Source organism: Rothia endophytica (assembly GCF_039543885.1).
Classification (GTDB): domain Bacteria; phylum Actinomycetota; class Actinomycetes; order Actinomycetales; family Micrococcaceae; genus Rothia; species Rothia endophytica.
Window position 1 is genome coordinate 1,264,092 of the sequence record NZ_BAABKP010000001.1, and the last position, 57,671, is coordinate 1,321,762.

At 54.9% G+C, this 57,671-nt stretch carries 49 protein-coding genes and 1 tRNA gene (1 of these 50 only partly in view); 17 read left to right on the top strand and 33 right to left on the bottom strand.

Features of this window, described 5'->3' with window-relative positions:
• Nucleotides 1-75: 75 nt before the first annotated feature.
• The 4 genes from ABD982_RS05685 to coaE form a co-directional block, all read right to left on the bottom strand.
• A complete protein-coding gene (locus ABD982_RS05685) occupies nucleotides 76-1,272 on the bottom strand; it encodes an MFS transporter (RefSeq protein ID WP_251379944.1) in 1,197 nt (398 codons plus the stop codon).
• Nucleotides 1,273-1,363: 91 nt separating this feature from the next.
• Nucleotides 1,364-3,508 carry an excinuclease ABC subunit UvrB gene (gene uvrB, locus ABD982_RS05690; protein WP_251379943.1) on the bottom strand — a complete coding sequence of 715 codons (2,145 nt, stop codon included), beginning with the start codon at nucleotides 3,506-3,508 and terminating at the stop codon, nucleotides 1,364-1,366.
• 134 nt (nucleotides 3,509-3,642) lie between these two features.
• Nucleotides 3,643-5,484: a BCCT family transporter gene (locus tag ABD982_RS05695; protein WP_345445462.1), complete on the bottom strand. Its 1,842-nt coding sequence runs from the start codon at nucleotides 5,482-5,484 to the stop codon at nucleotides 3,643-3,645.
• Nucleotides 5,485-5,660: 176 nt separating this feature from the next.
• A complete protein-coding gene (gene coaE / locus ABD982_RS05700) occupies nucleotides 5,661-6,314 on the bottom strand; it encodes a dephospho-CoA kinase (RefSeq protein WP_345445464.1) in 654 nt (217 codons plus the stop codon).
• 77 nt (nucleotides 6,315-6,391) lie between these two features.
• On the opposite strand from coaE, the gene ABD982_RS05705 reads away from it, so the two are divergent.
• Nucleotides 6,392-7,084 carry an IMPACT family protein gene (locus ABD982_RS05705; protein WP_345445466.1) on the top strand — a complete coding sequence of 231 codons (693 nt, stop codon included), beginning with the start codon at nucleotides 6,392-6,394 and terminating at the stop codon, nucleotides 7,082-7,084.
• Between the two features lie 94 nt (nucleotides 7,085-7,178).
• Here the strand turns inward: ABD982_RS05705 and ABD982_RS05710 are convergent, their stop codons facing one another.
• The 3 genes from ABD982_RS05710 to polA form a co-directional block, all read right to left on the bottom strand.
• Nucleotides 7,179-8,783, bottom strand: a complete 1,605-nt coding sequence (locus tag ABD982_RS05710) for an inorganic phosphate transporter (RefSeq protein ID WP_345445784.1) — start codon at nucleotides 8,781-8,783, stop codon at nucleotides 7,179-7,181.
• Nucleotides 8,784-9,044: 261 nt separating this feature from the next.
• On the bottom strand, nucleotides 9,045-10,517 hold the full coding sequence (gene rpsA, locus ABD982_RS05715; RefSeq protein WP_345445468.1) for a 30S ribosomal protein S1: 1,473 nt from the start codon (nucleotides 10,515-10,517) through the stop codon (nucleotides 9,045-9,047).
• A 387-nt stretch (nucleotides 10,518-10,904) separates the two neighbouring features.
• The gene (gene polA / locus ABD982_RS05720; RefSeq protein ID WP_345445785.1) at nucleotides 10,905-13,682 is read right to left on the bottom strand and encodes a DNA polymerase I; all 2,778 of its coding nucleotides are present in this window, start codon (nucleotides 13,680-13,682) and stop codon (nucleotides 10,905-10,907) included.
• 148 nt (nucleotides 13,683-13,830) lie between these two features.
• Here polA and ABD982_RS05725 point away from each other — a divergent pair, with 148 nt between their 5' ends.
• From ABD982_RS05725 to ABD982_RS05735, 3 genes are all read left to right on the top strand, one after another.
• Nucleotides 13,831-14,307 carry a PaaI family thioesterase gene (locus tag ABD982_RS05725; protein WP_345445470.1) on the top strand — a complete coding sequence of 159 codons (477 nt, stop codon included), beginning with the start codon at nucleotides 13,831-13,833 and terminating at the stop codon, nucleotides 14,305-14,307.
• Between the two features lie 219 nt (nucleotides 14,308-14,526).
• On the top strand, nucleotides 14,527-15,792 hold the full coding sequence (locus ABD982_RS05730; protein WP_345445472.1) for a dicarboxylate/amino acid:cation symporter: 1,266 nt from the start codon (nucleotides 14,527-14,529) through the stop codon (nucleotides 15,790-15,792).
• 129 nt (nucleotides 15,793-15,921) lie between these two features.
• Nucleotides 15,922-16,092 carry a hypothetical protein gene (locus ABD982_RS05735; protein WP_345445474.1) on the top strand — a complete coding sequence of 57 codons (171 nt, stop codon included), beginning with the start codon at nucleotides 15,922-15,924 and terminating at the stop codon, nucleotides 16,090-16,092.
• A gap of 72 nt (nucleotides 16,093-16,164) precedes the next feature.
• On the opposite strand, the gene ABD982_RS05740 is transcribed toward ABD982_RS05735, so the two are convergent.
• Nucleotides 16,165-16,779: an ANTAR domain-containing response regulator gene (locus tag ABD982_RS05740; RefSeq protein WP_251379935.1), complete on the bottom strand. Its 615-nt coding sequence runs from the start codon at nucleotides 16,777-16,779 to the stop codon at nucleotides 16,165-16,167.
• Nucleotides 16,780-17,012: 233 nt separating this feature from the next.
• On the opposite strand from ABD982_RS05740, the gene ABD982_RS05745 reads away from it, so the two are divergent.
• The 5 genes from ABD982_RS05745 (at nucleotide 17,013) to ABD982_RS05765 (ending at nucleotide 20,033) form a co-directional block, all read left to right on the top strand.
• A tRNA-Leu gene (locus ABD982_RS05745) sits at nucleotides 17,013-17,092 on the top strand.
• Between the two features lie 207 nt (nucleotides 17,093-17,299).
• Complete coding sequence (locus ABD982_RS05750) at nucleotides 17,300-18,268, top strand: tyrosine-type recombinase/integrase (protein ID WP_345445477.1); 969 nt, start codon at nucleotides 17,300-17,302, stop codon at nucleotides 18,266-18,268.
• A 492-nt stretch (nucleotides 18,269-18,760) separates the two neighbouring features.
• Complete coding sequence (locus ABD982_RS05755) at nucleotides 18,761-19,054, top strand: helix-turn-helix domain-containing protein (RefSeq protein ID WP_345445478.1); 294 nt, start codon at nucleotides 18,761-18,763, stop codon at nucleotides 19,052-19,054.
• A gap of 9 nt (nucleotides 19,055-19,063) precedes the next feature.
• The gene (locus ABD982_RS05760; RefSeq protein ID WP_345445479.1) at nucleotides 19,064-19,831 is read left to right on the top strand and encodes a hypothetical protein; all 768 of its coding nucleotides are present in this window, start codon (nucleotides 19,064-19,066) and stop codon (nucleotides 19,829-19,831) included.
• Nucleotides 19,800-20,033 carry a hypothetical protein gene (locus tag ABD982_RS05765; RefSeq protein WP_345445481.1) on the top strand — a complete coding sequence of 78 codons (234 nt, stop codon included), beginning with the start codon at nucleotides 19,800-19,802 and terminating at the stop codon, nucleotides 20,031-20,033. The genes ABD982_RS05760 and ABD982_RS05765 overlap by 32 nt, the downstream gene beginning before the upstream one ends.
• Before the next feature lie 92 nt (nucleotides 20,034-20,125).
• On the opposite strand, the gene ABD982_RS05770 is transcribed toward ABD982_RS05765, so the two are convergent.
• The 4 genes from ABD982_RS05770 to ABD982_RS05785 form a co-directional block, all read right to left on the bottom strand.
• Nucleotides 20,126-20,590 carry a hypothetical protein gene (locus ABD982_RS05770; RefSeq protein WP_345445483.1) on the bottom strand — a complete coding sequence of 155 codons (465 nt, stop codon included), beginning with the start codon at nucleotides 20,588-20,590 and terminating at the stop codon, nucleotides 20,126-20,128.
• A 121-nt stretch (nucleotides 20,591-20,711) separates the two neighbouring features.
• The gene (locus tag ABD982_RS05775; protein WP_345445484.1) at nucleotides 20,712-22,025 is read right to left on the bottom strand and encodes an SNIPE associated domain-containing protein; all 1,314 of its coding nucleotides are present in this window, start codon (nucleotides 22,023-22,025) and stop codon (nucleotides 20,712-20,714) included.
• A gap of 437 nt (nucleotides 22,026-22,462) precedes the next feature.
• On the bottom strand, nucleotides 22,463-22,957 hold the full coding sequence (locus ABD982_RS05780; RefSeq protein WP_345445485.1) for a hypothetical protein: 495 nt from the start codon (nucleotides 22,955-22,957) through the stop codon (nucleotides 22,463-22,465).
• A gap of 129 nt (nucleotides 22,958-23,086) precedes the next feature.
• Nucleotides 23,087-23,518, bottom strand: coding sequence for a hypothetical protein (locus ABD982_RS05785; RefSeq protein WP_345445486.1), 432 nt, complete (start codon nucleotides 23,516-23,518; stop codon nucleotides 23,087-23,089).
• Between the two features lie 511 nt (nucleotides 23,519-24,029).
• Here ABD982_RS05785 and ABD982_RS05790 point away from each other — a divergent pair.
• Nucleotides 24,030-24,476: a DUF488 domain-containing protein gene (locus tag ABD982_RS05790; RefSeq protein WP_345445488.1), complete on the top strand. Its 447-nt coding sequence runs from the start codon at nucleotides 24,030-24,032 to the stop codon at nucleotides 24,474-24,476.
• Nucleotides 24,477-24,478: 2 nt separating this feature from the next.
• On the opposite strand, the gene ABD982_RS05795 is transcribed toward ABD982_RS05790, so the two are convergent.
• The 4 genes from ABD982_RS05795 to pyk all read right to left on the bottom strand — a co-directional run bounded on the left by ABD982_RS05795 (nucleotide 24,479) and on the right by pyk (nucleotide 28,286).
• Nucleotides 24,479-25,357, bottom strand: coding sequence for a hypothetical protein (locus ABD982_RS05795; protein WP_345445490.1), 879 nt, complete (start codon nucleotides 25,355-25,357; stop codon nucleotides 24,479-24,481).
• A 134-nt stretch (nucleotides 25,358-25,491) separates the two neighbouring features.
• Entirely contained in the window at nucleotides 25,492-25,929 is a 438-nt protein-coding gene (locus ABD982_RS05800) for an ImmA/IrrE family metallo-endopeptidase (RefSeq protein ID WP_345445492.1), read from the bottom strand.
• A gap of 60 nt (nucleotides 25,930-25,989) precedes the next feature.
• Nucleotides 25,990-26,325: a helix-turn-helix domain-containing protein gene (locus ABD982_RS05805; RefSeq protein ID WP_345445494.1), complete on the bottom strand. Its 336-nt coding sequence runs from the start codon at nucleotides 26,323-26,325 to the stop codon at nucleotides 25,990-25,992.
• A 491-nt stretch (nucleotides 26,326-26,816) separates the two neighbouring features.
• Nucleotides 26,817-28,286, bottom strand: a complete 1,470-nt coding sequence (pyk, locus tag ABD982_RS05810) for a pyruvate kinase (RefSeq protein ID WP_345445496.1) — start codon at nucleotides 28,284-28,286, stop codon at nucleotides 26,817-26,819.
• 331 nt (nucleotides 28,287-28,617) lie between these two features.
• Between pyk and ABD982_RS05815 the strand changes: the two genes are divergently transcribed.
• Both ABD982_RS05815 and ABD982_RS05820 read left to right on the top strand, forming a co-directional pair.
• Nucleotides 28,618-29,202 carry a flavodoxin domain-containing protein gene (locus tag ABD982_RS05815; protein ID WP_251379933.1) on the top strand — a complete coding sequence of 195 codons (585 nt, stop codon included), beginning with the start codon at nucleotides 28,618-28,620 and terminating at the stop codon, nucleotides 29,200-29,202.
• Nucleotides 29,203-29,232: 30 nt separating this feature from the next.
• Nucleotides 29,233-29,796 carry a flavodoxin domain-containing protein gene (locus ABD982_RS05820; RefSeq protein WP_345445500.1) on the top strand — a complete coding sequence of 188 codons (564 nt, stop codon included), beginning with the start codon at nucleotides 29,233-29,235 and terminating at the stop codon, nucleotides 29,794-29,796.
• Nucleotides 29,797-29,875: 79 nt separating this feature from the next.
• On the opposite strand, the gene ABD982_RS05825 is transcribed toward ABD982_RS05820, so the two are convergent.
• The 3 genes from ABD982_RS05825 to adhP all read right to left on the bottom strand — a co-directional run bounded on the left by ABD982_RS05825 (nucleotide 29,876) and on the right by adhP (nucleotide 37,433).
• Nucleotides 29,876-31,339: a glutamate synthase subunit beta gene (locus tag ABD982_RS05825; RefSeq protein WP_345445502.1), complete on the bottom strand. Its 1,464-nt coding sequence runs from the start codon at nucleotides 31,337-31,339 to the stop codon at nucleotides 29,876-29,878.
• The gene (gene gltB, locus ABD982_RS05830; protein ID WP_345445504.1) at nucleotides 31,332-36,029 is read right to left on the bottom strand and encodes a glutamate synthase large subunit; all 4,698 of its coding nucleotides are present in this window, start codon (nucleotides 36,027-36,029) and stop codon (nucleotides 31,332-31,334) included. The genes ABD982_RS05825 and gltB overlap by 8 nt, the downstream gene beginning before the upstream one ends.
• Before the next feature lie 360 nt (nucleotides 36,030-36,389).
• The gene (gene adhP, locus ABD982_RS05835; RefSeq protein ID WP_345445506.1) at nucleotides 36,390-37,433 is read right to left on the bottom strand and encodes an alcohol dehydrogenase AdhP; all 1,044 of its coding nucleotides are present in this window, start codon (nucleotides 37,431-37,433) and stop codon (nucleotides 36,390-36,392) included.
• 243 nt (nucleotides 37,434-37,676) lie between these two features.
• Between adhP and ABD982_RS05840 the strand changes: the two genes are divergently transcribed.
• Nucleotides 37,677-38,678 carry a phosphotransferase gene (locus ABD982_RS05840; protein ID WP_345445508.1) on the top strand — a complete coding sequence of 334 codons (1,002 nt, stop codon included), beginning with the start codon at nucleotides 37,677-37,679 and terminating at the stop codon, nucleotides 38,676-38,678.
• 7 nt (nucleotides 38,679-38,685) lie between these two features.
• Here the strand turns inward: ABD982_RS05840 and lgt are convergent, their stop codons facing one another.
• From lgt to hutU, 9 genes are all read right to left on the bottom strand, one after another.
• Nucleotides 38,686-39,552 carry a prolipoprotein diacylglyceryl transferase gene (gene lgt / locus ABD982_RS05845; protein ID WP_345445510.1) on the bottom strand — a complete coding sequence of 289 codons (867 nt, stop codon included), beginning with the start codon at nucleotides 39,550-39,552 and terminating at the stop codon, nucleotides 38,686-38,688.
• 13 nt (nucleotides 39,553-39,565) lie between these two features.
• Nucleotides 39,566-40,411 carry a tryptophan synthase subunit alpha gene (trpA, locus tag ABD982_RS05850; RefSeq protein ID WP_345445512.1) on the bottom strand — a complete coding sequence of 282 codons (846 nt, stop codon included), beginning with the start codon at nucleotides 40,409-40,411 and terminating at the stop codon, nucleotides 39,566-39,568.
• A gap of 3 nt (nucleotides 40,412-40,414) precedes the next feature.
• Nucleotides 40,415-41,740 (bottom strand): tryptophan synthase subunit beta, encoded by a 1,326-nt coding sequence (gene trpB, locus ABD982_RS05855; protein WP_345445514.1) that lies wholly within the window; start codon nucleotides 41,738-41,740, stop codon nucleotides 40,415-40,417.
• Between the two features lie 46 nt (nucleotides 41,741-41,786).
• Nucleotides 41,787-42,605, bottom strand: a complete 819-nt coding sequence (gene trpC, locus ABD982_RS05860) for an indole-3-glycerol phosphate synthase TrpC (protein WP_345445516.1) — start codon at nucleotides 42,603-42,605, stop codon at nucleotides 41,787-41,789.
• Between the two features lie 202 nt (nucleotides 42,606-42,807).
• Nucleotides 42,808-43,056, bottom strand: coding sequence for an HGxxPAAW family protein (locus ABD982_RS05865; RefSeq protein WP_345445518.1), 249 nt, complete (start codon nucleotides 43,054-43,056; stop codon nucleotides 42,808-42,810).
• Nucleotides 43,057-43,197: 141 nt separating this feature from the next.
• Nucleotides 43,198-44,742: a histidine ammonia-lyase gene (gene hutH, locus ABD982_RS05870; RefSeq protein ID WP_345445520.1), complete on the bottom strand. Its 1,545-nt coding sequence runs from the start codon at nucleotides 44,740-44,742 to the stop codon at nucleotides 43,198-43,200.
• A gap of 27 nt (nucleotides 44,743-44,769) precedes the next feature.
• Nucleotides 44,770-45,822: a formimidoylglutamase gene (hutG, locus tag ABD982_RS05875; protein ID WP_345445522.1), complete on the bottom strand. Its 1,053-nt coding sequence runs from the start codon at nucleotides 45,820-45,822 to the stop codon at nucleotides 44,770-44,772.
• Nucleotides 45,822-47,042, bottom strand: coding sequence for an imidazolonepropionase (hutI, locus tag ABD982_RS05880; RefSeq protein WP_345445524.1), 1,221 nt, complete (start codon nucleotides 47,040-47,042; stop codon nucleotides 45,822-45,824). The genes hutG and hutI overlap by 1 nt, the downstream gene beginning before the upstream one ends.
• 2 nt (nucleotides 47,043-47,044) lie before the next feature.
• Nucleotides 47,045-48,709 carry a urocanate hydratase gene (gene hutU / locus ABD982_RS05885; protein ID WP_345445526.1) on the bottom strand — a complete coding sequence of 555 codons (1,665 nt, stop codon included), beginning with the start codon at nucleotides 48,707-48,709 and terminating at the stop codon, nucleotides 47,045-47,047.
• A 144-nt stretch (nucleotides 48,710-48,853) separates the two neighbouring features.
• Here hutU and hutC point away from each other — a divergent pair, with 144 nt between their 5' ends.
• On the top strand, nucleotides 48,854-49,600 hold the full coding sequence (gene hutC, locus ABD982_RS05890) for a histidine utilization transcriptional repressor HutC (RefSeq protein WP_345445528.1): 747 nt from the start codon (nucleotides 48,854-48,856) through the stop codon (nucleotides 49,598-49,600).
• 14 nt (nucleotides 49,601-49,614) lie between these two features.
• Here the strand turns inward: hutC and ABD982_RS05895 are convergent, their stop codons facing one another.
• From ABD982_RS05895 to ABD982_RS05910, 4 genes are all read right to left on the bottom strand, one after another.
• Nucleotides 49,615-50,256, bottom strand: coding sequence for a Trp biosynthesis-associated membrane protein (locus tag ABD982_RS05895; RefSeq protein WP_345445530.1), 642 nt, complete (start codon nucleotides 50,254-50,256; stop codon nucleotides 49,615-49,617).
• A complete protein-coding gene (locus ABD982_RS05900; RefSeq protein WP_345445531.1) occupies nucleotides 50,257-51,825 on the bottom strand; it encodes an anthranilate synthase component I in 1,569 nt (522 codons plus the stop codon).
• 108 nt (nucleotides 51,826-51,933) lie between these two features.
• Nucleotides 51,934-52,326 (bottom strand): phosphoribosyl-AMP cyclohydrolase, encoded by a 393-nt coding sequence (hisI, locus tag ABD982_RS05905; protein ID WP_345445533.1) that lies wholly within the window; start codon nucleotides 52,324-52,326, stop codon nucleotides 51,934-51,936.
• 72 nt (nucleotides 52,327-52,398) lie between these two features.
• Nucleotides 52,399-53,223 (bottom strand): lytic murein transglycosylase, encoded by an 825-nt coding sequence (locus ABD982_RS05910; RefSeq protein ID WP_345445535.1) that lies wholly within the window; start codon nucleotides 53,221-53,223, stop codon nucleotides 52,399-52,401.
• Nucleotides 53,224-53,389: 166 nt separating this feature from the next.
• Here ABD982_RS05910 and ABD982_RS05915 point away from each other — a divergent pair, with 166 nt between their 5' ends.
• The gene (locus ABD982_RS05915) at nucleotides 53,390-54,025 is read left to right on the top strand and encodes a TIGR03085 family metal-binding protein (RefSeq protein WP_345445537.1); all 636 of its coding nucleotides are present in this window, start codon (nucleotides 53,390-53,392) and stop codon (nucleotides 54,023-54,025) included.
• A 110-nt stretch (nucleotides 54,026-54,135) separates the two neighbouring features.
• On the opposite strand, the gene ABD982_RS05920 is transcribed toward ABD982_RS05915, so the two are convergent.
• A complete protein-coding gene (locus ABD982_RS05920) occupies nucleotides 54,136-54,597 on the bottom strand; it encodes a DUF2087 domain-containing protein (RefSeq protein ID WP_345445539.1) in 462 nt (153 codons plus the stop codon).
• Between the two features lie 507 nt (nucleotides 54,598-55,104).
• On the opposite strand from ABD982_RS05920, the gene ABD982_RS05925 reads away from it, so the two are divergent.
• Both ABD982_RS05925 and ABD982_RS05930 read left to right on the top strand, forming a co-directional pair.
• Nucleotides 55,105-57,096, top strand: coding sequence for a type I restriction-modification system subunit M (locus ABD982_RS05925; protein ID WP_345445541.1), 1,992 nt, complete (start codon nucleotides 55,105-55,107; stop codon nucleotides 57,094-57,096).
• Nucleotides 57,096-57,671 carry the beginning of a restriction endonuclease subunit S gene (locus ABD982_RS05930; RefSeq protein WP_345445543.1) on the top strand. The gene runs 585 nt beyond the window's last position, so the window shows 576 of its 1,161 coding nt (coding positions 1-576); it begins with the start codon at nucleotides 57,096-57,098; its stop codon lies off the right edge, out of view. Before ABD982_RS05925 ends, ABD982_RS05930 begins: the two co-directional genes overlap by 1 nt.

Here is a 57,671-nt window from a genome sequence, read left to right on the forward strand (position 1 = left end):
TCATCTCCCTTGCTCGTTGTCTGAGTTTACCTCATATGAGAACAAGGGAATATCCCTTACGGAGTTGTGAGTAAACTAGCTCGCCGCTGACCTCCGTGAGCCTTTCGCATCAAGCACACCCACCACCAGCGCAAAGATGGCAAGAACAGCAGCGCTCAGCAACCAGGCAGCACTAAAGGTAGCTATCTGGGCGAGCGCTCCAATAGCAAGAGCACCCAGACCCGTACCGACATCAAAACAGGCGTTCCATGCCACTGAGGCGCGTTGAGTTTCTGCTGGTCCGCCGGCGTCGTTGAGCGCGCGGACCATGGTGACCGACTGCAGGAAGCCGTAACCGAAACCGATTATGAGCGCACCGCCGATGAGCAGGACGGTCGGACCTACACCGGTTCCCTGCATCAGCCCTACCAACACCGTGCCCACGGCGGCAAAGGCTAGGACCGGGGTCATCAAACGGCGGGTTCCCCACCTGTCCGTAATCGAACCGCCCCACAGACGGGTTGGGGTAGCCATGGCGCAAAGAGCCAGTAGAGCAACGGAAGCAAGAACCGGGGTTGGTGCTATCTCGGTAGAAAAGGTCAAAAAGGCGCCACCCACACTAGTCATGAGGGTTAGGGTTAGCAGAGCAGGCCAAATGCGGCGCAAGATTTCCCCTGTACTTGCAGCCGGCGAAGAACCAGTTGAGGTAGTGACCTGCTCCGCTAGGTATCGGTCTACCTTGCCGCCCAACTGAGCAGCGAACGGAGTGGCGAGGGCCGCAATCACGCCAGCCATGATGACCGGGCGGAAACCAAAAAGATCGAGAGCAGCTGGCGCTAAGGGAGTAAATATCAGCTGGGCACCGGCTGCTGCCAGACCATAGAGGCCAACGGCTCTGCCCCGGTATTCCAGAGGGATAAGGTAGGACAGGGCGCTGGCACAGCAGACCGTAAGAATGCCGAACCCAACACCCCGCAGACCAGAGCTGACCAATACATTAACCAGTGAGGGGCTAACTGCCTGAAGCAATGAGGGCAGACCCATGAAGAGCGCGCCAGCTGGTAGCACCTTTGCCCAGCTAAAACGCCGGGTCAGAGCAGGAACCATAAACTGGGTCAGCACGGTGACGATCATCAGCACCGCATTGGTCATCCCAGCGCCAAGGGACCCAGCACCACCGTGGATGGCCCAGGCTGGGGAGGCTGGTAGCAGAATTGAGAGGCTACAGATACTCAGCCCAAAAGTGAGCAGAATCTGGGACATTCCCGGCAGTCGGGCAACGCTTGGGTTCATGGAACTCTCAATCATCAGTGTAGGCGGTCTGGGCAAACTCCCCTATTATAGTACCTTCGCCCTCTTGAGCCTACCGATGAGCTCATCGGATTTAAGCGTGCCCTGCCTGCTGCATCTGGCGCAATTCTTTTTTCAATTCGCCAATCTCATCACGAAGTCGGCCCGCTAGCTCAAACTTTAGTTCCTCAGCAGCCTGCATCATTTGCGCGGTCATTTGGTCGATCAAATCGAGCAGGTCCTCAGCGGGGGCTGCGGCTAGGCCGTCCTCTCGCACTCGCTGTTCTGCTTTCTTAAAAAGCTCCTCAGCTTCAGGTGAGGACGCGGCGTATTTGGTGCCCTTCTTGACCGGAGCCAGCTTGCCGCCGGCTGCCTTACGGGCTGCCAGTAGCTCAGCGGTGTCTTCTTGCTCCCGAGTCAGTGTGTCGGTAATATCAGCAATTTTTTTGCGCAGGGGCTGAGGATCAATCCCGTGTTCGAGGTTGTAAGCCTTCTGGATGTCACGGCGGCGGTTGGTTTCCTCGATAGCTGTACGCATGGCATCCGTCATTTTATCGGCGTACATGTGCACCTGGCCGCTCACGTTACGAGCTGCTCGTCCGATGGTCTGAATCAGGGAGGTAGTGGAACGCAAGAAGCCCTGCTTATCCGCGTCCAAAATGGCAACCAGGGATACTTCGGGGAGGTCCAAGCCTTCGCGTAGCAGGTTGATACCCACTAGTACGTCGAAAGAACCCATGCGTAGCTCACGGAGTAGCTCAACGCGCCGCAGGGTATCGACGTCCGAGTGGAGGTACTGCACCTTGACCCCGTGCTCCAGCAAGTAATCAGTCAGGTCTTCTGCCATTCGCTTGGTCAAAGTGGTAATCAGAACACGCTCATCACGGTCAACGCGGAGCCGGATTTCTTCTAACAGATCATCAATCTGCCCCTGGGTAGGCTTGACCACAATCTCAGGGTCAATCAGACCGGTGGGGCGAATAATCTGCTCAACAAAGCCATCAGCTTGCGAGAGTTCGTACTTACCCGGTGTTGCCGAAAGGTAAACGGTCTGCCCGATGCGCTGTAAGAATTCCTCCCACTTCAGCGGCCGGTTATCCATGGCTGAAGGCAGGCGGAAACCGTGTTCTACTAAGGTACGTTTGCGGCTCATATCGCCCTCGTACATGGCACCAATCTGGGGAATGGTGACGTGGGATTCGTCCACAATGAGCAAAAAGTCATCGGGGAAATAATCCAAGAGACAGTGCGGGGCAGTCCCCTTAGCACGGCCGTCAATATGACTGGAGTAGTTCTCGATACCGTTGCAGAAGCCCATCTGTTCCATCATCTCAAGGTCATACTGGGTACGCATACGCAAGCGTTGGGCTTCTAGCAGCTTGTTTTGGGATTCTAGCTCGGCTAGACGGTCTCGTAGCTCATTCTCAATGGACCGGATGGCTCGCGCCATACGCTCAGCACCGGCAACATAGTGGGAGGCAGGAAAGACATACATCTCGGTTTCTTCACGGATTACATTTCCGGTCAGCGGGTGCAGAGTGTAAATAGCCTCAATTTCATCGCCGAAGAACTCAATTCGAATCGCATTTTCTTCGTACATGGGAATGATTTCAACGGTATCTCCGCGTACGCGGAAGGTGCCGCGATGAAAGTCCATATCGTTACGGACGTACTGCATGGCAACAAATTGGCGCAGTAACGCATCCCGGTCCATCTCTTCCCCTTGGCGTAGGGTAACCATCTGAGCCACATACTCTTCAGGGGTTCCCAAACCGTAGATACAGGACACGGTTGCCACTACGATGGTGTCACGGCGGGTCAGTAGAGAGTTGGTCGCTGAGTGGCGAAGGCGCTCAACTTCCTCATTGATGGACGAGTCTTTTTCAATAAAGGTATCGGTCTGAGGCACGTAGGCTTCGGGCTGATAGTAGTCGTAGTAGGAGACGAAATACTCCACCGCGTTATTGGGTAGGAGCTCTCGCAGTTCATTGGCTAGCTGGGCGGCTAGCGTCTTATTCTGTACCATGACCAGGGTAGGCCGCTGAACGGCCTCGATGAGCCAGGCTGAAGTTGCTGACTTACCCGTACCGGTGGCTCCCATCAGCACAATGTCTTTCTCACCGTTATTGACCCGCTCAGTGAGCTCAGCAATAGCTTTGGGCTGATCGCCCGCCGGCTGGTACTCAGAAATAACCTCGAAAGGGGCCACTACTCGTTTGATTTCTTGCGCAAGACTCATACCTCTACCCTACCCTCAGCGCTCAAAAAACCCTAGAACAGGTGTACTAATTTTCCTCCACCTGCTCTACGAGAAAACGCCCTGCCTTTCAAACTGAAAGGCAGGGCGCATAATACCCGAAGGTTAGATCAGAGTTACTTTTCACTCTGCGTAGGATTGAGCTTTACTGCATCAGGTGAACCGGTCACTACCGCGGTGTGCGTGCCCTGCAGTTCAGCAGGTACATCGGACATTTTCTTGGCAGCTGCATCAGAGGCAATATCTTCAGCAGTGACCACGGGAATCTGACCGGTGTTAGGTACCAAACCTTCGAACTCGGGTTCGGTGCCTACCTCATATTCGGGGCGCATCGTCACTTCTTCAATCGAAGAGAAGTCCTCTTGAGCGCGGCGGTGGTACTCCTCAATGGGGATGACTTGCTTCCACTGGCGAGTGCGCATGGGAGGGAGTTCGCCGGCATCCTCGCGCAGTGCACGCACCAGCATCCATATCTGCAAGAAACCTAGGATCCATACGGGGAAGCCGACCACGATAATGACGTTTTGCAAAGCCTGCAAACCATCGTCTCCTGCGGCCACGAGGATGGATGCAGATACGGCGCCGATTGAAACGGCCCAGAAAACTCCCTGCTTCTTAGGTGCCGGGTCTTCGTGCCCATTAGCAATAGCGTCCATCACTAGAGCGGCTGAGTCGATGGAGGTGATAAAGAAGATAGTAATTACTAGCAGGGTGAGTGCTGCAATCACCGGGAACCAGGGGAAGAAGCCGAGGAACTCAAAGAGAGCGGCGGGAATATCCCCTTCTTCGACGACGGTCTCCACGAGGTGTCCGCCCCTGTTTCGTTCGATATCAAAGGCGCTCATGCCAAAGACACCGATCCACATCATGGTGAACACCGAAGGACCAGCCAGAACACCCACCACGAACTGACGGATGGTGCGACCCTGTGAAATTTTGGCTATAAAGAGGCCGACAAAGGGTGCCCATGTCACGGTCCAGGCCCAGTAGAATACAGTCCAGCTTCCCAGCCAGCCGCTATCTGAGAAAGTCTCATTGAAGAACATCATTTCGGGCAGCTTCTGAGCGAAGTAGCCGGCGGACTCGATCGTGCCCATGGTAACGAAGCGGGTTGACCCGGTCATCAAAATAAAAATCATCAATGCAATGGCGAGCAAAATATTGATGTAGGACAAACGCTTAACGCCCTTATCCATCCCCATCAGCACCGAGGTAACGCCCGCTGCGGTGAGGACTGCGATGATACCCGCCTGGATGTAGCCGCCAAAGGGCACACCGTACATAATGTCTACACCAGAGTTAATCTGGAGGGCGCCAAAGCCCACGGAAACGGCGATACCAAAAACCGTTGAAACAATGCTAATGCAATCAATGGTTTTACCAATCGGGCCGTGGATACGTTCACCCAAAAGTGGCTGGAAGATCGACGAGATGCGCGGTGGCAGCTTACGTTTGTAGGTAAAGTAACCAAACGCCAAACCCGGGACGGTCAAGATAACCCACATGAACAGACCGATGTGGAAGTTAGATATGGCTAAGGCCTCGAGTGCCGCTTGATCGCTCAGAGGCTCTACGCCATCGTAGGGAGGATTAGCGTAATGCGAAAGGGGTTCGGCAGCTCCCCAGAAGAGGAGTACGGCACCAACACCAGCAGCAAAGAGCATACCGAACCAGGTTAGACCTGAGTAAGCAGGCTCAGCGTCATCCGGCCCTAGCTTGATTCTTCCAAACCTGCTCATAGCTATATAAATGAGAAAGATAAAGAAGATGGCATTACCCAGGACGTAAATCCAGCCCAGGTAAGTAATGATGAAGGTAGATATCGCCCCAAAACCATCAGACATGGCGGTGGGAAACACTACCATCAGTGCGGTAAAGAGCAGAATGAAACCTGCGGATCCAAAGAAAATCGAGGGGCTAGTTCGCAGCCCCAAAGCATCGTGTATTTTGTTGAGCACGGGGGTTACCCTGTGGATGATCTATTCTCTTCGCGACCTCTATCCACCAGTCGCGTAAGAGCCGCCCCTTTGGAGGCAACCTATTAATAATAGGTGGGACAAAACTCGATAGCCACCCGAGCTCTCAGCTCAGCCCCTCCCCAGCGTCCACGGACTGCCTGATTCTGCTAGTCAGCTTAGGCTTTATCCATTTCTTCAGAACGTAATGATATGTGCTTAACCGTATCTTGCATTTCAAGAATCTGGCCGTAAACAGTCTCAACCTGCCTTCTGGTTTCCTCAAGGCTGTGAGAGTTGTCCACTAGCCAGGTGGCAATTTCTCTTCTTTCTTGATCACTTGCCTGGGCTTGAATACGCGCCAGAGCATCTGCTCTGTTCATACCCCGCTGATCCACCAAACGTCGAAGTCTCTCAGCTAAAGCTGTCTCTACCACAACAACTCCGTCAAACCGCTGCGCTTGGCCCGTCTCTACCAAAAGAGGGATATCTTCGATGAGGACTCCGCTGAATCCTGGGTCAGCTTGAGCCGTAGCAGCTTGCCGTTCAGCTTCAGATCGAACCGCCGGATGAACGATACTGTTCAGCTCCTTCCTCTTAGCTTCATTCTCGAAGATGACCGAAGCTAGTGCTGCCCGATCCAACCTGCCGTCAGCAGTCAGAATCGCCGAGCCAAAAGACCTGACTGTTTCGTTCAATACATCGGAACCGGGCTCCATCAATTCTCTGCTGATAGCGTCAGCATCGATAATGACCGCTCCTCGCTCAGCCAACATCTCAGCTACCGTAGACTTACCAGACCCGATTCCACCGGTCAGACCAATACGTTTCATTCTGCCTCCTTTATGTGCACCTAGCCTACTCCCCCTTACTCAGCTCATGTGCGTCATAAGAAACTAAGATAGAGAGCATGACGCAAGAAACACGAGCTAATCGCTATACCGTACTGGCTACCCAAGCTCCCGTTCAATCTCTGCTTGAGATTAAACGATCCGAGTTCGTTGGTTTCGTCCAGAGAGTTGAGAGCGAGCAAGAAGCACGGGCATTTATTGAATCTGTCCGCAAACGCTACCACGATGCTCGACACGTCTGCTCAGCTTTCGTTATTGGCGCTGACCGCGACGTCCAGCGTTCCTCAGACGACGGCGAACCTGCCGGAACCGCCGGCATCCCCATGCTCCAGGCTCTGCTAGCACGCCGTACCGAGGGAAGGGACGGTGCTGAGACAACCGACCTATCGGATATTGTCGCAGTGGTAGTGCGCTACTTCGGCGGCATCAAACTAGGGGCTGGCGGGCTAGTACGCGCCTACACAGAGGCCGTAGTGCAGGTGCTCGACGCGGCACCCATGACCCCCAGAGAACGCCTGCGCTTAGGCACCCTTGAAATTGGTCATCACGAGGCGGGCAGGTTGGAAAATGACCTGCGTTCACTGGGCTACACAGTGTTGGGCACCGACTACCTTGCTGATGGCGCACGCCTCACCTTAGGTGTCTTCGACCAAGATGCCACCCGCACAACTACCGAAGAACAACTTGCTTCACTCACCGCCGGCAGCACCACCATCCACTGGCGTGGCAGTAGCTGGGTGGATCTCAGCTAGATACCGCTCGGTCAACCCGCCTCCCCGTGGGATAAGAGCATAAAAGTCCGGGTGCCCTGCTCAAGGAGGGCACCCGGACTTTGTATCAGTGGGACTAAGAGAAGATAGCGGTAATAGCTAGCACGCCACCGGCACCAATAGCCGCCGAAATTGGCAGGGTAATAACCCAGGCAAGAGCGATGGGCCGCATCAGCTTCCAGTTAGCGCTCTTATTCACCATACCGACACCCAGAACCGCACCGATCAGAATGTGGGTTGATGAAACCGGCAGGCCAAGTACCGAAGCGGTCATTACGACCCCGGCTGCAGCAAGCTCAGCAGCGAAACCTGAGGAGGGGTGCATCTTGGTCAGACCGTGGCCAACAGTAGCAATAACTCTACGGCCAACGAACCAAAGACCGACGATAAGAGCTATACCGAAGGTAATAAGTGCGGGCAGGGGTACCACGGCTTCATCACCGATGGAGTCGGTCCTGAGGACATCCAGAATTGCAACGAAGGGGCCGATAGCGTTTGCGATATCGTTAGCCCCGTGGCTGAAGGCGAAAGCGGCTGCGGTGAAAACCTGGAGCCAAGCAAAAATAATGAAAGTTGCGCGCGATAGTTCCTGCTTCTGCAGGCTGCGAGCAAAAACGGTAACGCTGACCCAGACGAGAATACCAATCATGGTCATAATCATGATGTTCCCTGCGGTTGTGATACCGAGGTTGAGATTGTCCAAACCCTTGAAGAGCATCATTGCTGAGATGACCACAGCCCCGAATGCGGCAAGAAGGGGTACATAAATCTCAAGAGCACGGTGTGAGTCCTTGCGCTTTGCCTTCACATCAATTTTGTGGATTTGACGGTAGTACTCGGTTTCAACAGCCTCAGGGTCCAGCCTCTTCAGCTTGAACTTCTTTTTGCTGGACATGGCATTGATGTAAGCGTCCTGCTGAAGGTCAGTGATGCGCTGGAAACCATCGTGGTCCTCGATAGAGCGTTGCTCATCAACGTTCTTTTTGATTTCAAGCAGGGCTGCATCAGCCTTCTCGTTATAGCCCAAGATGTACTTTTTAATCCACCCGAAAAGGAGCCAAGCGAAAAAACCACCCAGCAGGGGCGATAGAACCCATGACACAACAATCTGACCGATAGCGCTCCACTTGACCATATCCCAGCCGCCGGTACCGGTAGTAAAACCGGTCATGAGAGCTGCACCAACAATACCGCCAATAATGGAGTGAGTTGTCGAAACAGGCCAGCCCATACGGGTAGCAACCAGCAACCAGATAGCAGCACCCAAGAGAGCAGCCATCATGATGTAGACAAACTGCATAGGATCAAGGTCAATAGCGTCAAGATCGACGATACCGCTTCGCACGGTATCGGTCACTGACCCACCTGCAATCACAGCACCTGAAACCTCAAACACGGCTGCAATGAGTAGAGCCTGTTTGATGGTTAGGGTGCCTGCACCGACGCTGGTACCAAAGGAGTTAGCCACATCGTTACCACCGATGTTGAAGGCCATAAAGAGCCCCAAGAACACCGCCGCCATCAGCACCATAGTGTGGGAGGACTGGTCAACATAACTCAGTGACCAGATAGTAAAAAGTGTCAAAGAGACGGCCATGATGCCGCCGAAGGCCAGGTGCCACCACTTATCAGTGGTGTCTCGTTGCAACGCAGGGGTTGCAAGTTTTGAACCGGAATCCACGTTGGAATTCACGAGTCCCCCTCACAGTGGGATACATCTTGTCTTAAAGCTCTAAATGAGCCCTGTTAATACTCTTGCCAATAGGTTAACTAAAGGTTAACAAGCACTGGAAACAGTGTTAACTATAACCCGACAGGAGGGTGATTATGGCTACCTTATTGGGGCTGAGCACCCCGAGAGAAGTTGGGCTCTACCCAAAGGGGCCCTTCCACCGTAGTGGAAGGGCCCCTTTCTAGCCTAAAGCTCTCATCCTGCAGAGGATTAGTTGCCGGTCAGCTTCTTACGCAGTTCCGCAAGTGCCTCATCGGAAGCCAGGGTGCCGGTTTCGGCAGGCTTCTCAGATGAGTATGAGGTGGGTGCTGCTTCAGCGGGAGCTGAAGAAGATGATGACGCGGGTGCAGCAGTAGCTGCTTCTGCATCAGCCTCAGCTGCCTTAGCAACCTGAACCTTGTGTGATTCCCAGCGAGCCTGAGCGTCAGCGTATTCCTGTTCCCAGGTAGCGCGCTGTGCTTCAAAGCCTTCGAGCCATTCGTTGGTCTCGGGATCGAAGCCCTCGGGGTACTTGTAGTTACCCTCGTCGTCGTATTCTGCAGCCATGCCGTAGAGAGCGGGATCGAAGTCGGTTGACTCGGGGTCAACACCTTCGTTTGCCTGCTTCAGTGACAGGGAGATACGGCGGCGGTCCAGGTCGATGTCGATAACCTTGACGAAGAGTTCGTCGTTAACTGAGACAACCTGCTCTGCGAGGTCCACGTGGCGAACTGCGAGTTCGGAGATGTGAACCAGGCCTTCGATGCCGTCTTCAACGCGAACGAATGCGCCGAAGGGAACGAGCTTGGTAACCTTACCGGGAACAACCTGACCCAGTGCGTGGGTGCGGGCAAATGCCTGCCAAGGATCTTCCTGGGTAGCCTTCAGTGACAGTGAAACGCGCTCGCGATCCAGGTCAACTTCGAGTACCTCTACGGTTACTTCGTCGCCAACTTCGACAACCTCTGAGGGGTGGTCGATGTGCTTCCATGACAGTTCGGAAACGTGGACGAGACCGTCAACGCCACCGAGGTCAACGAAAGCACCGAAGTTAACGATGGAGGATACAACGCCGGTACGAACCTGGCCCTTTTCGAGCTGGTTGAGGAAGGTTGAGCGAACCTCTGACTGGGTCTGCTCGAGCCATGCACGGCGTGACAGAACAACGTTGTTGCGGTTCTTGTCGAGTTCGATGATCTTCGCTTCGATTTCCTGGCCGATGTAGGGTGCCAGGTCACGAACGCGACGCATTTCAACGAGTGATGCGGGGAGGAAGCCGCGGAGGCCGATGTCGAGGATAAGACCACCCTTGACAACCTCAATGACGGTACCGGTAACGACGCCGTCTTCTTCCTTGACCTTCTCGATATCACCCCAGGCGCGCTCGTACTGTGCGCGCTTCTTGGAGAGAATCAGACGGCCTTCCTTGTCCTCTTTGGTGAGAACAAGAGCTTCAACGGTGTCACCAACGGAAACAACTTCGTCAGGATCTACGTCGTGCTTGATGGAAAGTTCACGTGAGGGGATGACACCTTCGGTCTTGTAACCGATGTCGAGCAGGACCTCATCGTGGTCAACCTTGACAACTTCGCCTGAAACGAGATCGCCGTCGTTGAAGTATTTGATGGTTGCATCAACTGCTGCGAGGAAGTCCTCTTCAGTGCCGATGTCGTTGATTGCAACCTGGGGAACGTTGGTGCTCATAAAGTAAAGGGCTCCAATATGGATAGGATTCTAGGTCAGTGCAGTCGGTTTCTTACATTTTCACGAGCTAGCTGTGCTGACCGTGAGGTAAGAGGCCGGGTGGTTCTCTGTACTGAGCGTTGATATGGACAAAATGCGTGCAGATAAACTGTGCGCAGGGCACAGTTCAGCCACATACTCTAGTCTAGGCGGCGTCACGGTGCAGGTCAACGTTTTTGACCGTGGCGCCCACCCCTTTAAGCCCCAGTTAGCGGGTGATGTTCATCTTAGTTGGGCGCTTAGGTTCACAAAGCGCTAGACATTTAATCTTAGAACTAGTAACTGGGGTGCAGATTAGTTAGCTCCGGGAACAGTGCTGGATTAGCGGGAAATTGAACAGCGCTTATGCTAATGCCCAGCCTCGTGCCAGGTACGTCCCCAGCCCACCTGCACGTCCAGCGGCACACGCAAATCAGCTGCCTGACTCATCTCTTCAGTCAGCACCTTCTCGGCTGCCGCCTCTTCACCGTGGGCAACTTCGATAATAAGTTCGTCGTGGATCTGCAAAAGCATACGTGACATGAGACCCTCAGCCCGAAGGCGTTCATCAACGCGAATCATGGCGATCTTGATGATGTCTGCAGCGGTGCCCTGAATGGGCGAGTTGAGAGCGGCTCGCTCGGCAGCGTCACGACGCTGGCGGTTTGAGCTGCCCAAATCAGGCAGGTAGCGGCGGCGTCCGAACATGGTCTGGGTGTAGCCATTGTTATGCGCTTCTTTGACCACGGTACGTAAGAATTTACCAACCTTGCCGAAGCGCTTGAAGTAGTTGGTGCGTAGGCTGGTTGCCTCATCCACCGAAATACCTAACTGCTTAGACAATCCGAAGGGTGAAAGACCGTAAGCAAGACCATAGGACATCGCCTTTACCTTAGAACGCATCTCAGAGGTGACATCTTCTGGCTCGACACCGAATACCTCCGAACCAACGAAGCGGTGCAAATCTTCACCGTCAAGGTAGGCCTCGATGAGGCTTTCGTCCCCCGAAAGGTGCACCATGATGCGCATTTCAATCTGAGAGTAGTCGGCGGTCAGCAGGGTTGAGTACTCATGCCCGTCAATCGGCCCCGGTGCAACCACGAAAGCATCACGGATCTTGCGGCCTTCCTCCGTGCGGATGGGGATGTTCTGCAGGTTAGGGTCTGTGGACGAAAGACGACCGGTCGCTGCCACGTTCTGCTGGAAAGTGGTGTGGATGCGTCCGTCAGCCGCAGTCGCCTTCTGCAAACCTTCAACTGTCTGCTTAAGTTTAAGGTAATCCCGGTAGGTCTGCAGTTGTACCAGGAACTTGGCACCGGCGGTCTCCTCGTTCACCTGACCCAAAATACCCTGCAGCGAATCAGCATCCGTTGAGTAACCGCTCTTCAACTTACGAGTGGTGGGCAGCCCCAACTCTTCAAAGAGGACCCCCTGCAACTGTTTGGGTGAGCTGAGGTTAACCTCGTGACCCAGTACCGAATAGGCAGCCTCAGTAGCACTTTCAACATGCTGACCGTAGTAGTCCTTGAGCTCGGATACGTTATTACTATCAAGAGCAATGCCAAGGATTTCCATGCGAGCAAGGACGCTTGCCATAGGCAATTCAATGTTCTCGTAGAGAGCGAGCTGCTCCTTGGCCACCAGATCAGCATGTAAGACGTAAGCAAGTTCTTGGATGTAGCGTGCCACCAACCCATAGTGCTCAAGGTCAACCACAGGCTCTACAGCAAATAGCTCACCCTGAGCTGGTGCCTGCTGGGGTTGCGGAAGGCTGAGCCCCAGATAACGGTCACTGAGCTCAGCGAGCATACCGTTAAAGGTGCGCTGCTTAGCCGCAGGAATGTAACCGCAGACGTAAGAAGAAAGCACAGGGTCTTCGATGACACCGTTTGGGGTATAGCCGTATGCAGAAAGAGACTTAAAGTGCTGTTTTAGGTCAAAGATAGTTTTGGTGGCAGTTGAATCTTCAAGCCAGGTAATGAGCGCTTGTTTCAGGTCATTGGTTAGAGAACCAAAGTCAACGTAAGCCACACGAGCTCCAGCCAGCAAGACTAGACCGTGAATACTCTTTTCATGAGCAAACCCATGATCAGGAGAATCTTCATCAATAACCGGCAGAAGAGTAACAGCTGACTCTAGACGCTCCGGAACGGGAATCGTGCGCTCTACAGCTTCAATGCTAGCGGCCGCCCCGTTCAGGAACTCCAAAAGCTGAGGGGCGGAGTCAATCAGCTGGCAGTTCTCTACGCTCATCTCTGTAGCCGGCACGGCTTCCTGCTGAGTAGCAAAAACCTCAGCCACTCGCTTGCGAATAGAGTTAAACTCTAGGTAGTTGAAGAGTTCTTCTAATTTTTCAGCTTCAGGACCATAGTGGTCAGCATCAGCTAGCGTGGTCTGAAGTTCAAGGTCATCAACTAAGCGGTTCAGTCGACGGTTGCGCAGCACATCCTCAACATGCTCCCGCAGTGCCTCACCCTTTTTACCCTTGATTTTTTCGGCGTTTTCTAACACACCGTCAAGATTGCCGTACTCGTTAATCCATTTTGCGGCAAAGCCGGGGCCCACTCCGGGGACGCCGGGAAGGTTATCGGCTTGCTCCCCCGTCAGCGCTGCTAAATCGGGGTAGAGGTGAGGTGCAACCTTATATTTCTCCTCAACGGCTGCCGGCGTCATGTACTTAATGCCTTTAGAGGGCCCGGTGGTGACGGGGTAGAGAACCGTTACGGTATCGGTCACCAGCTGAAAAGCGTCCCTATCGCCTGAAACAATTGCAACCTCAAAACCGGCCTCCCGGGCCTGGCGAGTATAAGTGGCCACGATGTCATCTGCTTCGTAGTTCTCCAGGGTAACAGCTGGAATGTTCAGGGCGGTTAGAACTTTCTGAATCAGCTCAATCTGCCCCAAAAATTCAGGCGGCGTCTCATTACGGCCGCCCTTGTATTCTCCGTACTGCTCGGTGCGGAAGGTGCCGCCTGAGAGATCGAAAGCAGCAATAATATGGGTGGGTTGCTCGCTTTTAATGAGGCTCAAGAGGGTCGATAAAAAGCCATAGACAGCGTTCGTATGCTGCCCTTCAGCGTTGACAAAGACATCCACCGGCGCCCCGTAGAAGGAGCGAAAGGCAAGAGAATGCCCGTCAATGATCATTAATTTTTGATGGGGCTGGGCTGGAGTTTCGCTAGAGTTAGTCACATACCCATCCTACCGGGCTGCTCTACCCCTGTCTGCAACCCTCTGATGAGGGTGCGCTCCCCTTGGCACCCCTCTACCAACCGACCTCTCTCTAAGGATTCTCATGGCTACTTCTGAACCCCATATCACTCATCAAAGACTAGCCGAGCTAACGACCGCCGGCATCCCACCCCACTACCACACGTATTTTGCTGGCCTAAGGCTCGACGGTCTCACTGAAAAGCTGGGTATAAAATTCCAGCACCTTTCACCAGAATATTCTGTAGCAACGATGCTGGTAGAAGGCAATACCCAAGTAATAGGATTGCTGCACGGAGGGGCTACAGCCGCCTTAGCAGAAACCTTAGGTTCTGTTGCTGCTTTTCTTTCGGTAGCAGAGCAAGGCAAGGTGGCAGTGGGTGTTGATCTCAATATCACCCACCTGCGCTCGGCGTCCCGAGGAGTGGTAACCGGAGTATGCCGTTCCCTCAAGCTAGGCAAAACGGTGTGCGTACACAGTGTGGAGATCACCGATGAATCGGGCAGGGTCATTAGCACTGCACGCATCACCAACCAGATTATTGACGCACCTCACCGCTAGCTCCAAGGTCAGTGAGAGGTGAGCTCTCACCTAGCACCGGATGGCCCTGTTCCCGGTATCTAGCCCAGCATTTCTCAGTATGGAAAATAATAGGCGTGATACCACCCACGAATAGACCTAAAAAACACTCTGAGGTGCCCTTTAACAGGGCAATGTGCCTAAACTGAAACTTCTAAACCATCGTGCACACACGCACCCAACACCAACCCGTGAGGAACCATGAAGAAGATCCCTCTGCTGGTGTGGATTATCGTTGCAATCGCTAGCGGTATTCTCATCGGCGCCTTTACCCCTGGCCTTATCGATGGCCTCAACAGCGCCTTTGGTAGCAGTATCCCCACAGACCTAGTGGTTCAGCTATTCGTGTCGTTCTCCACGATTTTCAGCGCCTTCCTCAGCTTCGCTATTCCTCTCATTATTATCGGTTTTATCGTTCCCGGTATTGGCTCTTTAGCTAAGGGAGCGGGCAAGCTTCTTGGCACGACAGTGGGCCTCGCCTACCTCTCGAGCATTGCCGCTGGTTTCCTCGCCGTGACCGTAGCTCACTTTATCTACCCCATAATCCTAAAGGGTCAGCAGCTGACAGTTTTTGAGAACCCTGAAGAGTCGCTGTCTTCGGGTTATCTTGAGTTCACTCTTGACCCCATCATGTCGGTGATGAGTGCCCTCATTCTTGCCTTCATTCTGGGTCTGGGCCTGACCGCGCTAAAAACCAAGAATATGCTGGAGCTCTTCCAGGACTTCCAAATCATCATTGAGAAGCTGCTGGGCCACGTCATCATTCCTCTGCTACCGGTCCACATTGTGGGAGTTTTTGCCAACATGACTCTGGCAGGTCAGGTCGGTCAGATTCTGGCTGTCTTTGGCAAGGTCTTTATCATGGTCATCATTCTGCACTGGGTCATGTTGACTATTCAGTATTCCGTTGCAGGTGCAGTCAGTAAGCGTAACCCTTTCAGTATGCTCAAGGGAATGCTCCCTGCCTACTTCACCGCTATTGGTACCCAGTCCTCAGCAGCTACTATCCCAGTCACCGTTGACTCAGCGAAAAAGGTGGGTATTAAGGGCAGAATTGTGGACTTCGCGATCCCTCTGTGCGCCACCATCCACCTTTCAGGCTCCATGATTACTATTACCTCCTGCGCGGTAGCGGTTATCTACATGACCACGGGCTCGCTGTCCTTCCTGGATATGATTCCCGTGGTCCTCGTATTAGGCATTATGATGGTGGCAGCTCCCGGCGTCCCCGGTGGTGCTGTCATGACCGCTATCGGTCTGCTACAGTCCATGCTTGGTTTCGATGACGCGATGATCGCGCTGATGATTGCTCTTTACCTGGCCCAGGACTCCTTCGGAACCGCAACAAATGTCACCGGTGACGGCGCAATTGCAAGCCTCACCGAACGCTTTGCTCGGGCCTTCGGGGCTGACAAGGACCTTGACACTGATGAAGTAGCTGAGAAGCCCGCTTCAGTTCAGGCCTAAAAAATACACGCTGAACCCCGTTCTTTAGAGACTAAGGAGCGGGGTTTAGTTCATTTCTGCGGTGTATTCCAAGGCCTGGGCTGCACGGTAAAGTGGTCAGGTAACTACCGTTCACTTTTAGGAAGTTCAGTGAAACCTTCAACTCGTAAGATGCTGGGCAATATCTTTTTAGTCATCACCATCATCGTGACGACCCTAGCAATTGCCGAAGGTGGCCTCTGGTGGGCAGCAGTCACCGTTAGTGCAGCCCTCGCCCTTTGGGGAATTAATGGCTCTCAGAAGGGCCGCGAAGAACTTTAACCGAAATATCGAGTAAAGACCCGCTGATATTGGAATCAGCGGGTCTTTTGCGCGGTCTTATGTGGACGGTTTTTATTGAACCTGTTTGACGATGGTCTCGGCGACCTCACGCATTGAGAGCCTGCGGTCCATTGAAGTTTTCTGAATCCAACGGAAAGCTTCGGGTTCGCTCAATCCCATCTTAGTAATGAGTAGCGCCTTGGCGCGGTCAACCAGCTTGCGGGTTTCAAACTGTTCCTTGATGGAGCTGACTTCGCTCTTGAGCGCACGAAGCTGCTCGTAACGGCTCATGGCAACTTCAATAGCGGGAATGAGGTCGTTGGGTGAGAAGGGCTTGACTACATAAGCCATGGCGCCGGCCTCGGTTGCTCGATCTACCAGTTCTTTTTGGCTAAACGCGGTCAGCAAAACTACGGGTGCTAGCTCCTTCTCATTGATGAGACCGGCAGCTTCAATCCCGTCCATGATGGGCATTTTGACGTCCATCAGCACTAGATCTGGGCGGTGCTTTTCTGCTAGTTCAACCGCGGTTTTGCCGTTATCGGTCTCAGCAAGCACTTCAAACCCCTGGTCTTTGAGAATTTCTACGATATCCAGGCGAATGAGCGCTTCGTCTTCAGCTACAACGACGGTGCGTGCCGGCTGCTGATCGTGGTTCTCGGATTCTAGGGGGGTCTGCTCTGACATTCCCGTGGCTCCTTTAGTCAATTCAGCGTCACAAGTTTAACTCTGTGTCTTTATTTTCGCACGAACCGAACTCAATGCGCTTCTTTATGCGGGTGACGGTGCGTACTACCGTTCTAATTGTATGTTTAATATTCCGTCTTAGAAGGGTGATTGAGTGCTGAACCTTGCCACAGTCCACTCCAATTCGCTTTTCTGAGCAGGCTTGTGTACAGTAGAAGTGCTCTCAAGAGCAAGCCCAAGTGGCGGAATTGGCAGACGCGCCGCACTCAAAATGCGGTTCTTAGGAGTGTGGGTTCAAGTCCCACCTTGGGCACAATAAAACGCCTAGTCAGGCAAACATCAAACACCTTCCTGTTGACAGGAGGGTGTTTTTTGTTGACACGGAACCCATACTTTAATCATGGCAAGCATTAGAAAACGGGTTCGCAAGGATGGCACTTTCACTTGGGCGGTGCTGTGGCGTGATTCTGATACGGGTAAGTAGACCTCGCGCTCTTTAGTTTCTGAGGCTGATGCGAAGATGCTCAAGGACTTCTTGGATGCTAATGGGCAGTCTTTCTCTATGGCTGCTGAAGCCGCCTCACGCATGAGCTCTACCGCTCCTACGGTGCAGCAGGTGGTATCTGAGCATATTGAGACGCTGACGGCCGCTTCTTCTGGCACCCGGCGTACTTATCGGGGTCAGGCGAATATTCATATTTACCCGGTGCTGGGCGCCATACCGGTGGATAGGTTGACGCGTGCTGAGGTGGCTCGCTGGTTCAATGGCATGACGATTGCTGCGAAGTCTAAGAAGAATGTTCACGCTATTCTTTCTGCTGCTCTTAAGACGGCGATTGCTGATGGGCTGATCTCTGAGAATGTGGCTCTGGGTATGCGTGCTGCTGATGAGGTGAGCACTTTTGAGCCGGTTTTTCTCTCTGAGGCTCAAATGAGCATTATCTATAGCGCGCTCCCCCAGCGGTGGCGTCTTTTTGTGGAGTTCTTGGAGAATGCTGGTTTGCGCTATGGTGAGGCGACGGCGCTTCGCTGGCAGGATGTGGAGCAGCGTGATGGCCGGGTGGCGTTGAGAGTGACGCGGGCTTGGCGTCGTGGTGATGATGGTGAATATATTGGCCCGCCGAAGACTAAGCGCTCTAGACGCACGGTGACGCTCCCTTTGTTGCTTGGTGATGCGCTACTGGGTGCCCGTGGTGATGCCGCTACAGGTGATTTGATGTTCACTCGGCCGTCCGGGTTGCATCTGAGTAATTCCTATTTTCATCTGAGTGTGTGGATGCCACTGATGAAAGAGATTTCTGGGCAGCTGGGGGCTAAGCCTAGGATTCACGATTTAAGGCATACTCATGCTTCTAGGCTGATTGCTAGGGGTGTTCCTTTGCCGGTGATTCAGGCGAGGCTTGGTCATGAGTCAATTACTACCACGGTGAATACTTATGGGCACTTGGCTGGGGATGCTGATTCTTTGGCTGCTGCTGTTCTGGATTAGCTTCATTGCTGATCTCTGCTGAGCGGGTGTTTGGGTTGGTTAGCCTGCTGCGCAGGAAGAGGCTAGAGGCTGCGCTACGCGGGGGTTTTGTAATCCCATCCTCCAAAAGAAACCCGAGGTTTTGAGCACCAGAGCCTCCTGGTGATACGACAATGAGACCCCTTATTTCTTCCCTACAGAAAGATCAAGGCAGTCTTGTCGTATGCATCAAACCCAGGGAGCTACCCAGTGAATGATTCCTTTGTATGCCAATCCCGGTAATGGCCCTATCTCAAATGACCCAGCTCCAGCGGGTCTATCCAGGCGTCTATTTGTGTTCGCTGCTCATTTGCAAGATGTGTAGCCAGGATTCAAAAGACGTAAAGAGAAAATAACTTCCTGAGTGGGTGAATAATCACCCATTACTAAACACGATACACATATAACAGGTGAAAATAAAGCCGTAAAGCTAAAATGGTGGCAAAAAATCACCCAAGCGATACAATAGAACACATGAATACACCCGCCTGGACCTTCCAAGACCGACTCCGCAAAGCACGCGAACATGTCGGCATGACTCAAAGCGAACTCGCAGAAGCAACAGGGGTATCACTCAACAGCCTCAACCGCTACGAAAAAGGGCAGCGCTCGCCAGGTGAGGACATCGTCAAATCTATTTCTGATGCAACAGGCGTACCTTTCGAATGGTTCTATCAGGTGGACACCGCGGAGGGGGTGCGTGTTGCTCTCCCGAAGCGTCTAGTCCTAAATCTGGAGGGCGAGGTCTACAGGGTTGTCCAGGAGTAACCGGTAGAGATGGCCACTCGAAAAAAGGGAAAGCTGTACCTCTTAGGCGTGGTCTTGTGGTTTATCGTCATGTTCTACGTGGCAGCACGAATCATTGCATGGTTCTTCACTTCCATAATCGTTCTGCCTGTAGAACAATGGCAGCTCCTTGGTGACGTTTCACGGAACACCAACGCACTTGCAGTTTTTGCTGCATCCATTGCAGCTTATATTGCCTGGCGCACCAACCAGTCACGGGCTCGGGAGGCTGTGCGCTCTGACTTCAAAGACCGCATCAACTGGGCTGCACAGAACTACACCGGGGACCCCACTTTGACATCTATCGCAGCCGGAAGGTTCATCGATAACTTTGCGAAGAGCAACACCTTACATCCAGAAGATCTAGCAACAGCCAAGACCCTCTCAGCCAAGAAGCAAGAAATTGCTCAGGATAGAGAACGCAAGATGGAAGTTGTACTCAAGGCCCTCTTGTCAGGATTGGACAACTACGAAGCTTTGGCAGAAACAACTCAATCTGTCCTAAGCAAGCGAGATACCTTTAACGATACTTTGGAAAAACTCATTCATGATCTTGAAAAAGCCGACTTTGAACATAGCATCATCGCAGCTGGGACGAAGCAAGCAGATACTTTGGAGTCTCTAACTTCACGCTATTACGCTATGAAAAAGCATCAGGATATATTGGTAAAGGTTGCTAAACACTTGCTGGTATTAGAGGATAGAGATACAGATGGGAGGGTGAAAGATGACCCAGGTACAACAGACTCTGCAAGATAGTCTCAATAATATTGATGAACAGCGTCAGCAAATTGAAGAAGCCTTGAAGTTTCATAGAGAGCGTGCTCTTGAGGAGTACAAGCATAATCAAGAAATCATTGAAAGCCTAGACGCTCGAATCGCTGAAGTTGAACGCTACGAAAGTATGAATGGATTTCAGAAATTCTGGTACCGGTTAATGCACCGTCCCAGCTGGCTCTAGATTTTTGAAATAGGTATTAGCCCCGGCACTCATTGAAGAGTGCCGGGGCTTTTTGTGCGGTTGGCCGGTGTGCCGTCGCTGGGGGCGGTGGGTTAGTCTTGCTTTTCCATGCGGACGGTGGTGGTTGTGCCTAGGGCGGTGAGTTCGTAGGAGAGTTCTTCATCTTCGTAGGTGAAGTCTTTGGTCTCGCTGCTGGATGCCATCATGGCCGTGCTCATTTGCTCGGTGTCGCCTTGTGAGGTGATGGTGGTTTTTGCGGTGGTTGCTGGGGCCTCGAAGGTGCCTACCCAGTACAGGGACTTGGTGTCACCGTTGTTGGAAATCCAGTTGACGGTGATGGTGTCACCTTCGATGGTGGCTTCTTGGTAGGAGTCTTCAGATTCGGAGTTGGTCTGCTTCCAGGTTCCATCGAGTGAGGGGGCTTTCTCTACAGCAGGGGCGGATGAGGTTTCAGCTTGAGCAGCCGGTGAACCAGTATTGCTGTCTTCGGATGCGCCGCATGCGGTAAGTCCCAGCATGAGGGCGGCTGCAGCGGTGAGGGCGAGTGTTTTCTTCACGGTATTCTCCATGGTCGTTGTGTGCGGGGTTACTTAAGTGTAGAGCCTTGTGGGTTGATTGGTGGTCATTGCGCACAAAACAGCCCCGGCACTTCACCAATGCCGGGGCTTTCGTTATCTCTTAGGCATCTTCCTTGGCTATCTGCAAGCTCGTGTAATACTGCTTTGCTTCCGCCTCTTCGTTAAATTCAAGGACGTCACCAGCAATTCCGTCCAAGGCTTCATGAACTTCAGCCGGTGTTGCATAGAAGAATTCACGGCGCAGGTTAACACGGTTTACCCGCTGCTGAGCAAAAGCCTCATGCAACTGACGCTCAACATCCAATGCATCTTCGGTAAAGAACAGCGCGTGAACATCAAACCCAAAGGGCACCGAAGCATCCCCAAGTTCCCTGACGCGGTCCATCGGGTCAAGTCGCCGGGTCATACCAATCTTGACCATACGCTCACCGAAAGACCCCACATTGGAAATCACATACACATAGCCTGCCCGCGTATTAGCTTTACGGTAATCCACATCAGCAATACCAGCATCAATCTGATCAAGCTCAGCCTGAATCTCAGCAACACGTTCAGCATCACCAGTCGACTGAATCCGAGCAAGCACATTCTCAAAATGCTTACGCTCCTTCAGAAGGGCACGCTTCTTAGCCTCTAGCTCTGCCTCAGCCTGCGCCTGCTCACGCATCGCCTCACGCATCGCCCGCTGCTCTTCGCGCTCAATCTCACGAGCCTGCTCAACCTGACCCGCAAGCTCAAGCTCACGACCCTTGAGGTACTGATACTCAAAACCAATCGAAATATCCAAAGGCTTAGTAAGACGCGAAATAGCATCCGCAGCCTTTCCGATTTTATCTGCGCTCGCTTGCACATTTTTGGCAGTAACGGCCTTGATGATATTTTCTGCTTCTGCGTTGAAGCATCGAAGTGCGAGGCGTGCGATATTCTTTTTAAGTTGCTTTGCTTTACCCGCTGCAGTGGGCAGCGGCTCGCTCTCGAAAGCGGTTACAGCTTCACCGCTGGATGCCATAGTTTTCAGTTCATTACGGATTTGACGCAATTCGGTGCTGAGTTCGGTATAGGAGCTTGCCGGGTGAGCGAAATCTTCTAGCCCGAGCATGAGGGTTACATGCTCATTTTCAAGTTTCGGCGTCTGGTCAAGTAAGGTCTTTTTGTATTTTTCAAGAGTGTCGACATGCCCCTGCACCTTGGCAACTGCTTGGTCTTTTTCCCATACTTCAGCCCCACCATGTGAATCCATGAAGACCTGAAGATGCTGGTTATGACCTCTTACCCGCTCTAGCTCCTGATTGAGGGTTACGATCTCTTCTGCCATTGCCAGAATGACCTTATTTTTCCCACGGTTCTGTGAAGTGAAGTGGGATGCCACCATTGCGGGTGAGACCTGGTCAGATTCGTAGTAGCTTGAAGTCATGGTTTAGTCCTAGGAGTGTATGGGAGAGGGGAAATTGCTTTTCTGTAAACCGAGTTGCCTCGGTCGTAGTACCAAAAACAGAACCAAGCTACTGGAAGATACAAAAAACCGCCTTGAAGAAAGGCAAGCACGCCAATGATTCCAAGAATCCACGCACCGACAAGCCACCCCTTGGAAGGCGTTTTGCTAGCTTTCTTAATCGCAGTTTCAGCCTGGCTCAGATAAGAACCCACCTGCACAGGTGGCTTATCTGCAGGTCCCGGCCTGAATAAATCTGGTTCGTACTTCATTGTTAACCTCGTATGTGTGAAATGCTTCCCCTCATTTGGGGCAACAAAGTTAACTTTACGATTAACCCAATGCAGCTCGCCTACTTTACAGCACAAGAAACCCCGACACTTTTGGGTGCCGGGGCTTTTGTATCTGGAGTGATTGGGCTACTGTACTTCTACGGCGTTCAGAAGCTCAGCAGTCCCAACGTATTGACCGACGGTAGCGGTGGTGGTTTTTGTTGCTGCAGCAGGGTCAACGGAGTGCACGAGCACGTATTTCTCGTCTCCACCTTCCACTCTCGCTTCTGCCTCGTAAGCTTTGTAGCTGGCTTCTTTGTCTAATCCAGGTACGCCGGCTTCAGGTAGCGCGTAGTTCATTGATCGCCAGACGTGGCCCCCATTGGTCAGAGCCCCAGTTTCATTGAGCTGCTCTTCAGTTGCGGCCACTGAGCACAGGGCACCCCATGCACCGTTGAGAGCTTCTGGCATTTCAGCATTCAGCTCTTTTTGATAGTTGGGGTTGTAGATGCCAAAGCGGATGTCGTTCCCCTTGAGTGTGGTTCCTCGCAGGTCTGCCAGAGCCTCATTACTGCCGACCGGTTCTGTTGGCTCTGGTGCGCCAGTGGCCTTGTCGGTTTCTGCGGTTTTATCTGTTGGCACTAGCACGGTCATACCATTGACTGCCGCATTGGTAACCTGCTCCGGGACCTTACCTTCACTGGCAAGAATGACGGTCTTTTTCTGACCTACCGCAACCTGATACTCATCGGCAGTAAAAGCATTATGAACTTAAATCACTCGATTAGATGCATCGACGCTCAGCTCTTCTGCTGCCTCTTGGTAGTTCAAGAAGTTGCTGAGTGTTGAGTATTGAACGAGATTGCCATCAGGATCCGTAAATGAAACCTGACCGACCGATGCAGGCGCGCTCCCCTGCCTGTTATCTACAGTCACAGCGACATAGCTCAACTGCGGACCCGAAGCTCCCATGAGCTCACGAGCCTCGTCCACACCTGAAGGTGCATCTACGCCCGTAGTTACCACATAGGACGTCCCAAGCTCATCTGAGCCTTCCCAGTTAGCAACACCTGTGTGAGCCGTGGACTGCCCTTGGGAACTGCTTTGCTCAGCTATAGGGGTATCAGTTGAAGATTCATCGGATGAACCGCAGGCAGTGAGAGCCAGAGCGGCAACGGCGAGAGGGATAAATACTTTACGCATAGGGGTGCTCCATAGAAGCTGGGGGAAACTTGTATACACCCTAAATATAGTTCACATCACAGGTAGACCTAAGAATGATTACATAAGAACGACCCCGGCACTTCATCAGCGCCGGGGCTTTGTTTTGCTCCATGAAAGGTCTTTTGCGCTCGCTGGCTAGCAGGATAGGACGGCGCCAGGCAAGCCGTTCTGCTGGCGCACACGGTTATACTTCAGTGGCAGAGGGTGGGCAGCCAGATAAGCGCCTAGAATCCACCCACTGACCTTCCACTGGCGCCCTATCTTCCTCTCTCAAGATTGAGTGGATCCCTTCCGGCATCAAGGTAGCCCCATCAGGCATATAGACCCACAGGCGGGCAAATGAAGTCCCGGTACTCGCTCGGAGTGCTGAGGCTTCTTTAAAGTACAGCTTTAAGAATATTGAGAAGGTGCGAACAATCCCACGTTCTTTCTGATTATAAGAATCTATAAAGGCATACCTGGGTGATAGCCAGCGAGTAAGGTAAAACCTATGACTGAATACAAGATTTACGGTTTCGGCTATGAGGGCAAGACTGCAGAAGAACTCATATCAACTCTTAAAACATACGAAATTTTGACGCTGGTTGATGTGCGACTAACGCCAATTTCACGCAAGAAGGGGTTATCAAAAACTAAACTACGTGAAGCTATTGAAGCCAATGGAATGGGTTACGTTCATCTGCCAGCCCTTGGCAATCCAAAAGACAACCGTGAAGGTTTTGCTTCTCCTTACACCGCGGCATGGTCTGACGCAAGGCACCGCTTTGAAGAGTTGCTGCGAAACGATAACGCTCAGGATGCCTTGGATGAGGTGCGCTCGCTAATGCTGAACGGCAACGTTGGTCTATTGTGCTTTGAAGCGAATACTAAATGCTGCCATCGTGATGTTGTCATAAATGAACTGTCGCACGGGGTATTCGCGCGCCAGTACACGTAGACCTATACGCTCCTTTGGACACCTAACACACTGTAGGCAAGTGCTGCCTTGAGCTGGTTGCCCACATAAAGCAAAGGCTTTTTGTCGCTATCCAGAACGTTATTCCATCGCTCCCGAATGGACTGCACGGCTTCCGAATCAGATAAATCATTACACCTGCGAGTGAATGCTTCGAGTTCCCAGTCTAGGAAGAGCTGCGAGTGTTCTTTACAGGAGCGGCTTTCACAGAGATATCGGAGATGCACCTCGAAGCGTGGCTCTTCCAGCATGACTTTCTCGGGCTCGCCATTGAGCATATCCATCAGGTCGCCTTGAGTAGCGCTGTTGTTGATGGCGTTACGCTGCTTTTCTGTCCAGCCCTTAAACGGTTTGATATCCAGACCCTTGATTTCTCGGGGCCTAATAACCGCAAGGGAGGGGTACATCTTTTCAGCGTTTTTACTGCGTCCAATGGCGAGGATTTCGCACATGCTGAGGTCACTAATCAGTGGCTCGATATACCGCATCCTCTCAGACACCTTTTTAATTGGAAGGTCTGATTCGATGTGTAGCTTTTCGCGGTCTGGCCTGAAGCTTTCTGATCGGAAGTCATCCTTAGCTGGGATAATCGGGACGTTGATAAAGGTGTATTTCTTGAATTGCTTATAGTGTTCAAGGCTCCTAAAAGGAATAGGATACAAACGAACCCAAGAGTATTCCTCTTGATCTACACGTATTCCAGCAACGCAAACAGTATCGCCATATTGCGTTGAAGGCTCAGGCCTGGCTTTGACAAGAATAAGGACCCTGGCATCTTGTCTTGTCTTGGCGTAATCCTTGGGGTACAGCTTGATTGCTGGGTGCAACTCTTTTGGGAGTTCGAAGAGTGAGTCTTGGGTCATGGTTAAAAGATACGATTAAAATCGCCATTCCCAGGTATCTCCCTGGTTTTATTCGAAAACAGCCCCGGCACTTCATCAGCTCCGGGGCTTTGTTTCGTTCCATGAAGGGTCTTCAGCGCTCACCAGTTATCCACTTAGGAGGACAGGATGAAGCCGGGCTGATGGTTCTGCTGAGCCATGGGGCCATGCTTCAACGGCAGCGGGTGAGCAGCCAGATAAGCCCCTAGAATCCAACCAGTAACCACCAGGGCGGCCGCCCACTCCCCCATATCTTCATACGCGCTCGCTGTGCTGAGCAGAGTCTCGCGGTTGATGAGGCGTTCTGCTGCGATAAGGTCGCACCTGGCCTCACGTTTGGCTGACCATGCGCCGTCGCTGGTCGGTTCGTCCTCGTATTCGGCGTGGACAATCTCGTGGGCTAGGGCGCAGCGTTCTACGCGGGCTGATAGGCCGGCACGCAGGATGATAGCGCGGCTTCTATGAATGTAAAGCCCTAGAAGCCCGGTGCCAGGGTTGCCATAGTGCACGGTAAGCCCCAGCTGATCTGCGTGCTGATATGGGTCATAGGCCATGCGGGGGCTCACCGCCTTCAGGGAGGTTATAAGAAAATATTTAGATGGGCTTAGAAGAGTTTAGAAGTAGTCTTCATCATTGATGTCAGCGTCGACACCAGTATCATGCTTAGCGGCAAGCCCGAAGGACGCCCGGCTCAAGTTATGTTCTGCAGCAAGAGCTCGCTCAGCTCGCCGCAGCACCTCTGAAGGATCATCCTTCAACGCGTGACATGCCATGTCTAAGTGAGAAACAGATAGAGATGATTCGTTCTTGAAAATCATCTTTGAGACTCTACTTTGACTTATACCCAATGCCTCAGCAAGCTGTTGCTGCGTCATACCCCGTCGCCCCATAAGGGCACGAAGTTCTTCATTTACTAGCTCACTGAAACGCGTTGCCGGCGCCGAGTTCACTGACCCTGCGTACGCTTCTAGGAAGTAACCTTTATTGACTCCTGGTCACCATTTGGTGGCTGGGGGGGTCTTTTTTGTTGTGGTGTTCTTATGGTGCATTTCGGGAGGGTAATCCAAGGTTCTCGCGGGCTCTTCCTGGCAAGACCACAAAAGGCTACCCTTGCAAACCGTCAAGTTCGGCCGTCTGCATTACTGGAAACAGGGGGTTGTAAAAGCAAAATAGCTGTTGACGCCGTCAACACTCTCAATCGAATCCATTGGGCTAGGTTCGTGTATATCGCGGAAAAGGACAATGAAAAATGCGGGCTAGCGTTTTCAAGTCCCACCTTGGGCACAGCTACCCCGGTCAGGTTAAACCTGATCGGGGTTTTCTTTTAGTAGCTGGCTTTTTTGCTGCACAACATCTCTAATACGCACCGAAAATATAAAGCTCGCCCCGCTCTATTACGAGCGGGGCGAGCTTTAGCTACCTAGTCTCAATCGACAAAGGGTTATTCGTGTAAGGGACCAACCGACTCACGGTCTTCGGGCAGCACCGCCCCGGCGTCGTCCAGGTCGCCAACACGGTGAACCTTCACAGTGTTGGTGGAACCGGCCACCCCGGGAGGTGAACCGGCAGCCATAACAATCAAATCGTTAGCCTCAGCCAGGTTGTTAGCCAGCATGTAGCGGTCAACCACAGCGGTCATCTCATCGGTGTCATTAGCAGCAGGAGCCAGCACAGCCTCAACGCCCCAGAGCAGCGACAGGAAGGCACGGACCTCAGGCTTAGGAGTCATCGCCAGCACGGGCTTCACAGGACGCAGACGCGCCAGACGGCGGGCGGTGTCACCGGACTGGGTGAAAGCAGCAATGTACTTGACGTCCAGCTGGTCAGCAATATTGACCGCCGCACGGGTAATAGCGCCACCGCGAGTCTTGGGTGATGTACCCAGCTCAGGAACACGGAAGAGACCGCGCTCCTCGGTGGAGCTAATAATGCGAGCCATGGTCTGGATGGTGATGATGGGGTACTTACCCACAGAAGTCTCACCAGAGAGCATGACAGCGTCCGCGCCATCAAGAATAGCGTTAGCGCAGTCAGATGCCTCTGCACGGGTGGGAGTGGGGTTCTGAATCATGGTTTCCAGCACCTGAGTCGCCACGATAACCGGCTTTGCCCAGCGGCGTGCAAGTTCAATCGCGCGCTTCTGAACGAGGGGGACCTCTTCGAGGGGGAACTCAACACCCAAATCACCACGAGCCACCATGATGCCATCGAACTTGTCGACGATATCCTGCAGATTTTCAACAGCCTGAGGCTTCTCGACCTTAGCAATAACCGCAATACGGCGGCCTTCTTCTTCCATGATTTCGTGAACGCGGGTGACGTCATCGCCGCTACGCACGAAAGAAAGAGCGATGATATCGACACCCATGTTCAGGGCAAAACGCAGGTCGCGCTCGTCCTTTTCGGTCAGCGCAGGAATTGATACGGCAACGCCAGGCAGGTTGATGCCCTTGTTATTGGAGATTGGGCCACCCACGACAACGCGTGTAGTGACGGTCGTAGCGTCAACTTCAATAGCTTCTAGACGAATCTTGCCATCATCAATCAGCAGGGTATCGCCGGGCTTGACGTCGCCGGGCAGACCCTTGAAAGTGGTTCCACAGATTTCCTTGGTGCCTTCAACATCTTCAGTGGTGATCTTGAAAGTGTCACCGGGTTCCAGGACTTCAGCGCCGTTTTTGAAGGTTTCTAGGCGAATTTTAGGGCCCTGCAAATCAGCAAGGATTGCAACATTCTTACCCAGCTTCTCAGCTTGCTCTCGAATCGTTGCGTATGAGTTAGTGTGAACCTCGTGGTCACCGTGGCTCATGTTTAGTCGGGCAACATTCATGCCAGCTTCGATAGCAGCTGCAATTTTCTCGGGGGCAGAAATTGCGGGGCCAATGGTACAAACAATCTTTGCGCGTCTCATCAATCAACCTTATGTTTTGTAGGGGTTGGGCTACCTGCGCAGGCAACCATCGGTGAGGTACTCATCGAGGTAGCCAACAGGCTCCCATATAGTCAGCATAAAACCAACATGTCCACAGTCCATTGTACGTGGTTTCATGGGGTTTTGGGGGACGTTTTACCCCACATTTACCAACAATGACACTTCAAACCCCACAAAAACAAACATAAACGGTCACCAAGCAAAATCTTTTGGCTTGCCACACTCGTTTATGTTTGAGAGCGTCAAACAAGGCGCGTATTCTAAAAGATGCACCACAGCGCACCGCTTTCACCCACTTGCAAAGGTTGCTATGAACGCCCCTACGGTTATTATTCTCTTCGGTTCCACCTACGGCCACACTGAACGCTACGCCACGTGGATTGCCGAAGACTTGCGAGCACTCCCCCAAGCACCCACCGTCGAGCTATCTCCAGTCGCAGAAGCAACCGACGAACTCATTGAAAGCGCAGACATTTTGATTGTGGGCGCCAGCTACCTGGGTGGCTTCTTGACCGGCGCACCCACCCTCCGTAAGCGTCGTGAAGCCATGCTTACCGTTGATCGCCGCCTCTTTTATACCGTTTCTTTCAATGGCACCGAGGTCTACCCTCGCTCCTACCTGGATGACCGCGTCATGAAGAGCTACAAGGCCGAAGTTGCCGGGGACAGGCCAGCTTTCCACTTCCGCGGTGGCTTGAAAATGAGCGAAATGTCCAAGCTCCACAAGACAGCACTTACCGGTGTGAAGACTGCCTATAAGCTCAAGCCCAGGCAGAACGAGTACGACAAGCAGCTTATTGAAGCATTTGAAAACGGTGGAGCTGACCACACCAATCGCCAGTGGATTGACCCGCTGGTAGATCAGGTAAAAATTTACCTCGAAGAGCTAGCGTAGAGCTCTCACCCCACGAGAAGGGAAACAACGATGAGTCGTGTCGTGCTCATTTACGGAAGCCAGTACGGTAGTACCGAGCGTTACTCCCGCTGGATAGCAGAAGAGCTGCGCCAAGCTGGGGTGCTGACGGAGGTAGTAGCAGCTTCTGTTGTCACCCCCTCTCACCTAGCCGAAGCAGATATGGTAGTTGCTGGGCTGAGCGACTACGGTGGACTTCTCACCGAATCTTTCGAGGTCAAAAAACTTGTCAATCAGCTACTGGCTCAGCCCCTAGCTCTGTTCACCGTTTCGTTTGCTGGGCTGGACGGCGCGCCCCAGGAAAAACTGGACGGAATCCTTCGCAAAAATGTGGGCGAGGTTCTGGTCAATCATGCCAGCGGCACTTTCCACTTCAGGGGCGCACTCGACCATACCCGCTTGTCCCTTAAGCACAAGACGGTCATGATTGGTATTCGCTCTGCCATCGCGGCAATCCCCAAGAAGTCTGAAGCTAACCAACAGATGCTGGATAGCTTCTCGCAGAAAAGCGTGGATTATAGTTCGCCCGAGGCCTGCATACCGCTCGTACAGCTGGTCCTCAAAAATCTCGGCTAGATTTCACGGTCTGCACAATAAAAGGTGCCCTGCCCCCTCTCGGAGCAGGGCACCTTCGTGCTTGGTGAGGCTATTTGAGTTAGAGCGCTAGATCGATGGCTCGGTCGCTGGGCAAGACTGGCTCCGGCAGCACGGTTGAGCCGGTCAGATGCCGCTCTACCGAGGCAGCGCAGGCACGCCCCTCAGCGATGGCCCACACCACCAGTGACTGGCCACGCCCGGCGTCCCCACAGGAGAAGATACCGGGGACGTTAGTCATGTAGTCCTCAGCGCGTGCCACGTTGGTGCGAGCATCCAGCTCTGCGCCTACCTGCTCACTGATATCGCTGTTCTCCTGACCGGTGAACCCCAGAGCAAGGAAAACCAGATCCGCAGGAATGATGCGCTCGGTGCCGCCTTTAGGGCCGCGGCGGCCATCCTCGCGGATTTCTGTTTCAGCGACCTTGAGCCCGGTCAGTGTGCCGTTTTCCCCCACAAATTCCACGGTGGAGGCAAGATAGCTGCGCTCACCGCCTTCTTCGTGGGAGGATGACACTTCAAAGACCTTGGGGAACATGGGCCAGGGCTCGTGATCTGCGCGGTCAGCCGGGGGCTGGGCTCCAATAGCCAGTGTGGTAATAGACGCCGCGCCCTGACGCACTGCGGTACCGATGCAGTCGCTGCCGGTATCGCCGCCGCCCAAAACAATAACGTTCTTGCCCGCTGCGTTGATGGTGGGCTCAGCGAGGTCACCAGCAACCACGCGGTTTGACTCGGTCAGATAAGGCATGGCAAAGTGCACGCCCTTGAGGTCAGCACCGGGAATATCCAGCGCACGCGGCTGCGTGGCACCGGTGGCCACAATAACGGCGTCATAACGCTTCTTGAGGTCATCCCAGGTGATGTCCGTGCCGATTTCGATACCGGTTCTAAAGCGGGTGCCTTCTGCCTCCATGACCGCGATGCGGCGATCCACGATATCTTTTTCCAATTTGAAATCAGGAATGCCGTAGCGCAACAGTCCGCCTACCCTATCGTCCCGCTCAAAAACAGCGGTGGTAAAACCTGCCTGGGTGAGTTGTTGGGCGGCAGCTAGACCTGCCGGTCCAGAACCCACTACAGCCACCGTTTTACGCAGCATGCGGTCAGGCATAATCGGCTCAATGAAGCCACCTTCAAAAGCTTGCTCGGCGATGGAGTACTCAATCTGCTTAATAGTCACCGCAGGCTGGTTGATTCCCAGCACGCAGGAGGTTTCGCAGGGCGCTGGGCAGACGCGTCCGGTGAACTCGGGAAAGTTGTTGGTAGCGTGCAGGCGTTCAACCGCCTGAGCCGTTTGACCTCGCCAGGTCAGATCATTCCACTCAGGAATCAGATTGCCCAGGGGGCAGCCCTGGTGACAGAAGGGCACACCGCAGTCCATGCAACGCGATGCCTGCGTTTTAAGGACCGCAGAATTCTGCGCTACCTGCACCTCTTTGAAGTCAAGAATACGCACCGGCACGGGGCGCTTGGGGCGGTCTTGACGGGTGGTTACTTTTAGAAAACCGCGAGGATCAGCCACGAGCGGTCACCTCCAAAATCTTGTTCCAAACCTGCATTGAGGCGGTGTCTTCACCGGCGGCTTCTGCCTCGGCACGAATTAACTGCACGGCAGCAAAATCCCTGGGAAGAACCTTGGTAATACGGTCAAAGGTAGTGTCTAGGTCAGTTAGTAGTTCAGCAGCCCGAGCCGATCCGGTGCAATCCCGGTGCCGCTCTAGGAGGTTCTGCACCTCTAGACGGTCGGTTTCATCAAGCGGCAGGAAGGTCAGCTCACCGGTTTCGCGGGCCTGCTTATTGACCTTCTTTTCCTCCAGGTCCAGCACGTAAGCGATACCTCCACTCATGCCGGCTCCAAAGTTTCTACCGGTCGAACCAATAATCAGGGCAAGACCGCCGGTCATATATTCACAGCCATGATCACCAATTCCCTCAGCGACAGCGGTTGCCCCCGAGTTGCGTACCATAAAGCGCTCCCCCACGGCCCCACTCAGGAACATCTCACCGCTGGTCGCACCGTAGCCGCAAACATTACCGGCAATGACATTCTGTGCTGAGCTCAGGGGCGCGGCGGCGTCCGGACGCACCGTGATGCTACCTCCCGAAAGCCCCTTGCCGACGTAGTCGTTGGAGTCGCCGGTGAGGGTGATGGAGATACCCGCAGGTAAGAAAGCACCTAAGGATTGCCCGGCATGACCGGTCAGGTTCAGCTCGATAGTCCCTGGCTCCAGCAGGTCAATACCAAAGGTTTTGGTGACCTGGTGCCCCAGCATGGTTCCCACAGAGCGGTCAGTGTTGACGACCTGAGCCTCAATGCTGACGTGCTGACGGTTTGTGAAGGTTTCTGCAGCCTCCTGAATAAAGCGGTTATCGATGTGTGCATCCAGCTCGTGATCCTGGGTGCTGGTGTTGCGAATTTCATCGGCAGCATACTTGCTGGCCGTTGAGACCAGAATCTTGGAGAGATCCAGACCCTCAGCCTTCCAGTGTTGGACTGCCTGAGAGACATCCAGGGCCTCTGCATGGCCGATAGCCTCATCCAGGGTACGGAAGCCCAGCTCTGCCAGATACTCACGCACCTCTTCAGCAATAAACTCAAAGAAGTTAACCACGTGCTGGGCTTGGCCGGTAAAGCGGGCCCTCAGGTCGGGGTTCTGGGTGGCGACACCTACCGGGCAGGTGTCTAGGTGACACTTGCGCATCATGATGCAACCCTCAACGATGAGCGGGGCGGTCGCGAAGCCGAACTCTTCAGCGCCGAGTAAGGCAGCAATGATGACGTCTCTGCCGGTCTTGAGCTGACCGTCTGCCTGCACGACTACGCGGTTACGTAGGCCGTTGAGCAACAGAGTCTGCTGGGCTTCAGCCAGACCAAGTTCCCAGGGTGCACCCGCGTGCTTGAGGGAGTTGAGGGGCGCAGCGCCGGTACCGCCGTCGTGGCCAGAGATAAGTACGACATCGGCCTTAGCTTTGGTGACACCGGCAGCCACGGTGCCAACACCGACTTCGGAAACCAGCTTGACGTGCACACGAGCGCTGGGATTAGCGCGCTTGCAGTCATATATCAGCTGAGCCAGATCCTCGATGGAGTAAATATCGTGATGCGGCGGGGGTGAAATCAGAGTGACGCCGGGGGTTGAATGGCGGGTCGCAGCTACCCAGGGGTAAACCTTGGCAGCCATAAGTTGGCCGCCCTCACCGGGCTTAGCGCCCTGCGCCATCTTAATCTGAATATCCTCAGCGTTGGTCAGGTAGAGAGACGTCACGCCAAAGCGGCCCGATGCTACCTGCTTGATAGCTGATCGACGGGTGGGGTCCAGCAAACGGTCAACGTCTTCACCGCCCTCACCAGTGTTGGACTTAGCGCCCAGCTGATTCATAGCGATCGCCAGTGTCTCGTGGGCTTCCCTAGAAATAGAGCCATAGGACATAGCGCCGGTTGAGAAACGCCTGACGATGGAGGAAACCGGCTCCACCTCGTCCAAGGGCACCGGGGTGCGGTTTGCGTTAAAGCTGAAGAGACCGCGCAGGGTCATAAGATCCCTAGCCTGATCATCAACGAGCTTAGTGTAGCTCTTGAAGATGTCATAGCGACGGGTCTTGGTGGAGTGCTGCAGGCGGAAGATGGTCTGCGGGTTGAAGAGGTGGGGTGGGCCCTCTCGACGCCAGTCATATTCGCCGCCTGTTCCCAGGGCGCGGTAAGGTACCGCCACGCCGTCATCGGGGTAGGCAGCGAGGTGACGCTTGCGAATTTCAGCTTCAATAACGCCCAGCCCTACACCGTCCATCTGCGAGTGGGTGCCGGTGAAGAACTGATCCACCAGGCTCTGGGACAGGCCCAGGGCCTCAAAGGTCTGGGCACCGCAGTAGGAAGATACCGTCGAGATACCCATCTTGGACATAATCTTCTGCAGACCCTTACCCAGTGCCTTGATGAGGTTATAGACAGCCTCAGCTTCGGTGACACCGGTGATTTCACCCTGAGCCACCAGCTCTTCAACGGATTCCATGGCCAGGTAGGGGTTGACCGCTGAGGCTCCGTAGCCTATGAGGGTGGCAATATGGTGGACCTCGCGCACATCGCCTGCCTCAACGATCAGGGCAACCTTGGTGCGGGTAGCGCTGCGCAAGAGGTGATGGTGAACCGCGCTGGTCAGCAACAGAGACGGGATGGGAGCCCAGGCACCGTTAGAGTTACGGTCAGAAAGAATGAGGAACTGGACGCCGCGCTCAACCGCGGCAGAGACCTGCTCACAAATCTCAGCTAGACGCTCACGTAGGGCGGCCTCCCCACCGTGAGAGGGGTAGAGCCCAGAGACCTTAATAGCCGCCGGCGCACCGTCCTCATCATCAATATGAAGAATCTTATCCAGCTCATCATTATTGATCACCGGGAAGTCCAGCTCAACGTGGTTGACCCGTACCCGCCCATGACGCAAGAGGTTGCCGTCAGCACCGATAGAAGTTTTGAGACTGGTGACCAGCTCTTCACGGATGGAGTCCAGGGGCGGATTGGTCACCTGGGCGAAAGACTGCACAAGGTAGTCAAAGAGCAGACGGTGACGCTTAGAGAGCACCGCGATGGGAGTATCGGTACCCATGGCGTAGATGGGTTCAGCACCGGTTGCTGCCATAGGAGCCAGAATCTTGCGCAGTTCCTCTTCGGTGTAGCCGAAGGTCTGCTGACGCTTGAGGATCGATTTACGGGCAGCACGCACGTGCTCACGGTCGGGCAAATCAGCCAGATTGACGATGTTCTCTTCCGCCCAGGTAGCCCAGGGCTGCTCCGCTGCAACGGCTGCCTTGACTTCTTCATCGGGCACCAGGCGGCCGGCTTCGGTGTCTACATAGAACATCTTGCCCGGTGAAACCCTGCCCTTTTCAATAATCTTGGATTCGGGGATATCAACCACGCCTACCTCGGAGGCCAGGACGACCAGACCATCATCGGTGACCCAGTAGCGCCCAGGACGCAGCCCGTTGCGGTCCAACACCGAACCCACAGCGTCACCGTCGGTAAAGGCGATGGCTGCTGGACCATCCCAAGGCTCCATCAGAGAAGAGTGGTAGCGGTAGAAGGCACGACGGTCAGCGTCCATGGTCTCGTGGTTTTCCCAGGCCTCGGGCACCATCATCATCAGCACCTGGGCCGCTGAACGGCCTGAGAGCATCAGCAGTTCGGCTACCTCGTCAAAGGATTGGGAGTCAGAGGCACCGACCGAACAAATGGGAAAGAGCTCTTCAGGGTTGCGGCCCAGCACCGGCGATTTGAGCTGGGACTGGCGGGCGCGCATCCAGTTGCGGTTGCCCTTCACCGTATTGATTTCGCCGTTATGAGCAATAGTGCGGAAGGGCTGGGCCAGCGGCCAGGAGGGGAAGGTGTTGGTCGAAAAGCGTGAGTGAACGATTGCCAGCTTGGTGGCAAAGCGAGGATCGGAGAGATCAGGGTAGAAGGGCTCTAACTGCGCGGTGGTCAGCATACCCTTGTAAACGATGGTCCGAGAGGAAAAGGACGGGAAGTAAACTCCGAGCTTATGCTGGGCACGCTTACGCACACGAAAAGCTTTTTGATCCAGCTGACGGCGCTCTGCCTGGGAGTCAAGATCAATCACGGGGATGTGCCCAGTAAAGGGTGCGTTGACTGATTCATTAGAATCACCCGATGCCTCAGCAATGAACATCTGAACAAAGTGCGGCATAACCTCGCGGGCTGATTTCCCCACAATATCGGGGTTAACGGGCACGTGGCGCCAGCCCAAGACGCGCAGTCCTTCACTCTGAGCGATACCTGCCAGTGCCTTCTGCTTGTCTTCAGCATCTACCCCGCCGGTGGGCAGGTAGGCTGTACCGACCGCATACTTGCCTAGAGGTGGCAGGTCAAAGTCGACCACCTCACGCAAGAAGGCATCAGGGATTTGCAGGAGAATACCCGCGCCGTCGCCCGTGCCTTCATCAGCGCCCACAGCACCGCGGTGCTCAAGACGGCGCAGCGCAGTGAGGGCGTGATCCACGATGACATGGTCGGGTTCACCGCGTAGGGTGGCAACCATGGCCAGACCGCAGGCGTCCTTCTCAGCGTCAGGCTGGTAGAGCCCCTGCGCTTCAGGCAGGTTGGCAAAAGTGGTAAAGGGCGAGGGCGCGTGGTTCTTGGTGTGGGGGTCCACAGTGTAATCTTCAGCAGCTGCCAAGTCGTTGGCTGGTGTTCTGCGCATGGGTGACCCTTCCTAATAGCGTGTGCCGGGTGTCTGAATAACAATATGATGCGGTGCTATTACAGAAATGTAAACGTATTCATCACTCTTGATCATCATTCATTGGAAGTTAGCTTATCCCAGTGGGGTACAAACTGATAAGAGCCGTGTCTTTTCAAGGAAGAAAGGAAGATTTTCGCACCGCTTCAATAATTAGAGAACGCTTTTCTTCCACAATTATTCATATTTTTTCTTTCCAATAATCTGTAACTGGAAACATAATAGCAACATAATTTCTCATATTTCGAACAGAGTGTCTCACATCAGCCAGAAAAGAGGGGTGGTGGCATCAGCCACCACCCCTTTTCTACATCAACCGGATTACTTGGTTTCTCCGGTGAAATCTAGCACCATGCGTCCGTTGATTAGCCCTGCGTGCATTTCATCAAAGATAGCCTGGACGTCCTCAACCGGGCGGAGCTGAACCACGGGCTTAATCAAACCCTTAGCACCGAAAGCAAAGGCTTCTTCCAGGTCCTGGCGGGTACCCACCAGGGATCCCTGTATCCGAATGCCATCCAGCACCAGGCGGGGAATGCTAAGATCCATTGACTCGGTGGGCAGACCAACCGCAACTACGGTGCCACCGGCTCGAACCGAATCTACAGCCTGGTTGAAGGCGACCTTAGATACCGCGGTCACCACAGCAGTGTGAGCCCCTACCCCGCCGGTAACATTCTTAATCTCTTCTTCAACGCTTTCAACGTTCTTGCCGTTAATCACCACATCAGCACCGCTGTCCTTAGCGAGTAGCAGCTTGTCTTCGTTGATATCTACGGCAATCACCTGGGCGCCAAAGACATTCTTAGCGTACTGAACTGCTAGGTTACCCAGACCGCCAGCGCCGAAAGCTACCAGCCATTGACCGGGGCGGACGCCCGACTCCTTGATGGCCTTATACGTGGTGACACCAGCGCAGGTAATGGAGGTGGCCTCGACCGGGTCCAGAGCATCGGGCACCTTGACGGTGTAGTCAGCGTACAGCAGGGTGTATTCGCTCATAGCACCATCTGCCGTGTAGCCGGCATTGATGACCGAGCGGCAAAGAGTGGCGCGGCCGTCCACACAGTATTCGCAGTGACCGCAGCCCTTGAAGAACCATGGGACACTCACTCGGTCACCCACCTGTAGGTGCTCCACACCGGGGCCTACCTGGGTAATCACACCGACGCCCTCGTGGCCTAGAATTCGGTCAGGCTTTTCACCGAAATCACTGGCAGCTACGTGCAGGTCGGTGTGGCACACACCCGAGTATTCAATCTTGACAAGAACCTGACCGTGGCCCACCTCGGGCACGGGGACGTCCTTAATATCGACGGTTCCATCAAGACGGTCAGAAACAACAATTGCTTTCATGGTGGACATGAGGGGGGGCTCCTTTGCCTGGTATTGGAGTTGCTGTAAGGCAACTCACTAGTTAATCTACTGATTGGTGAAGGGTATGCCAAGACCATCAGCAATTGCAGGCAGATAAATATAAGGTGTTAAGTCACCCAAACCCTCAATGGTTGACAGGGTCTATCTAGCGTGGTCCACCGAACTGTCAGGGGGGCACTTAAAAAGCTATCCAGCCAGAAATATGGTGGACCTGCCTATAGGCTATTAGGTATGTCACAAGAGAAAAGGGCTCAGCAAAGACTGACTTGGTCAGAACTACCCGCCGCTCTACAGCTTTGGGTTGAAGAAACACTCGGCGGACCTGTGGTCACATCTGAATCTCAGGCTGGTGGCTTTAGTTTAGGCACTGCCGACAGGCTTGTCACTGAACATGGAGGGCGTGCCTTCCTCAAGGCAATCAGCGCAAAAAAGCACCCCGTAACAGCCGACTTGCACCGGCAGGAGGCCAAGGTTTCAGCTGTTTTTACCAAGAACGCCCCGGTCGCGGGGTTTCTTGGTTTTACCGAATACCAGAGTGCGGACGGGGGCACCTGGGTAGCCCTGCTCCTTGCAGATATTGAGGGGCGGCACCCTTCTTCACCATGGCAACCGAGCGAGCTCAAGGCAGTTTTTGCTGCCCTTGATGTTCTGCGCGATTTAGAGGTTAATCCAGCGCTGGAGCTTGAGTGTGCTGCAGAATCAGTGGGGCCAGAGCTAAAGTTCTGGCACCGGCTAGCTGAGGGCGTGAATTTAGATGACCTGCAGTATGTGAAAGATACCCCCTACTACCGGGACCTTATAGAGCTGCTCCCCCTGGTCAATAAGGGGGCAGCAGGTTTGGCCACTGAGGTTGATGAACAGGTAGCATCCCAGCTGAGCGGTAACGAGTATGTTCATACAGATCTAAGAGCTGACAACATTCTCATCACTCCAGAGGGGCAGGCAGTGCTGGTGGACTGGCCCTGGGCAAATATCGGCAATGCAGACCTTGATCTGGGACTTATTGCGGTAGATGCCCTCATCCAGGACGGTCAACTTTCTGAACAGCAGGTTCTAGAGCTCATGCCCACGCACCGGCGTCCTAGCTTAGAATTCTTACACGGTTGCACGGTGGCCCTAGCGGGCTACTATCTCTACGCCTCGATGCAGAAACCCAGTACATCAACTAACACCAGTCTGATCGAGATGAGGGCCCACCGGGCGCTAGCTTTGCTCCATCGGCTCTTCGGCTAGCGCTCCACTAGTCCCCTGCCCGCACGGACGCCGTTTCCAGCTCGTCTCGTTGCCTGCGGGCACGAGCCCCGGCAAGAGCGAACATGATTAGACCCAGGAGTAGGATGGCTCCCGACGTCCAGACGTGGATGCGCACGCCCAGCAACATTTCTGCCGTATCAATGCGTAGGAAAGCTTCAATCATAAGGCGGCCGAAACCGTACCAAGCAACGTAGGCCCAGAAGGTCTGCCCGCGTTGGAAGAGCCCCCGTTTGCCGAGGTAAATGAGCAGGGCAGCACCCAGCAGATTCCAGATGGATTCGTAGAGGAAGGTGGGGTGAAAGAGAGTTCCCGGCGCGTACTGGTCAGGAAAATTATGAGAGGTCGCCGAAATCTCCAGACCCCAGGGCAGGGTGGTCGGCTTGCCGAAAAGCTCCTGGTTGAACCAGTTACCCCAGCGGCCCAGCGCTTGGGCGATCAGGATGCCGGGGGCAGCCGCGTCCGCAAATTTTGCCAGCGAAATGCCATACCGTTTACAGGCAATCCAGGCACCCAACCCACCCACGGAGATGGCACCCATGATACCGATGCCGCCCTCCCAGATTTTGAAGACAGCCAGCGGATCAGCTCCAGCACCAAAGTAGGTTCCGGGATCGGTAATCAGTACGTGGTAAAGGCGGGCACCAATGATGCCAGCGGGGATTGCCCACATGGCAATATCCCAGACCCTCTCGGGGTCCTCACCCCAGCTTTGCCAACGCTTAGAAGTCAGCCACAGACAAACCGCTATACCCGAAAGAATACAGAGGGCATAAAAGTGGATAGTCAGTGGCCCCAGTGAAAAACTGGAGACGCTGGGGGATGGGATGGACGCTAGAATGATAGACGCTGTCACTGCTCTCCTTTGGTTACTTACCGGCGAGTTCGCGGGTCAGCACACCGACGGCGGCGGGGCCGCCTTCAGTCAGTGCCTTGACCAGTGCAGTACCCACGATAACACCGTCCGCATAGGCACCGATTTCTTCTACGTGCTCCCTCTTAGAAACACCCAGACCTACACAGGCCGCGGGGGCACCAGCTGACCGTAGGTCAGCTACCAGGGTTCCGGCAGCGTCACTAACCGAGGCGCGAGCACCGGTAACACCCATGACAGAGACGGCGTAAACAAAGCCGCTAGAAGCCTTAGAAATTATATGCAGGCGCTCCGTTGAGCTAGAGATAGATGCCAGGAAGATGCGATCTAGACCGTACTTTTCTGAGGCAGCTAACCAGTCTGCTGCTTCATCGGGTACGAGGTCTGGGGTGATAATGCCCGAGCCACCAGCTGCTGCCAGCTCCTGGGCAAAGCGGTCAACGCCCCGGCGCAGTACCGGATTCCAGTAGGTCATCACCACGACAACAGCGTTGGTGGCTGCGGTGATTTCGCGCACCGCACGGAAAATGTCATCGGTGCGGAAGCCCTTGGCAATCGCTTCGACGGTGGCACGCTGAATGACGGGTCCATCCATGACAGGATCTGAGTAGGGCAGACCCAATTCGATGATGTCCACCCCATTCTTACCCATTTCAATGGCAGCGGCAATTGACTCATCGACTGAAGGGTAACCCACCGGCAGGTAGCCAATGAGAGCGGCCCTACCTTCAGCCTTGCACTGGGCTAGGCGGGCTGCGACCTTGGAGTCAGGGTTGGGGGCAGGAAACTTTCCGTTCTTAACCGAGTAAACGGTATCGTCCTGAAAATCCACGTGGCTCATAGCTTAGGCACCTTCTGTCTGTGCAGCTTCGGTTGCTGCTTCTTTATTGCCCACATTCAGGCTGGTCGAAGGAATAGCTTTACCCAAGCCGAACCACTTGAGGGCGGTTTCCATATCCTTATCCCCACGACCAGAGAGACAAACGAGCATGATCTTCTCATGGGCAGTTTCCGGGCTTTCATCGGCCCACTGGCGGGCGACGCGCAGGGCACCTGCGAGCGCATGGGAAGATTCCAGCGCAGGGATGATGCCCTCAGTGCGGCAGAGCAGACGCAGGGCCTCCATGGCCTCGGTGTCAGTTACCGCCTGGTAGTCCACTCGCCCAATATCTGACAGGTAGGCGTGTTCAGGCCCGACCCCGGGGTAATCAAGACCCGCTGAGATAGAGTGAGACTCGATGGTCTGCCCGTCTTCGTCCTGCATGAGATAGGTGATAGCGCCGTGTAGCATGCCGGGGCGACCCAGCGAGATGGTGGCTGCGTGACGGTCGGTGTCGATACCGTCGCCGCCTGCCTCAAAACCAAAGATTTTGACGTCGCGGTCATCCAAGAAAGCATGGAACATGCCAATGGCGTTTGAGCCACCGCCCACGCAGGCAGCGATACCGTCAGGGAGTTTTCCGGTGACTTCAAGAATCTGCTGGCGAGCTTCGGTGCCGATAGCGTCATGGAAGTAGCGCACCATTGCCGGGAAGGGGTGGGCGCCGGCAGCAGTACCTAGCAGGTAGTGGGTGGTATCTACGTTCGATACCCAGTCACGCAGGGCCTCGTTGATAGCGTCCTTGAGGGTACGCGAACCGGTTTGCACTGCGATGACGGTAGCTCCCAGCAACTGCATGCGAGCAACGTTGAGTGCCTGCCGCTCAGTGTCTTCTTCCCCCATGTAGACCACGCACTCCATACCAAAGAGGGCGGCGGCGGTGGCGGTGGCGACGCCGTGCTGGCCAGCGCCAGTCTCGGCAATCAGGCGGGTCTTGCCCATACGCTTCGCCAGAAGCGCCTGGCCAATCACGTTATTGATTTTGTGGCTGCCGGTGTGGTTGAGGTCTTCGCGCTTAAGGAAGAAGCGTACCCCGCCGCCGTGTTCAGAAAACCGGGGGACCTCGGTGAGCAGGGAGGGGCGGTTGGAGTATTCAGCAGAGAGCTGGCGGAATTCAGCCAGAAACTCTTCATCTTCTTTTGCCTTCTCGAAGGTTTCTTCCAACTCGTCCATGGCGGCAATCAGCGATTCAGCCATGTATCGGCCGCCGTAGTTGCCAAAGTAGGGGCCGGGAGCGTTCTTAAGGCTGCGGTCAGAGGTGAGAAACTGGTCGGCTAGGGTGTCGGTCATACCGTTTCCTTAGATCTAAAAGGGTGGGGGTGAAGGGCAGATAAGGTTAGCGAGCGAGCCAGGCTGCGCGGGCGGCAGCGCCAGCTTCACGGAAGGCGCGGACGGTTTCGGTGGGGGTGCCTGACTTCACTAGGGCCTCGCCCACCAGCACAGCTTTTGCGCCGTGGGAGGCGTAATCTTCAACGTCTGCCTCCTCGGCAACCCCTGACTCAGCAACGATGATGGCATCTTCGGGCAGCAAGGGGGCGAGCTGACCAAAATTCGCATTATCAACCTCAAGGGTTTTGAGGTTGCGGACGTTGACGCCCACAATACGGGCACCTGCCGCTTTTGCGCGTTCAATTTCTTCTGGGGTGTGGGTTTCTACCAGGGCGTTCATGCCCAGCTCATGGGTGAGGTCCAAGAACCGGGTGAGGGTGGCATCGTCCAATGCAGCAACGATAAGCAGGACCAGGTCAGCGCCGTGGGCCCGGGCCTCCCAAATCTGGTATTCATCAACGGTGAAATCCTTGCGGAGCACCGGGATCGAAACCGCCGCACGCACGGCGTCCAGGTCAGCTAGAGAGCCAGCAAACCGGCGTTTTTCGGTCAGTACTGAAATGACGGCTGCTCCCCCGGCTTCATAGGCCGATGCTAGGGCAGCCGGGTCAGGGATATCAGACAGAGCACCTTTGGAGGGGCTTGACCGTTTAACCTCAGAAATAACCTCAAGGCTGCTTTTGAAAGCCCCGCTCAACGCGGCAAAAGCATCACGTGCCGGAGGCTGCTCTGCGGCTCTGGCTTTGAGGTCATCGAGCGTTACGGTGAGCTGACGCTCCGCCATATCCTCGCGGACGCCTCCAATAATGTCATCTAGAACGGTCATAGTGATCCCCTCACAGGCAGCCGGTGCCCTGTTTTTCGCGTCTTTTTAGTATGTCGTATCAGTTGCTTCAAGGCTAAATAGCAGCCCATTAGGTGAGAATTTCGGCGGCCAGTGAACACGGGCTGGCAACTGGAGCCTTTACCGCCCAGGTACACAAAAGCGTCCCACAGTGTCTGTGGGACGCTCCAGCTCACATCATCAGCTAATGGTGATATTTGGTGTGCTTGCCGCCCTGGCCGTAGCCAGCTGCTCGCAGAACCAAACCGGCAACTAAACCGATGAGCATGATAGCTACTCCCACAATGAAGATAGGGGTGCTGGAAAGGTCGAAGCCAATAGCAGCTACAAGAAAGCCCAGGGTTATGATGCCCAACATTGCCCATGAAGCAATAGTGTTGCCGTGGTTGGTGTGGGGAAGGTCGGGGACCATCTCAACGGTCTGCTTTGACATGTGAGTCTCCTCAGTGTGTGTATTTTGCGCTCAGGTGCACCGATGAGCGCAGGGGTGCTTAGGTCTATCTTATGAGATAGGAATGCTTTAACCCAATATCACAGGCTATATGCTCATAATTTTTGCTTTCTCGGTTGAAGACTAGTCCAAGTGCCCGGTGACTTTTTCAGCCGCTGCCAGCAATTCTCCACTGGCCACCAGTTCAACGGTTGCCTGGATTTCTGGTGCCAGATAGCGGTCGCTGCCCGGCCCCGCGACGTCCTGACGTAGGCGAGCGATGACGGCGGCGCTGGCAGGTGCGGCCTGGTGGGGTGCTCGCAGGTCTATGCCGCGAGCAGCCGTAAGAATCTCTATGGCTAGTACTCTACTCAGCCCGTCGATTGAGGTTCGCAGTTTACGGGCTGCGCTCCAGCCCATAGAGACATGGTCTTCTTGCATGGCTGAGGACGGGATAGAGTCCACCGAGGCCGGTGCCGCTAGTCGCTTAAGTTCTGAGACGATGGCTGCCTGGGTGTACTGGGCAATCATGTGCCCAGAGTCCACGCCGGGATCATCTGCCAAAAAGGGCGGCAGGCCCCGGTTGCGGGCGGTGTCCAGAAAACGATCGGTGCGACGTTCTGAGATAGAGGCCGCGTCAGCGACTGCAATCGCCAGGAAGTCCAGAACATAGGCCACCGGAGCACCGTGGAAGTTACCGTTAGACTCCACCCGACCATCGAAAGTGACCACCGGGTTGTCGATGGCTGAAGCCAGCTCGCGTATGGCCACGGTGCGGGCGTGTTCTACGGTGTCTCGCACGGCACCGGCTACCTGCGGGGCGCAACGCAGCGAGTAAGCGTCCTGCACGTAGGTGCTGTGATTGCCCGAATGATGCTGAATAATGTCTGAGCCCTCAAGAACTTTGAGCATGTTGGCTGCGGCAGCCTGCTGACCTGGATGCGGGCGCAAGCTGTGCAGATCGGCAGCAAAAACTCGATCGGTACCCACTAAACCTTCAAGACTCATAGCAGCTGCCACATCCGCCAGGCGGGTCAGACGGTCCAGGTCAGTAATAGCCATCACCAGCATGCCTAACATGCCGTCGGTGCCATTAATCAGCGCCAGACCCTCTTTCTCCGCCAGCACCACCGGGGTCAGCCCGTGCTGTTGGAGAGCGTCGGCGGTATCCCATAGCTGCCCCTGCTCATCGCGCACCTGGCCCTCACCGATAATTGCTAGGGCACAGTGGGCCAGCGGAGCCAAATCACCAGAACAGCCCAGTGAGCCGTACTCATAGACCACCGGGGTGAGGTTGGCAGAGAGCATATCGGCATAAGCCTGGGCAACTTCGGGGCGGACGCCGGTACGGCCTGTGGCGAGGGTTGAAAGACGCAGGAGCATAAGAGCGCGGACGACCTCAGTTTCTACCTCTTTGCCAGACCCCGCGGCGTGGGAGCGGATGAGGCCCCGTTGCAGGGCGGTGCGCATCTCCGCCGGGATGTGTTTGGAGGCCAACGCACCAAAACCGGTGGATACACCGTAGACCGGTATTGTTTGGTGGGCTAGTTGGCGGATGCGCTCGGATGACTTAGCGATTTCAGCCAGGGATTCTTCGCTGAGCACCACGGGAGCACGGTGGCGAGCTACCCTGATGACGTCCTCGAAGCTTAGAGCTCCGATTCCTACGGTAACGGGGGTTTGGTTCACGGGGTTTCTCCTCAAAAGTCTGGGTGCTCAGCGCAGCGACGGTGCTGCAGAGCTTAAAGGGGTGTAGTAGGTCAGTACGGTATGAATCAGGCGGGCTGCGGTTTGAGCGGTACGCCCGTCACTATCGAAGCTGGGGTTGAGTTCGGCAACATCGAAGGCTGCTAGTTTGCCACTAGCTGCCACTTCTTTCAGCACGACGTTGATGATCTCCAGGGGCACTCCGTAGCCTGCTGGGGCGCTGACGCCAGGGGCGATGCTGGCAGGGAGAACATCTAGATCCAAAGTCAGGTAAATGATGTCTACAGAGGCCACAAATTCCCGCACCGTGCTTAGCAAGGCTTGCTGGTTCAGCACCCCGCAGTCTTCATCCACCACGTAATCCGCCCCCAACTCGTGGGCGGTATCAAACAATTCTTGAGTATTGTTGGCCTCAGAAATGCCCAGCACCGTGTAACGGCAGGAAGTGTCTGCCGCTCTTTCCCGGGTGAGCGCCTGGTAAAAAGGGGTGCCCGAGGTCGGCTGTTCTGCCCGGCGCACATCAAAGTGGGCGTCCAGGTTAAGAATGCCCAGACGCCCGGGCTGCTGCGAGGTGGCAGAACCTGCGGTCTTGCGAGTCCGAGAGTCTGCCACACCGGTGTAGGTGCCAAAGGCAACCTCGTGGCCACCTCCCAGTACAACAGGCAGGACGCCGGCATCCACACTTGCCCTCACAGCAGCTGCAAGCTTCTTCTGGCCCTCTTCAAGGTCTGAAGACACCACAACATCCCCAGCATCCAGCAAAGCCAGGTCTGTGTGGCGTAAGCTATTGCGCCCCTGCGCCAGTGCTAGCTGCCCCAGCGCTGAGCGTAAAGCCGCCGGCCCATCTGCAGCTCCCTGGCGGCCACCATTGCGGCGCACCCCCTCATCGGAGGCAAAGCCGATGAAGACGGCGTCAGCGGAATCCGGGGCCCCCTGCCCCAAGGAGGTGACGGCCTGGTGGACGCGACGGTGGGCAGCACCAGCCCCATCGTTCCTCCCGGACCAGGTGGAAGTAGGGCGATCGATGAAGCGGTGTAAGTCAGAGAGGTTATTCTGATGCATCAGTAACACTCCTTCTGCCTAATATCGCTCACTGTAGGCTGGGCGCCCGGCCCTGCCACCTGCTCCCCTGCTTTCCATACTCGGTGGACCAGGCTAACGCCGGGCCGGTAAGCAAGGTGCAGATGGTTGGGGGCAGCCAGCTCCACCAGGTCAGCGCGAGCGCCCACCCGCAGACTTCCAACATCTTCGCGTTGTAGAGCGCGGGCGCCTCCAGCGGTTGCTGACCACAGGGCTTCATCCGGGCTCATCGCCAAATCACGCACTGCCAGAGCGATACAAAAGGGAATGGAAGTGGTGAAGCTGGTTCCCGGGTTGCAGTCTGCCCCCAATGCGAGGGTGGCACCGGCGTCCAGGAGCCTGCGAGCAGGCGGGTAACTGTTACGGGTAGAGAAATCAGCACCCGGCAAAACGGTAGCTACCGTGGTCGAGTTCGCCAGGGCGTCCACGTCTGCATCGCTCAGGTAGACCGCGTGATCCACCGAGGCCGCATCCAGCTCGACCGCCAGTTGCACCCCTGCCCCGTAGGTCAGCTGGTTACCGTGCACCCGTGCTTTTAGCCCGGCTGCCTGACCTGCGAGCAACACTGCCCGCGATTGCTCTTCACTAAAAGCGCCCTTCTCGCAGAACACGTCAATCCAGCTGGCATACGGAGCGCAAGCGGGGATCATCTCATCAAGAACCATCTGAACATAGTCATCCTGCCGCCCTGCATACTCCGGTGGAGCCACGTGAGCCGCGAGTAGGGTTACCTCATCGGTGCAACCAGCTGCCACCTGCACAGATCGCAGCTCAGATTCAGTGTTTTGCCCGTAGCCACTCTTAATCTCCACGGTGGTTGACCCGCTACGCTGGTACTCCCCCAGCAGCTTGCGGGCGTTAGCCGCAAGCTCACCAGATGAGGCAGCGCGGGTCTGCTCAATGGTAGAACGGATCCCGCCGGCTTCATAAGCCTTCCCCTGCATGCGGGCGGAGAATTCCTCAGACCGGTCTCCCGCAAACACCAGGTGTGAGTGGGATTCCACAAACCCGGGAATTACTGCCCGGCCCTCACAGTCGATAGATTTATCGGCAGCAGGTGCCGCAGAAGCCTGGCCCACCCAGGCCACTGCGCCATCTTCAACCAAAACTGCAGCCCGCTCCACGATGCCGAGGGGCCCGCGCTCAAGACTCGGATCGTTAGTGACTAATGATCCGATGTTGGTCAATAGCGTGCTCGCCATGATTACGCTTGCTCCTGCATGGGAATACGTACCCCGCGCTCAGCCGCAACATTAGATGCGTGCTCGTAACCCGCGTCCACATGACGGATGACGCCCATACCCGGGTCATTCGTAAGCACCCTCTCTAGCTTCTGCGCAGCCAATTCTGTACCGTCAGCGATACAGACCTGACCGGCGTGAATAGAGCGGCCCATGCCAACACCACCACCGTGATGCAGGGATACCCAAGAGGCACCGGAGGCCGTGTTGAGTAACGCGTTCAAAAGAGGCCAGTCAGCCACAGCATCAGATCCGTCCTTCATGGCCTCAGTCTCTCGGTAGGGAGAAGCTACCGAACCGGAATCCAGATGATCACGGCCAATGGCTATCGGAGCCGACAGCTCACCATTGGCCACCATCTCATTGAACTTCAGACCAGCCTTGTGGCGCTCGCCGTAGCCCAGCCAGCAAATACGCGCCGGCAGGCCCTGGAATTCAACCTTCTCACCAGCCATTGTGATCCAGCGCGCCAGGTGCTCATTCTCAGGGAAAAGCTCCAAAATTGCCCGGTCGGTTGCCTCGATGTCTTGGGGGTCACCGGATAAGGCAGCCCAGCGGAAGGGCCCCAGGCCTTCTTCGAACATTGGGCGGATGTAGGCAGGTACAAAGCCAGGGAAGTCGAAGGCACGTTGATAGCCTGCTTTACGAGCTTCATCGCGGATGGAGTTGCCGTAGTCAAAGACCTCAGCACCTGCGTCCATGAACCCCACCATGGCCTCCACCTGAGCTGCCATAGAGACACGTGCCTCTTTGGTGAAAAGCTCCGGGTCGCGCTGCGCCTCATTCTTCCAATCCTCAAAAGTGACCTCTACCGGCAGGTAAGCCAGAGGGTCATGGGCACTGGTCTGGTCGGTGACGATATCGATGGGTGCTTTACGACGCAGAAGCTCAGGGAAGATTTCAGCCGCATTGCCCACAACGCCGATGGAGAGTGGCTTCTTAGCGTCGCGGGCATCGATAGCTAGTTCTAGAGCATGGTCGAGGTTGTCAGCTTTGACGTCCAAGTAACGGTGCTCGATACGGCGATCAACGCGAGATTCATCAACATCGACGGCGATGACGACGCCCTCGTTCATGGTGACTGCTAGGGGTTGGGCACCGCCCATGCCACCTAGGCCAGCGGTGAGGGTGATGGTGCCAGCCAGGCTACCGCCAAAACGCTTGCGGGCAACGGCGCCAAAGGTTTCGTAGGTGCCCTGCAAAATGCCCTGGGTTCCAATGTAGATCCAGGAGCCCGCCGTCATCTGCCCGTACATCATCAGCCCTTCAGCTTCTAGTGCACGGAAGTGCTCCCAGTTAGCCCAGTCTCCTACCAGGTTTGAGTTGGCTAAGAGGACGCGGGGCGACCATTCGTGGGTACGGAAAACACCCACAGGCTTACCTGACTGGACCAGCAGGGTTTCATCGTTTTTCAGTGTTTTGAGGGTGCCTACAATGGCGTCAAAGGACTCCCAGTTACGGGCGGCCTTGCCTGTTCCACCGTAGACCACCAGCTCATCGGGGTGCTCGGCGTTAGCGGGGTCAAGGTTGTTCATCAGCATGCGCAGGGCGCCTTCTTGCTGCCATCCTAGGGTGTTGAGTTCATTGCCGGTGGGCGCGTGAATGGGGCGGGGCCCGGTGGTGGTCATGGCTACTCCTTTGTGCACGATATACCTGCCCTCACCATGTCTGGGTCTGATTTTGACCGGTCTGAACCGGGATATACAGTTGAAACATGAGGGGTGTCACACCCATCATGTTGTATATACAACTACTTTGTCAATGGGGTGGGGATGGAAAAAATAACCGACTTGAGCCGAGAATTCACCGACTACCGCGGTGAAGCGTTGCCCGCCTACAAACTCCTTAAAAAACTCCTGACGCACCGTATCTCCAGTGGTTCTTGGTCTAGTGGCGAGCCCATCCCGTCAGAAAACGAAATGACGCACGCTCTGGGCCTCTCGCGGATGACCATTAACCGCGCTATTCGGGAACTCACCGCTGAGGGGCTGCTCTATCGGACCCAGGGAGTCGGCACCTTCGTGGCGCCACAAAAGAGCGCTTCTGCGCTCTTTGAGGTTAAAAATATCGCCGATGAAATCACTGAAAGAGGCCACCTTCACCAGAGCCGCGTGATTCTTCTCGAAGAAATAAGAGCGGTGCAAGCTCCCTGGCCTATTGACGAAGCCCTGGGTAGTCGAGTATTCCACAGCGTCTTGATTCACTGCGATAACGGAGTCCCCTTGCAACGAGAAGAGCGCTTGGTCAACGCAGAGGTAACCCCCCACTACCTTGACCAGGATTTCTCCAGCACCACCCCGAATGTTTATCTAGGTAACTGCCATCCGATAACCCGCGGAACCCACAGTGTTGAGGCAGTCCTGCCCAGCGCCCAGCAGGCTCAAGAATTAGAGATTGATTCCGCTGAGCCCTGCCTTAAGCTCCTGCGTACCACCTGGTCAGGTGACACCGTCATTAGTCAGGTGGCCCTCTTATACCCGGGTAGTCGTGGCCGACTTGAAGGCAGCTTCGGTATCTAGCGCTGCGTTAAGGTCTAGCGGTCGGTAGGGTCTTGCCCCTCGCTCAGGGAATCCCAGGCGTCGATATCGTCTACTTCATCCACTGTGCTAATCCGCTGGGCGCGTGCAGATGCACGGTCATACTTACGGCCAACAACCCAGTGCGACGAGGCAAAAAACGTCCATACGCCGCAGGCAATCACCAGCAAACCGCCGACTACAGCTAGCCAGGGCATGATGGTCACAAGATAAGAATTAGCGGCAGCGGTGGTCCCCGTTGCAGCGCTTACATCGGTGGCAGCTGCCGCTTGAGGGTTGCGGTAGACGCCCACAGCTGAGACAGCTATGCCTAGACCCACCAGCACCATAAGAGCACTCACGATTTTCTTGAGTTTAGGCCCAGTAAAGCGCACAGCGATTGCCGCTGCGAGGGCTACGAGTGCCAGGGCACTCACCGCGCTGGCGGCGTCCGCACCAGAAATTTCAAGGGTGGTAGTTTCAAGTACGGTGGTCACCTCAGCCCGAATCCAGATGGGCAGGGTCGAGGCAAAAGCTAGACCTGCGGCCAGCAAAGAGGCCCCCATGACGCGCCCAGGGGTAGAGAAATTAGGCTTCTTATCAACATCACTGCGGACGCTGGCAGTAACCTTCTGTGAAGAATCTGGTGCGGTGCTCATTTATTGACCTTCCCCAGCTGGCAAGGGTGCCAGTCCGGATGCCGTGATAACAGCGCGCAGAGGCGCTGCAGCCTTGTCCACAGTTTCTTGGGCCTCGCTTGCAGGGACTGAATCCATGACGATACCTGCCCCCGCCTGGACATATCCCTTGCCTCCTTTAAGAACGGCGGTTCGGATAGCGATCGCCATATCCATGTTTCCGGCGAAGTCGAAGTAGCCGCAAACACCGCCGTAAATCCCGCGGGCACTGACTTCATATTCGTCTAACAGTTGCATAGCGCGGGGCTTTGGTGCACCAGAGAGAGTACCTGCAGGGAAGGCAACGCGCAGAACGTCATAGGCGCTCCTTCCCTCAGCAAGCTGCGCCTTGACCTCCGAGGAGATGTGCATGATGTGGCTAAAGCGCTCAATTTCCATAAATTGAGTAACCTCTACACTGCCCGGAACCGCGATGCGGGAGAGGTCATTGCGCGCCAGGTCGATCAGCATGAGGTGCTCGGAGCGTTCCTTTTCATCGGCCAATAGCTCTTCAGCTAAAGCGATATCAGCCTCACGAGTAGCCCCGCGGGGGCGGGACCCAGCGATGGGGTGGGTGGTAGCTGTGCCGTCCTTGAGAGTCACCAGAGCCTCAGGTGATGAACCAACAATCTGAAAGGGCTGGCCGTCCTCTGTAGATTCAAAGTTAAAGAGGTACATGTAGGGTGAAGGGTTGCTCTGGCGCAGCACACGGTAAACGTCGAGGGCGCTGGCAGAGTTCTCTGTTTCAAAACGGCGGGAGACCACGATCTGAAAGACATCGCCATCAAGAATGTTTTTCTTGGACTTATCAATGGCGTCCAAGAAACCCTGCTCATCCCAGGTGTGCTTAACGTCCACTACTTTTTCTTCTACAGTGGCGGTGCCCACCAAGGTTGAAACAGCGCCACCAGCGGGCTGGGCCACCTTATCGAGCATATCTAGCACGCGGGAGGTGGCATCGGCGTAGGCGGCATCCACGTTGTCGTCGGTGCCGTTGAAGTTAATAGCGTTGGCGATGAGAGTGACGGTGCCGTCCGAGTTATCGTGCACCGCCATGTCCGAGACAATATTCAGGGCGAACTCGGGCAGGTTGATGTCGCTGGCGGGCCCGCCGGGCAGTTTTTCCCAGTGACGAACCACGTCCCACCCCATAAACCCCACCATGCCGCTGGTAAGCGGGGGAAGCCCGTCGAACGGCTCGGTGTGGAGCATCTCAAGGGTTTGGCGTACGGCATCAACCGGGTCACCCTGGGTGGGGGCTCCCTGAGGAGTCAGCCCCTGCCAGACAATCTCCCCTGCCTTTGTGCTTAGCGTAGATCGGCTAGCCACCCCCACAAAGGAATAGCGGGACCACTGCTTCTGCTCATTAGCTGATTCCAGCAGGAAGGTGCCCGGGGCCGGTTCACCCTCAGCGCACACCAGCGAACGGTAAAGCCCGATAGGAGTTATTGCATCAGCTAGCACTTTAACCCGCACCGGTATAACGCGACGGATGGCGGCAAGCGCGCGGAACTCTTCTAGAGTTGGTTCAATGATTCCAAGATCCTGCATGGTCTCTACCTCTGACAAAATTGCTGGGCTAGGCGGTGTGTGGATGCCGCGTGCACGCGGTGAACGCGCACCGTAATGTGAAATTTTTTGGGCTGCTAAAATACCGGTCTAAGGGCGTGCCCCTACCTGTGCTTCTAGGTGGCCGCCGGCTTCAAAACAGGTGGTTGTACCGGTATGGCAGGCTGCACCTACCTGATCGACCAGGATGAGCAGGGCATCACCGTCGCAATCGATGCTAACGTCTTTGACGTACTGGCTATGCCCGCTGGTGTCCCCCTTGCGCCAGTATTCCTGGCGGGATCGGGACCAGAAAGTGACCCGTCCTTCGGTGAGGGTTCTGCGCAGGGCCTCGTCGTTCATCCAGCCCAGCATGAGCACATCTTTGGTGTCATACTGCTGAATGATTGCTGCGAAAAGCCCGTTACCATCTCGCTTGAGTTGGGCGGCAAGGGCCGGGTCAAGCGGGGAATCTGCGGGGGTGCTCTGCTGTGCTGTGTTCACCCCATCTATCCTAACTGATACGTCGGGGCGCCTGCTGGTGGTGATAGGGCTTCTCAGCATCTGGGCTTGCCTCTACTCTGCGGCTTCGGGCCCAGACAAGGTTGCCTGTCGATACTCTTCTGTGTAGGTAGCGACGTGGTGGGTATAGGCAATGGAGCGGTTATAGGAGAGTATTCCGCGCTGCCACCCTTCATCGGTAGTTACATCGCGTTGCCCCTGGCATAGATAGACTGCGGCAGCCAGCGCTGCATCATCGATGTGGTGGGGGTCTTTGACTCCGTCCCCGTTGCCGTCTTGGCCGATGTAATCCCATGTTGAGGGGATGAACTGCAGAGGCCCCACTGCCCTGTCCCATTCTTTATCGCCATCCAGTGCTCCGTCATCGGTATCTTCAATTGCCATGAAACCGGGGCTGCCATCTAGCGCTGGGCCGTAAATCTTGGGGCGTACAAGCCCTGATTCATCGGTGTTAGCCCCCTGGTAGGTGCCATGAAGGGTTTCAACAGCGCCAAGACCCGCGATGGTGTTCCAGCCCAGTTGGCACTGGGGGTAGGTTTGGGTGACCCGCAAGGACGCCCCCGCATAGGCTGCCAGAACCCTGCGAGGAATATCAGTTGCTATAGCCGTGGAATCTAACCAGCTATTATCAACCGCATCGGTGGTGGGCCGTTCGGCCAGCTCAGTAGCTGAGAGTTGGTCAGACTGACCTCTGACTTCTGCCTCCGCTTGGTCTGCTGAGCCAGTGCTAGGAGGTAAAACCTGAAGGGGGGCCGACGGCAAATGACTGGGTAGAGCATCAGCCCCCTTGGAGCTTTGCTGATCGTTGGCGCAGGCTGATAAGACCATGAGGGCAAAGGCACCTAGGGTTAGGCGTTCGAGAATTGTTCGCTTCATCATCTCTATCTGGGGTCATGACCATCTCTTTCTGGGGTCTTGCCTTTCACGCTACCGGCTGCATCTCACACCATAGTGAACGCTAGCTGAGTTTTTACCCTATGTTTTGGGTGGGTGCTCCGCAGGTTAATCATGCACCAGGCAGACGTGCGAGGGTTAGGATGGGGCTATGACTACTTATTCTGCCGCCGATGTAATTGCCGCTGAACGTACCGCCCTCGTAGGGACCCTCAATGAAGCGGGGCCTGCTGCACCCACCCTGTGTGAGGGATGGCAAACCCGGCACCTGCTAGCTCACTTGATTCTGCGAGAAACCCAGCCGCTGGTTGCTGCCGGTGTGATGGGGGGCCCCTTGGGCAAGAGGACAGAGCGGCTGACCAATGAGTACGCTCAGCAGTTGGCTGACCCCGCGTCCTACCGGTTGGCAGTGCAGAAGTTCGCTGACCTACCCGGCTATGGTGGCATGCGCAAGCGCTGGCCTGTAGCCGATGCCGCTATGAATACCCTCGAATATCTGGTCCATACCGAAGATGTACGCCGTGCAACCGGTGATCTGAGCCCTCGAGAGGTGCCTGCTGAAACCCAGCAAAAAATTTGGGATGATGTACGCAGCCGCGGGCGTCTTTTGGCCGGCAAGAGTTACCCTGAAGGGCTGGTTCTTGAAGCACCGGGTTACTCCCCCTCTACTGCGACTATTCAGGGGCCTAAACCAGGAAAGGTAGCAACAGTGCTCAGCGGTCAGCCAGCCGAGCTAGTGCTCTACCTCTTCGGGCGCGAGTCCGCGGCCCGGATTGAGGTGAGTTAAGGGCCGGTTGTGGCGCACGTCAGCTCCGCTACGCCCCAAGTAGGGACCAGAAAACTCCCAATAGTATGTGTGCACCACAAGCATTTCGGGAGGAATCTGGCCCCTAGTTGCTACATAGTCTCTGCGGCCAGGTAACCCGGCAGCCACATCGCTTCCCAGGCCGGGGCCTCGGCAGCCAGCACGGTACCTTCCCGGTCGGGAGCCCGGGTTGCCAGGCAATACGCGGAGGCGTCAGCGGTTCGCACCAGGTAACCGTACTCGACCATTTCCCGGCGCATAAAGGCATAATCCTGCCAGAGAGCGGCCAGAATCTCATTGACCTGCTTCTCGGTATAGGTGCGACCAGGCTCAAAATAGGTCACTAGGTGCAGCAGCAGGTGGGCGCGGGTGCGGCGTTTGGAGGGCCAGGAGGTCAGGTGTCCGCCCTGCAGAAAACGGTCAACGACTGTGCGGTGCTCTGCGTAGGCTTGTTCGCGGGGATCGGCCAGGACGTCGGTCGTCGGCCTGGTCTTGAGCAGGGCTGCTCGGGCGGTGGTGTAGTTCTCACCGGTTTCTTCCATGCGGGCGCGCACGAGCTTTTTGAAGTTTGAGTGGGCAGTCGCGGGTATCGACTTTCTTCGCACTCTAGCTGCGGCATCAATCGACGGTTCGGTGGTGCCTGCCCCGGCTTTGGGTGAGCCGGTGCAACCCGAGAATTTTCTTCCCTTCGCGCTGGGGGCCTGCTTGCTAGAGTCACAGGGGCAAAGCGCTGGGCGGTGGGTGACGCCACACACCTTTATATCACAGTCACTCCCGAATGTAATCGAAAATGCCATCTGTACGTTCTTTGCTCGCGCAGATGGCATTTTCGATTACATTCAATGAGCGGACGGACGCCCGCCCCGGCTTGGCGGGGCTCCTCCCCTTGTCTGGCAGGAGCTCTTGAACCTTCTGCCGTTCAGTAGGCAAGACACAAGAACTGCACTTCAACTTCCCAGCCTGCCCCTTGAGTATGATTAGTTTTCATCGGGGTAAAAGCTCTGTCTAGTGGCTAGGGCTTTTATTCGGATCCATTAGTTTGCCAATGTTGAGGGGCTTGTGTGTCTTCTTTGAACTATTCTCAGTTCATTTGGAATGTGGCTGATGTGTTGCGCGGTACCTATAAGCAGCATCAGTACGGTCAGATTATTTTGCCTTTCACGGTGTTGGCGCGTCTTGATGCGGTGCTTGAGCCGACTAAGCAGGCTGTTCTTGAGGCAACAGAGGGCTATGTGCTCGATATGATTCCTCCGGCTATGCTGTCTGCCCGCGCGGGGCACGATTACAGTTTCTATAACCTCTCCCAGCACAACCTCAAGACCGTGGCTAATGACCCCGATACCCTTGAGCAGAACCTGCGTTCTTACATCAATCAGTTCAGTGAGAACGTGCGCGATATTTTTGAGAAGTATAAGTTCGAAGACACTATCGCAGATCTGGCCGCCCAGAACCTGCTCTATCAGGTGATTCAGCATTTCTCGCGGGTGAACCTGCACCCAGAGAATGTGAGCAATGAGCAGATGGGCAACATCTTCGAAGAACTCATTCGCAAGTTCGCTGAGGCTTCGAATGAGACTGCCGGTGAGCACTTCACCCCGCGCGAGGTCATTGAGCTGATGGTTAACCTGTTGCTGGCTGATGATGAAGATTTGCGCACTGATTATATTGCCCGGTCGGTCTATGATCCCACCGCTGGCACCGGCGGTATGCTGTCGGTGGCTGACGATAAGATTCACCAGCTCAACCCCACAGCCGATGTGAGCCTGCTGGGCCAGGAGCTCAACCCCGAGTCCTATGCGATTTGTAAGGCGGACATGGTGGTTAAGGGCCAGGACGTCGATAACATCGCTCTCGGCAACACGCTCACTGATCCGGCTTTTGAGAACCGTACCTTCCACTATGGGCTGAGCAACCCGCCCTTTGGCGTGGATTGGAAGGGTGCTAAGGCTGTGGTTGAGGCTGAGCATAAGAACCAGGGTTTTGCGGGTCGTTTTGGTGCTGGCCTGCCCCGTGTGTCTGACGGGTCGCTCCTTTTCTTGCAGCATCTGATTTCTAAGCTCAATGAGCCGACGGTGGCTAGTAATGGTGTTGCCCAGGTGGGTGGCCGTGGTGCCATTGTTTTGAATGGTTCTCCCCTGTTTACGGGTGGTGCTGGGTCTGGTGAGTCGAATATCCGTAAGTGGGTTTTGGACCAGGATTACCTTGAGGCGATTATTGGCCTGCCTACAGACATGTTCTATAACACCGGTATTTCTACCTATATTTGGGTGCTGAATAAGCAGAAGAAGGCTGAGCGTAAGGGTAAGGTTCAGCTGATTGACGCGACGAATACGTTTGAGAAAATGCGTAAGTCGGTGGGGTCTAAGCGTAAGCGGTTGAGTGAGGAGCAGATTGCTGAGATTACCCGCCTCTATGCTGCTTTTGATGCTGCGGATGATAAGCGTTCTAAGGTTTTTGATCGTGAGGAGTTTATGTACCGCACGATTACGGTGGAGCGCCCTTTGCGGTTGAATTGGGGTTTTACTGCTGAGCGGGTGGAGCGTTTGTTGGCTTCTAAGGAGTTTGGCAAGCTCAAGCTGGCTGAGGGTGAAGACGCCGCTGTGCGGATTTCTCTTGCTTCTTTAGTTGAGAGCACAGCGGGTGCCGTTGGTGCTGATGTGGCCAGAGTGAAGGCTGAGCTCTTGCAGGTGTTTGCGGACGCCGGCGCCCTGGTGAAACCTGCGGCTTTGACTAAGTTGGTGGATGAGTTGGCTGAACGCGATGAATCCGCTGAGGTAGTGATGAAGGCTAAGAAGCCGGTGGCTGATTCTACCCTGCGTGATACTGAGAATGTGCCCTGGGACGAGGATATTCACGAGTACCTGGAGCGCGAAGTCAAGCCTTTTGTGCCGGATGCCTGGATTGATGAGTCTAAGACTAAGGAGGGCGCGGAGATTCCTTTTACCCGCCACTTCTACGAGTACGTACCACCGCGCTCCCTGGAAGAGATTGACCGCGGCCTCAACGAGGTGCTGGGCCGAATCAAGAAGAGGCTGGAAGAGGTGCTTGGTTAATGGCAGCAAAGACCGCTCAACTCAAATACCTAGCAAAAGTAACACTTGGAAAAATGCTGCAGCCTGCTGAAAGCATCCAGGTTGGTCAAGAAATGAAACCATATTTGAAGGCCTCTTCAATTACGACTTCTGGTCTAAACTTGGACGCTCTTCAAGAGATGCCCTTTTCCTCAAAAGAGCAATCTCATCTTGACCTTCGTAAAAATGATGTCGTCGTAGTTGAGGGCGGATCTATAGGCAGAAGCGCCTACATCAAGGAAGATTTACCTGGCATCCATTTCCAAAATTCAGTAAATCGAGTACGGCCGTTACCCGGGAACGACGGTAGGTATATAAACTACGCTTTAATGGTCTTAGAGCAATCAGGATATTTTGAATCCATTACGAATCAAGCAACGATTAGTCACCTGACTGCTGAAAAATTGGAAAGAGTTCCTATCCCTCTGCGGAGTTTTGAGGAGCAAAAACGTATCGCAGATGAGCTTGACCGTGAGCTGGCAGAGATTGATAATTTAATCGCTGATGTACAGCGACTTGAAAGTCTAGAGCAGGAACGTATTGTTGCTGAGCGAGAT

Coding starts and splice junctions, on each gene's coding strand:
- ABD982_RS05685 (WP_251379944.1), bottom strand. CDS start 1,272: ATGAACCCAAGCGTTGCCCGACTGCCGGGAATGTCCCAGATTCTGCTC.
- uvrB (WP_251379943.1), bottom strand. CDS start 3,508: ATGAGTCTTGCGCAAGAAATCAAACGAGTAGTGGCCCCTTTCGAGGTT.
- coaE (WP_345445464.1), bottom strand. CDS start 6,314: ATGAAACGTATTGGTCTGACCGGTGGAATCGGGTCTGGTAAGTCTACG.
- ABD982_RS05705 (WP_345445466.1), top strand. CDS start 6,392: ATGACGCAAGAAACACGAGCTAATCGCTATACCGTACTGGCTACCCAA.
- rpsA (WP_345445468.1), bottom strand. CDS start 10,517: ATGAGCACCAACGTTCCCCAGGTTGCAATCAACGACATCGGCACTGAA.
- polA (WP_345445785.1), bottom strand. CDS start 13,682: ATGATCATTGACGGGCATTCTCTTGCCTTTCGCTCCTTCTACGGGGCG.
- ABD982_RS05725 (WP_345445470.1), top strand. CDS start 13,831: ATGGCTACTTCTGAACCCCATATCACTCATCAAAGACTAGCCGAGCTA.
- ABD982_RS05730 (WP_345445472.1), top strand. CDS start 14,527: ATGAAGAAGATCCCTCTGCTGGTGTGGATTATCGTTGCAATCGCTAGC.
- ABD982_RS05740 (WP_251379935.1), bottom strand. CDS start 16,779: ATGTCAGAGCAGACCCCCCTAGAATCCGAGAACCACGATCAGCAGCCG.
- ABD982_RS05750 (WP_345445477.1), top strand. CDS start 17,300: ATGCTCAAGGACTTCTTGGATGCTAATGGGCAGTCTTTCTCTATGGCT.
- ABD982_RS05755 (WP_345445478.1), top strand. CDS start 18,761: ATGAATACACCCGCCTGGACCTTCCAAGACCGACTCCGCAAAGCACGC.
- ABD982_RS05760 (WP_345445479.1), top strand. CDS start 19,064: ATGGCCACTCGAAAAAAGGGAAAGCTGTACCTCTTAGGCGTGGTCTTG.
- ABD982_RS05765 (WP_345445481.1), top strand. CDS start 19,800: ATGACCCAGGTACAACAGACTCTGCAAGATAGTCTCAATAATATTGAT.
- ABD982_RS05775 (WP_345445484.1), bottom strand. CDS start 22,025: ATGACTTCAAGCTACTACGAATCTGACCAGGTCTCACCCGCAATGGTG.
- ABD982_RS05785 (WP_345445486.1), bottom strand. CDS start 23,518: ATGCGTAAAGTATTTATCCCTCTCGCCGTTGCCGCTCTGGCTCTCACT.
- ABD982_RS05790 (WP_345445488.1), top strand. CDS start 24,030: ATGACTGAATACAAGATTTACGGTTTCGGCTATGAGGGCAAGACTGCA.
- ABD982_RS05795 (WP_345445490.1), bottom strand. CDS start 25,357: ATGACCCAAGACTCACTCTTCGAACTCCCAAAAGAGTTGCACCCAGCA.
- ABD982_RS05800 (WP_345445492.1), bottom strand. CDS start 25,929: ATGGCCTATGACCCATATCAGCACGCAGATCAGCTGGGGCTTACCGTG.
- pyk (WP_345445496.1), bottom strand. CDS start 28,286: ATGAGACGCGCAAAGATTGTTTGTACCATTGGCCCCGCAATTTCTGCC.
- ABD982_RS05815 (WP_251379933.1), top strand. CDS start 28,618: ATGAACGCCCCTACGGTTATTATTCTCTTCGGTTCCACCTACGGCCAC.
- ABD982_RS05820 (WP_345445500.1), top strand. CDS start 29,233: ATGAGTCGTGTCGTGCTCATTTACGGAAGCCAGTACGGTAGTACCGAG.
- gltB (WP_345445504.1), bottom strand. CDS start 36,029: ATGCGCAGAACACCAGCCAACGACTTGGCAGCTGCTGAAGATTACACT.
- adhP (WP_345445506.1), bottom strand. CDS start 37,433: ATGTCCACCATGAAAGCAATTGTTGTTTCTGACCGTCTTGATGGAACC.
- ABD982_RS05840 (WP_345445508.1), top strand. CDS start 37,677: ATGTCACAAGAGAAAAGGGCTCAGCAAAGACTGACTTGGTCAGAACTA.
- trpA (WP_345445512.1), bottom strand. CDS start 40,411: ATGAGCCACGTGGATTTTCAGGACGATACCGTTTACTCGGTTAAGAAC.
- trpB (WP_345445514.1), bottom strand. CDS start 41,740: ATGACCGACACCCTAGCCGACCAGTTTCTCACCTCTGACCGCAGCCTT.
- trpC (WP_345445516.1), bottom strand. CDS start 42,605: ATGACCGTTCTAGATGACATTATTGGAGGCGTCCGCGAGGATATGGCG.
- ABD982_RS05865 (WP_345445518.1), bottom strand. CDS start 43,056: ATGTCAAAGCAGACCGTTGAGATGGTCCCCGACCTTCCCCACACCAAC.
- hutG (WP_345445522.1), bottom strand. CDS start 45,822: ATGCATCAGAATAACCTCTCTGACTTACACCGCTTCATCGATCGCCCT.
- hutI (WP_345445524.1), bottom strand. CDS start 47,042: ATGGCGAGCACGCTATTGACCAACATCGGATCATTAGTCACTAACGAT.
- hutU (WP_345445526.1), bottom strand. CDS start 48,709: ATGACCACCACCGGGCCCCGCCCCATTCACGCGCCCACCGGCAATGAA.
- hutC (WP_345445528.1), top strand. CDS start 48,854: ATGGAAAAAATAACCGACTTGAGCCGAGAATTCACCGACTACCGCGGT.
- ABD982_RS05895 (WP_345445530.1), bottom strand. CDS start 50,256: ATGAGCACCGCACCAGATTCTTCACAGAAGGTTACTGCCAGCGTCCGC.
- ABD982_RS05900 (WP_345445531.1), bottom strand. CDS start 51,825: ATGCAGGATCTTGGAATCATTGAACCAACTCTAGAAGAGTTCCGCGCG.
- ABD982_RS05910 (WP_345445535.1), bottom strand. CDS start 53,223: ATGATGAAGCGAACAATTCTCGAACGCCTAACCCTAGGTGCCTTTGCC.
- ABD982_RS05915 (WP_345445537.1), top strand. CDS start 53,390: ATGACTACTTATTCTGCCGCCGATGTAATTGCCGCTGAACGTACCGCC.